Genomic DNA, 57,671 nt, shown 5'->3' with positions numbered 1-57,671 from the left:
CACCACTCAGGGCGGTAGTGGTGGGCAACAATGGTGGTTTCTGAATGGAGAACAGGTAATGACCACAGAAAATAATCGGGGATTTGTTCAGACATTGACTCAGCCGGGTAAATATCAGCTTAGTGTTTTAGATTTTGGCGGACAAGTTGATTCTGTCAATTTTACCTTGAAGTAAACGATTCAGGTAAAAGTGTGATTTGTACGAAAAAATGGTAATTTTCGCTAAGGAAAATTTAATGGAATGTTATGTTTTCTGTAGGCAACTGCTATTCGTACCCCTATAATCAACGCCGTTTTTATCTCCGCTAAGGTTGCGGAATGAGTATTAACCGATTAACTTATCGGGAAAAATTAAAATTATCAGTTGCTGCAAGAAGAACCAAGAGGTTATCTATGACGGTTGAACGTACTTTTTCTATTGTTAAGCCTAACGCTGTGAAGAAAAATGCCATCGGGGCTATTTATGCTCGTTTTGAAAGTGCTGGGTTTAGAATTATTGCCGCCAAAATGCTTCACCTGACCCGTGAACAGGCTGAGGGCTTCTATGCGGAGCACAAAGGCCGCCCTTTCTTTGATGGTTTGGTGGAATTTATGACTTCTGGGCCGATTATGGTTCAGGTGTTGGAAGGCGAGAATGCAGTACAGCGTCACCGTGATCTGATGGGGGCAACTAATCCTGATAATGCATTGGCAGGTACTCTGCGCGCTGATTATGCAGATAGCTTCACTGAAAACGCGGTTCACGGCTCTGATGCGGTTGAATCTGCAAACCGTGAAATTGCGTATTTCTTCACAGAAGATGAAATTTGCCCACGTTAATTGATTTGCCGTTACCCGTAGCATCATGGCATTAAAGTTTGTACAATGCGGCGCCCCGTTGTTAATTCAACGGGGCGCTTATTATTTGCTACTATACTAAACTGATAGTGACCTGAATTGAAACTTCGCGTTGAGTTCATTAACGCAGAGCCGAAAGTGTTACAACGAGGCGATATAAAAAGATGTCCCAACCAAATACTGCGGCACAATTTGCTGCTTCTGTCGTGTCTGAAACTCCAGAAAAGAAAGGCGGTAAAATTAACCTGCTTGATCTGAATCGCAAGCAAATGCGCCAGTTTTTCATTGAGATGGGAGAAAAACCCTTCCGTGCTGATCAAGTGATGAAATGGATATATCACTACTGTTATGACGATTTTGAGCAGATGACAGATATTAACAAAATTCTGCGAGCAAAATTGCAACAAGTTGCAGAGATCCGTGCACCTGAAGTCGCAGAAGAGCAACGTTCGGCCGATGGTACGATTAAATGGGCGATCACTGTTGGCGATCAGCAGGTTGAAACGGTTTATATCCCGGAAGATGATCGCGCAACTTTGTGTGTCTCTTCTCAGGTAGGCTGTGCACTGGAGTGTAAATTCTGTTCCACTGCTCAGCAAGGGTTTAACCGTAATTTGCGGGTTTCTGAAATTATTGGTCAAGTTTGGCGTGCCGCAAAAATTATTGGTTCACTGAAATCCAGTGGTCGTCGCCCGATTACCAATGTGGTGATGATGGGGATGGGAGAACCGCTGCTTAACCTAAATAACGTGGTGCCTGCCATGGAAATCATGATGGATGATTTTGGTTTCGGTTTGTCAAAGCGCCGTGTGACGTTATCCACATCCGGTGTAGTGCCGGCACTGGATAAACTTGGCGATATGATTGATGTTGCTTTGGCAATTTCCCTGCATGCACCGACAGATGATGTACGGGATGACATTGTTCCTATCAACCGTAAATATAATATCGAGCAGTTCCTTGCTGGTGTGCGCCGCTATTTGACTAAATCTAATGCTAATCAGGGCCGTGTAACCGTGGAATATGTCATGCTGGATCATATTAATGACAGCGTGGAACAGGCACATCAATTAGCTGAATGCTTGAAAGACACACCGAGTAAGATCAATCTGATCCCATGGAACCCGTTTCCGGGGGCGCCATATGGCCGTAGTTCCAACAGCCGGATTGATCGCTTTGCTAAGGTGTTGATGGGATATGGTTTCACTACTATTGTCCGCAAGACTCGCGGTGATGATATCGATGCCGCATGTGGTCAACTTGCCGGTGATGTAATTGATCGTACCAAACGTACATTGAAAAAACGTCAGGCCGGTGAACCTATTCAGATAAGAACAGTCTGAATGGGAATGTTGGTATGTCCTGTCATGCAGTAACGGAAATGCATAAGTGAAATGATCGTTACAATGACATATCTTTGGTCGGTGGGGATGGAAATGATAAGGAAATCGTTATCGGGAATGATGGTTGTTGCCGTGGTGGTTGCTATGTTGTTGGCAGGATGTTCCAATCAACCAACAAACGGCAATCAACAGCGAAAAGTCGCAGCAGAAACCCGGATTCAATTGGGAATGGCCTATTTGGCTAAAGGTAATTTACCTGCCGCCAGATATCACTTTGATAAGGTTTTACTGGTAAAGCCAGACCATTATCAGGCTCAATTAGGTATGGCGTTGTATGAGCAATATTCTGGTCAGCCGGAAGCCGCTCGTCAACGTTACAAAATGGCGATGCAGTACGCGCCAGGAAATGATACGGTATTGTATCATTACAGCGTTTTTCTCTGTGAGCAGGAGCAGTATGAAGAAGTCAAGACTCTGTTTACTGGGAGCCATGCTGACAGGCGTGTTTGTTATCAGTGATTTGCCGCTAGTAAAATAGCAAATCTATTTCGCCGCGCAGGCCATTGTGTAATTTAAAGATTATAGCAAGGCGCCGGCGCGAAGTTTTTCACAACCTGAACAAGTACCGCGTCTTCTTGCTAATGAATACTGAAACGACTCCAGAACAAGCTTATTTAACCGCAGGTCAGCTCCTGCGTCAGGCTCGTGAACAACACGGGCTAACCCAGCAGACTGTAGCTGATCGCTTGTGTTTAAAACTTTCTACTATCCGTGATATTGAAGAGGACAATATTCCAGCCACTATGGTACCGACTTTCCTGCGTGGTTATGTTCGCTCTTATGCTAAGTTGGTACAAATTCCAGAAGCAGAAATTCTGGCAATTCTGGATAAGCATACCCCGGCAAAAACCGCGAAAGTTTCACCGATGCAGAGTTTTTCGTTGGGTAAAAAACGTAAAAAACGCGAAAGTTGGTTGATGTGGATTACGTGGTTGATTATTTTAGTCGTAATTAGTTTGACGGGAGCATGGTGGTGGCAAAACCACATAGCTCAACAGAAGGAATTGATTTCGATGGCTGATCATTCTGCGGCTAAGGTTGCTCAGAAAAAAGCCAGTTCAGAGGATTTACCCACTGAAAATCACGATCAGGTGACACAGTTACCAACCCGCGAACAGGCAACAAGTGAGCCATCATCATCTGCCGCTGTAACCGAAAATGCAGTGGCAGAGAATAATACTGATGGTCCTAGTGGGCATAGTGAGGAAGTGGCCCAATCTGCGCCATCAACGCGAAATCAAGTGGTGAAAACACCTGAAGCTCAATTAGCAGGTAACGGGCCACAAACTCAGACTGCTCCATTGTCAGCCAATCAAGGGACAGCTCAAGTACCGAGTGTGTCTGAAAATAATTCAACGGCAGTCGCTGACAGTAATAATCTGATGATGAATTTTAAAGCATCCTGTTGGTTGCAAGTTATTGATGCAAAAGGAAAGAAATTATTTAGTGGAACTAAACATAAGGGTGACCATCTGAGTCTCTCTGGCTCATTACCTTATGAGTTAACTATCGGTGTTCCGGCTGTTGTGGATGTACGGTTCCGGGGGCAATCTGTTGATTTAAGCCGCTTTATTAAAGAGGGTCGTATCGCACGTCTTAAAGTACCGGCAGCATAATGAAAGGCCTGTTACAGTAGGGCATAGTTGTAATTTTATCAGTAAGCACATGGAAGTCTGGGAGAAACACCAGTATGCATAATGAATCGCCGATAAAAAGACGCAAATCTACGCGTATTTATGTAGGCAATGTGCCTGTCGGGGATAGTGCACCCATTTCGGTGCAGTCAATGACAAACACACGTACTACAGATGTGGAAGCGACTGTTAAACAGATTAAATCGCTTGAGCGTGTTGGCGTTGATATTGTTCGCGTATCAATACCAACGATGGACGCCGCGGAAGCATTTAAGTTGATTAAGCAGCAAGCGAGTGTTCCTTTGGTTGCAGATATCCATTTTGATTACCGTATAGCGCTTAAAGTTGCAGAGTATGGTGTCGATTGCCTGCGGATTAACCCTGGAAATATCGGTAATGAAGCACGTATCCGTGAGGTTGTGGCTTCTGCCCGTGATAAAAATATCCCAATCCGCATTGGTGTAAATGGCGGATCATTGGAAAAGGATCTTCAGGAAAAATATGGTGAGCCCACCCCAGAAGCGTTGGTGGAATCGGCTATGCGCCATGTGGATATTCTTGACAGACTTAATTTTGATCAGTTTAAAATCAGTGTAAAAGCGTCAGATGTCTTTCTGGCGGTTGGTGCCTATCGCCTGTTAGCTCAGAAGATTGATCAGCCATTGCATCTTGGTATTACCGAGGCGGGTGGTGCGCGTGCAGGCTCTGTAAAATCTGCCATTGGCTTGGGTATCCTCCTGTCAGAAGGTATCGGTGATACCCTGCGTATTTCTTTGGCTGCCGATCCTGTCGAAGAAGTTAAAGTGGGTTTTGACATTCTGAAAGCATTACGTATTCGTTCCCGTGGTATAAATTTTATCGCTTGTCCAACCTGTTCCCGTCAGGAGTTTGATGTTATTGGCACAGTTAATGCTTTGGAACAGCGTTTGGAAGATTTACTCACACCGATGGATGTTTCTATTATTGGTTGTGTGGTTAACGGACCCGGAGAGGCGGAGGTTTCTACTTTGGGTGTCACCGGCGCCAGAACGAAAAGTGGTTTTTATGAAGATGGGATACGGCAGAAAGTGCGTCTCGATAATGCTGATATGATCGATCAGCTTGAGGCTAAGATCCGTGCTAAAGCATCAATGCTCGATGAAAATATGCGCATTGGCATAAGTCAACTGGACAAATAATGTATCTGATACTGGCTCATCGTGATGATGAGCCAGCGTTGTTTTGTTTGTTAATTGAAGCTCGTCGGTATTCGCTTCAATCAATATCATTTTTGAATCATTAACTAGAGATAAGACGTGGCAAAAAATATCCAAGCTATTCGAGGCATGAATGACTACTTGCCGGCAGATACGGTTATCTGGCAGCGTATCGAAACTATTTTGAAACGAGTACTGGCGGGTTATGGTTATAGCGAGATCCGCACACCGATTGTAGAGCAGACCCCGTTATTTAGACGGGCTATTGGGGAAGTCACTGATGTGGTTGAAAAGGAGATGTATACCTTTGATGATCGCAATGGTGAAAGTGTGACCCTACGCCCTGAAAATACCGCAGGTTGTGTGCGTGCCGGTATTGAACATGGTCTGCTGTACAATCAGGAACAGCGCGTATGGTATTTAGGGCCAATGTTCCGTTATGAGCGTCCACAAAAAGGCCGTTACCGCCAATTTTATCAATTAGGTGCTGAAGTTTTTGGTCTTCAAGGGCCTGATATTGATGCCGAACTTATTTTATTGACTGCTCGCTGGTGGCGTGAGCTCGGTATTTTTGAGCATGTGACGCTTGAACTGAATTCCATTGGTTCGTTGGCGGCACGTGCCAATTACCGCGAAGCGTTGGTGGCTTTTCTTGAGCAGCACAAAGATAAGCTGGATGAAGATTGCAAACGCCGTATGTACAGTAATCCATTACGTGTTCTGGATTCAAAAAATCCAGAGGTTCAGCAACTGCTTAATGATGCGCCGGAACTGTTTGATTATCTTGATGCCGAATCAAAGGAACATTTTGACAGCCTGTGTGCACTTCTTGATGGGGCGGGTATCAAGTATCGGATTAATCAGCGTTTGGTTCGTGGCTTGGATTATTATAACCGCACAGTATTTGAATGGGTGACAACGGCACTCGGGGCTCAAGGGACGGTCTGTGCCGGTGGTCGGTACGATGGGCTGGTTGAGCAACTGGGGGGCCGACCAACGCCTGCTGTGGGTTTTGCCATGGGGATGGAGCGTTTGATTTTGCTGGTGCAAGAAATTAATCCAGCATTTGTCGCGGAGCGGACAGTTGCAGATGTTTATCTCGCTTCTTTTGGTGAAGGTAGTCAGCAAGCGGCATTAATTTTGGCTGAACAGGTACGTGATACGTTGCCCCAATTGCGTTTAATGATGAACCACGGGGGAGGGAACTTTAAGAAGCAACTGGGGCGTGCGGATAAACAAGGCGCCAAAATTGCACTGATTCTCGGTGAGGATGAAGTTCGTTCTGGTCAAGTAGCCATTAAAGATTTACGTACAGGTGAACAACAAACGTTGCCGCAAAGCGAAATTGCGGTTCGCTTGGTTGAACTGTTAGGTTAAGGAGAGACTCTGTGGAAGTCTATACCAATGAAAACGAACAAGTAGACGTAATTCGTCGCTTTTTTGCCAATAATGGTAAAGCCTTGGTTTTTGGGCTGGTGTTGGGTGCCGGGGTGCTGATTGGCTGGCGTTACTGGCAATCTCATCAGACAAATCAGTTGCAGGAAAGTGCAGAAGCTTTTGAACGAGTAGATCAAGGATTAATTACCAGTACAAAAGAGAGTCATGTTGCTGCCGAAAAATTTGCCAGTGAAACTAATAATAGTTATGGCGTGATGACGCATATGCATTTGGCTCAACTTGCTGTTGAAAAGAATGAATTAACTAAAGCAGATAAGTTTTTATCTGCGGCGGCCGGTCAGGTAAAAAGTGAAGATTTGCTGTCTCTGGTGAATATTCGCCTAGCCAGGGTTCAATTGGCGGAAGATAAAGCGGATGCCGCGCTGAAAACATTGGAACAGGTTAAAGGTTCCGGTTGGGTTGCCGTTGCAGAGGATATCCGCGGTGATGCCCTGTTGAAAAAAGGTGATATTGCCGGCGCCCGCGCAGCGTATACCAAAGGTTTGAGCTCAAATTCACCACAGGCGATCAAATCGATGTTAAATCTTAAATTGAATAACTTATCCAGCTAAGGGGAATTCTTTCAATGCAACTGCGTAAAACACTCTTGGTTGGTTTGGTGGCTTCCGTTCTGCTAGCCGGTTGTTCAAGTGAGCAAGACACAGTAACGATGTCACCATTGCCACAGGTCGAAAATCAATTTAATCCAAGCGAAGTTTGGGATAAATCTGTAGGTGATGGTGTAGGTCGTTATTATTCTCACTTGACGCCAACTTGGCAGGGCTCCGCTGTTTATGTTGCTGATCGTCATGGCATCGTTAAGGCGTTGGGCATTGATAGTGGTAAAGAGATATGGTCGGTGAATCTGGCGGAAAAAGCGGGTTTCCTCTCTTCTCGTATACCTGCATTGCTCTCTGGTGGTCTGACCGTTGCTGGGGATCATCTATATGTAGGTACTGAACGTGCCAAAGTTATTGCATTGAATACCAAAGACGGCCAAGTTGCCTGGCAATCCGACGTTGCCGGTGAAGCGTTGTCGCGTCCTGTGGTGAGTGATGGTCTGGTGCTGATTCATACCAGTAATGGGATGTTGCAGGCATTAAGTGAGTCAGATGGTAAAGTGCAATGGTCCGTTAATTTGGATTCACCGTCATTATCATTGCGTGGTGAATCGGCGCCTGCCGTGGCTTACGGTGCTGCCGTCGTAGGTGGGGATAATGGCCGTGTCAACGCCGTCTTGATTTCTCAGGGGCAGTTGATTTGGCAACAACGTATTTCTCAGGTAACCAGTTCTACAGAAATCGGTCGTCTTAATGATGTTGATACGACACCGGTTATTTCTGAGGGCGTGATATATGCAATAGCTTATAACGGTAATCTGGTGGCGCTTGATATGCGTTCAGGTCAGATCCTCTGGAAGCGTGATTTGGGTTCAGTGAACGAGATGGTTGTTTATGGTGATAATATCTATATTGTTGACCAAAATGATCGTGTTATGGGTCTGCGTCAAAGTGATGGTGTCACTTTGTGGACTCAGACAAAATTGCAACACCGTAATTTAACCGCGCCTGAAATGTATAATGGCTATCTGGTTGTCGGTGACAGTGAAGGTTATCTGCACTGGCTGAATATGGATGACGGTAAGTTTGTTGCTCAACATAAAGTTGATAGTTCCGGTTTAATGAGTCGTCCGGTTGTTGCCAGTGATAAATTGATGGTACAGGCGAAAAACGGTACGGTTTATCTGTTTACCCGTTGAGTATTGCTTACTGCCTGTTTACCGGAAATAAAGTAAAGCGTTAGTTATCCTACGGCTCCTGGATAGAAAAAGAACAGGAGCCGTTTCGTCTTTTTAGTGTTCTGTTGTGGTGAACAGCGGAGTACTAATTTCAAATTAAGTCATGAGGCATCAACAAATGATACCTGTCGTCGCTCTGGTAGGGCGCCCAAATGTGGGTAAGTCCACATTATTTAACCGTTTAACCCGTACAAGAGATGCGCTGGTAGCGGATTTTCCAGGTCTGACTCGCGACCGTAAATATGGTCGAGCTGAGGTTGAAGGGCAGGAGTTTATCATCATTGATACCGGTGGTATCGATGGCACCGAAGAGGGTGTGGAAACCCATATGGCAGCTCAATCTTTGATGGCGATTGAAGAGGCCGATATAGTTCTGTTTATGGTAGATGCTCGTGCCGGACTTATGCCAGCAGACCACGCGATAGCAAAACATCTACGTGGCCGAGAAAAAGCTACTTTTTTGGTCGCGAATAAAACCGACGGTGTTGATATTGATACCGCTACTGCTGAATTTTATTCCCTCGGATTGGGGGATATCTATTCTATCGCGGCTTCTCATGGTCGTGGTGTCACCCAACTTATCGAACGAGTACTGTTACCTTTCTCCGGTAAAGGTGAAGAAGATGTGGTTGAGTTGACTGAGGAAGAGGCCAACGCCGCTTATTGGGCAGAGCAGGAACAGAATGAAATTGAGTTGGTAGAAGAGGAGGAGGATTTTGATCCATCAACTCTGCCATTGAAATTAGCCATTGTCGGTAAGCCAAATGTGGGCAAGTCTACGTTGACTAACCGTATCTTGGGTGAAGAAAGGGTTGTGGTTTACGATATGCCAGGCACTACCCGTGACAGCATTTATATTCCAATGGAGCGCGATGGCCGTGAATATATCCTTATTGATACCGCGGGGGTACGTAAGCGGGGTAGGATCACTGAAACGGTTGAAAAATTTTCAGTCATAAAAACCCTTCAAGCGATTGAAGATGCTAACGTTGTATTACTGGTGATCGATGCGCGAGAAGGTATTTCCGATCAAGATTTGTCATTATTGGGTTTTATTCTCAATAGCGGGCGCTCATTGGTCATTGCGGTCAATAAATGGGATGGCATGTCACAGGAAGATAAAGAGCGTGTGAAAGAGATGCTGGATTATCGTCTTGGTTTTGTTGACTTTGCCAGAGTACATTTTATCTCTGCTTTGCACGGTAGTGGGGTGGGGAATCTGTTTGACTCGATCCTTGAGGCTTATGATTGCGCCACTCGTCGTGTCAATACTTCACTGCTAACCCGTATCATGCATATGGCCGAAGAAGATCATCAACCGCCGATGATCCGTGGTCGCAGGGTGAAAATGAAATATGCTCATGCTGGTGGTTATAATCCACCAATTGTTGTGATCCACGGTAATCAGGTAACAGATTTGCCTGATTCTTATAAGCGTTATCTGATGAACTATTTCCGCCGATCCCTAAAGGTGATGGGAACGCCCATTCGGATTCAGTTTAAAGAAGGGGCGAATCCCTATGCTGACAAACGTAATACGTTGACACCAAATCAAATGCGTAAACGTAAACGTCTAATGGCGCATCTGAAAAAGCGTTAATGCTAATAGGAAAAGGGGTGGTGATTAACCACCCTTTTTGTCGGTGTTCCAGATCTGGGTAATGATTTCCGGTGCATCTGACTCAGGAAGGGTGAAGTGGTGTTCTTCATTTCCATTGACGATACTGAGCAGATAATAATCTTGATCAGGATATGCTGCTGATGGCATAGAATCGGAAAAGTCTTGTTTTATGGCTTGAAGAAATAACTGTTGTTGGTGTGAAGACAATGATTCTAAATCCACTGTTTTATCTTGGTTGAGGCCAGGTGTAGAGGCAAATCCTCCTTGTAGGGAAATTGTGATTTTACTATCAGTTGTGAGTTTGAGCGTTTTATTATTCATGATATACCAATTTTTTACGGTTATTTTTCAGGTCTCTTTAGTATAGCGTGAAATTCGTCGTTAACAATTTTAGCATCTTCTATTAGATATATTTTTTACTAGTCAGGTATTACAAATAATAAAATATCGCTGGCGTTAAACCAGCGATATGTTTATAGATTACTCTTCAGTTTTATCTTTAGTTTTATCTTTAGTTTTGTCCTTATCGCCGCCCTTATCGTCTTTATCTTCCTTCACTTTAACGCCCACTTCTGTCCAGCTATCAATAGTTGCTTTTTCAACATCCTCATCAAATAGCTCACGAGCATGTTTAATTGTTAATTTAGCGAAGGATAAGAAGTTAGTATCACGTGCAAGATCTTTATCCAACAATGTGTTGTACCATATTTTTCCTGCTCTTTCCCAGGCATATCCACCTAATTTTATCGCCAGATTATAGAAGGCTTTATTAGGAATACCTGAATTTATATGAACACCACCATTGTCTCTATAAATCGGCAAGTCTTTATAATCATCCATATGACCCGGCTGTGGATCTTTACCGAGATCCTTATCATCATATGCACTGCCAGGGTTTTTCATTGAACGAATCCCTACACCTTTAACGTCTTTGCCCAGTAACTCACTACCTATAATCCAATCAGCGTCTTCAGCTTTTTGTTTCAGATAATGTTGTTTTACTAATGTGCCAAAAACATCTGCTATTGATTCATTCAATGCTCCAGACTGGAAGAAATAGACCAAATCTGCTGTTTTTTCGATAACACCATGAGATAATTCATGGCCGATAACATCAATAGATGTTGTGAAATCATTGAAAAGTTTGCCATCTCCGTCGCCAAATACCATTTGCCCGTCGCCCCAGAATGCATTCATATATTCTTCGCCATAATGCACAGTGGCAATCAATTTCATTCCTTTATCATCTAATGAATTGCGACTAAAAACTTCTTTATAGAAATTATAAGTTGCTTCTAAATATTTATATGCGTTATCAACTGATTTATCTCCGTTATCTGGTTCTCCTTCATCTCGTACTAATTTGCCTGGCAACTTGCGTTTATTTTCTGCATCGTGAATAGAACGATGTATAGTTGTCTTAGTAACTTTATCATCATCGGAATCATCAGAAGATTCTTTAATAACATTGTCCAACATTAAACTCTTAGTATGATTTAATGTCATTAATACTTTCTTCTTTTCGTTATCATTATTATAAATATTTTGAAGAATGTACGGTGGTATTAAGCCTCTGTAGTTATTGTTTTGTATTTGCATAAAATATCTCCTGGAATAAATTTTTAGTTTTAATTAGAGGTACTCTTTAAGTACGGATTCATATTAAACACGTTTCCAGCAGATAGTCATCAGGGCTAACCTGCTTCTTTTATGTTAAGGGGTTGTTAACAAAATGTTAAGTTTTTTTATGTGAGGGATTTTTGCATTGGCTGTAATAAAAATATAAATAGTTAGGAATAGTTTTTTATAATATTCCTAACATGATGGAAAATCATATCCAGTTTTTTGCTGGTAGAAAGTCGGTATATAAAGCGGCTTCTGTAGATTCTGGTTCAGGGTGATAATCATGTTCCCAGCGAGCTAATGGTGGCATGGACATTAAGATAGATTCTGTTCGTCCCCCACTTTGTAATCCAAATAAGGTTCCTCTGTCCCAAACGAGGTTAAATTCTACATAGCGACCACGGCGATATAATTGAAATTGTCGTTCACGTTCACCCCATAATATCTCCTTCCTTTTTTCTACAATAGGTAGATAGGCAGAAAGGAAACCTTTACCTATATCTTGAGTAAAATTAAAACAATGTTCAAAGTCAGGTGTATTCAAGTCGTCATAGAATAAGCCACCAATTCCACGGGCTTCGTTACGATGTTTAATATAGAAATAATTATCACACCATTCTTTATATTTTGGGTAAACATCTTCTCCATAGGGGCGACATATATTTCTGGCAGTGGTGTGCCAATGAATAGCATCTTCCTTAAAACCATAATAAGGTGTTAAATCAAAACCCCCACCGAACCACCACACTGGCGCTTCACCTTCTTTTTCTGCAATAAAGAACCGAACATTCGTATGGCTGGTTGGTATATAGGGATTCAAAGGATGAATAACTAGAGAGACGCCCATGGCCTGATAATGACGTCCGACCAGTTCAGGACGGTGAGCTGTTGCTGATAAAGGAAGCATATCTCCTGATACATGAGAAAAATTAGCGCCTGCTTGTTCGAATATCGTGCCTTCTTTCATAATTCGACTACGGCCTCCGCCACCTTCTTCTCGTTGCCAGCACTGCTCAGTAAATTTCTCTTTGCCATCTATTTGTTCCAATTGTTGGCAAATTTCATCCTGTAATGAAAGGAAAAAAGATTTAATCTGATTAATGTTTGGTGTATTCATGGTTCTTTTCCCATTATGGTGTGGTGAGCGCTATATTATAGCTATTAGTGGAAGAGAACGCATTTTCGTATTGATTCCGGTGTTAAAGCGGAGATAATGAGAAAATAGTTATTTCAATAAAAACAGGTTGGTTAGGGATGGAAATTCGGGTATTTCGACAAGATGATTTTGAAGAAGTGATCACCTTATGGGAGCGCTGCGATTTACTTAATCCTGGTGTTGATCCTGAAGTGGATATCGAGCGTAAATTGACGCATGATCCTGACCTGTTTTTAGTTGCGGAAGTGGTTGGTGAAGTGGTTGGGACGATTATGGGTGGTTATGATGGTCATCGTGGTTCAGCTTATTATTTGGGAGTTCATCCTGAATTTCGCGGTAGGGGAATTGCGAATGCATTAATTGCCCGGTTGGAGAAGAAATTGATTGCCCGTGGTTGCCCAAAAATAGTTCTTATTGTTCCTGAAGATAACGATGCTACTATCTATATGTGTGAAAAACTGGAATATGAAGATCGTCATCAAGAGAGTGTTATTTTCAGTAAGCGTTTGATTGTTGATCAGGAATATTGAGTTCAGATATGGCTGAGTGAAAGAATCCCACTCAGCCACAAGCCATTAGTTCAATTTGGTGACTTTTTTCACATCAACAGTCATACCATTCCACTCTTTATCGACTTCACCTTCAAGACGGACTCTATCTTGAGGTGTTATCGTTTGACCATTCCAGTATTTATGATCAACTTCGACTTCAACAATTCCTGCATTATCGCGGAATATGAAGTGATCACTGTGGATACGGGATTCAATATGCCCTTCCAGCACGACCCAACTGTCATCTCTCATATTTTTAACTTGTTGGGTGGTGGAAACTCTTGCATTTTGATCGACAAAACCACCTTGTGGTGCTGCTTGGACCGGAGGCTGTGTTGAATCAGGACCAGAAAAACCACCAAATTGCGTCTGTGAGGTTTGAGCCATTGACGGCATACTGAATAAAGTAATCAAGGCGGTGGTTATAAATATTTTTTTCATCATATTGACCTTACTAATGGTAATGATTTTAGGGGGTAATGGTACCGCTAAGTTGCATTTTGTCAATAAAATATTAATCTAAAGTAATTAATTTAAATATTCTCTGAAACTAACAATCAGATGTGATGTCTCAGTGCCTATCTCTGTATTGAGTCATAAGGGAACCAGTTATGCAGAAGTATACTTTAACTAGCATGTTGTCAGGATTGCGCTTTGTCACAATAAGTGGTGCATTGTTGCTGGCCGGTTGTACGGGTTCATCGGGTTTTTCATGGTCGGATTTGTCTCCTATTAGCTGGTTTGGTAGCCCCTTAAAAATCTCGGATCAGGGTGTGGGAGAAATAAATGGTCTGACAGCAATGAATAAAGAGGCAATAGAGAAGGGGTTGGATGGAAAGTATCACTTACGCAGTGGCATGGAAGCAAAAAATGGCCAATTGGTGACAGTATTTCAAGCAATGGATGGTGATCAATTGAAGATAGCGTTATTTGGTCAGGCCGATGGAAAAATCAGTCGCATCGAAGTGCTGGATGAAGATATTGAAACCGTCTGGGGAACAAAGGTCGGCATGCCATTTTCAGCACTTTATAGCAAGGCATTTGATGTTTGCCGAAATACGGTGAGTGAGTCAGAGAAGAGCGCTATTGTCTGCGTATCCCCACAGAGCAAACATGTCAGTTATCTGTTTACAGGTCATTGGAATGGCCCTGAAGGTTTAATTCCTTCTGATGATGTACTGAAAAAATGGAAAGTGGAACGTATCGTCTGGAAACGATGAGAGTTTCTGATTAAAAACATAAACTGAGCCAGCTTAGTGAATTGAATGTTTTTCTTGCGGAGCCGTAACAGGCCCGCATTTTTCATTTAAAAACCTTATTACTCCTGTCATCTTATTGCATTTCATACTTTCTAAGTGCAATTTGGTATATTAAACGGCGATAGTTATCTACCTTGTTATAAATAAACTGGGTACATTAGTCACTGGAGCGTTATTTGATGGAATAACGGATAAGGTGAAAAATGAAAAAGTATTCGATAAAAAATACGATACTAAACGGACTAGTAGTAGTAACTTTATTAGGCAGCAGTCATGCCTCTGCTGTAGAGCTATTAAACAGCTCTTATGATGTTGCGCGTGAGCTATTTTCTGCACTGAATCTTGAATTTGAAAAACAGTGGAATGAGCAGTATCCACAAGATAAGTTGATAATCAAACAATCCCACGCTGGTTCCTCCAAACAAGCACTGGCAGTTCTTCAAGGATTGCGGGCTGATGTGGTGACTTACAATCAGGTAACGGATGTGCAAATTTTGCATGATCGTGGCAATCTGCTTTCGGCTGATTGGCAGAACCGCTTGCCAAATAGCAGTTCACCTTACTATTCCACGATGGCGTTTCTCGTGCGTAAAGGTAACCCCAAAAATATTCGTAATTGGGATGATTTAGTGCGTCAGGATGTCAAATTAGTCTTCCCAAACCCTAAAACCTCCGGTAATGGTCGTTATGCTTATTTGGCCGCCTGGGGAGCTATTCAACAGGAAAATGGTGGAGATCAGGGTAAAACTCGCGAATGGATGAAACGTTTCCTGAAAAATGTCGCTGTGTTTGATACTGGCGGTCGCGGGGCAACAACTTCATTTATTGAGCGTGGTTTGGGCGATGTACTGATCAGTTTCGAATCTGAAGTGAACAACATTCGCAAGCAGTATGGTGATGATAAATATGAAGTGATCGTTCCACCGGTAGGTATTCTGGCAGAATTCCCTGTGGCTTGGATTGATAAGCATATTGCGAAAAACGGTACAGAGAAAGCGGCTAAAGCTTATCTGAATTATCTTTATAGCCCACAGGCACAGCAGATCATTACTCGCTTTAATTATCGTGTCAGTAATAAAAACGTGATGGCTCAACAGAGGGCCCGTTTTCCGGAAACTAATCTGTTTCGATTGGAAGATCAATTTGGTGGTTGGTCACAAGTGATGAAAACTCACTTCAATACTGGCGGTATGCTGGATCAATTGCTGGCCGAGGGGCATAAGTAATGTTTTCGAGATCCAGTAAGCGAGTATTGCCTGGTTTTGGGTTGAGCTTAGGCAGTAGTTTGTTCTATACCTGCTTGATTTTATTGTTACCCCTGAGTGCATTAGTTGTGCAGCTTTCCAGTATGACCTGGGAACAGTATTGGCAGGTGATTGCTAATCCCCAAGTTGTAGCAGCTTATAAAGTGACATTGCTAGCAGCAGCGGTTGCCAGCTTGTTTAATGCGGTGTTTGGTATGTTGATGGCATGGGTTTTAACCCGCTATCGTTTCCCAGGCCGTAGCTTATTGGATGGTTTGATGGATCTCCCTTTTGCGTTACCTACTGCGGTAGCGGGATTGACATTGGCAACGCTATTCTCTGTGAGTGGTTGGTATGGCTCTTTGCTTGGGCACTTTGATGTGAAAGTAGTGAATACTTGGTTGGGTATTGCGGTAGCGATGGCGTTTACAAGTCTGCCATTTGTAGTGCGAACGATTCAGCCGGTACTTGAAGAGTTAGGGCCAGAATATGAAGAAGCAGCTCAAACATTAGGTGCTAATCGTTGGCAAACTTTCTTGCGGGTTGTATTGCCAGAATTATCTCCGGCTTTAATTGCGGGCACCGCACTCTCTTTTACCCGCAGCTTGGGGGAGTTTGGTGCAGTGATCTTTATTGCCGGTAATATTGCATGGCAAACAGAAGTGGTATCGCTGATGATTTTCATCCGTTTACAGGAGTTTGATTACCCCGCAGCCAGTGCCATCGCATCAGTTATATTGGCAATATCCCTGATATTACTCTTTAGCATTAATACTCTGCAAAGCCGCTTTGGTCGGCGGATTGGAGGGCATTAATGGTTGAATTATCTGAATTTTGTGTAGCACAACGACCACCTGTAAATTGGGCGAAATGGACGTTGATCATAACAGGCGTATTGTTTTCAATCTTACTGTTAGTGATCCCCATTGTCTGGATATTTATGACTGCCTTTTCTAAAGGCGTTGAGATAGTCACTGAGAATCTTTTAGATCCTGATATGTTGCATGCCATCTGGTTAACGATACTGATCGCGTTAATTACCGTTCCGGTAAACCTAATTTTTGGCGTCATGATCGCTTGGCTGGTAACGCGCTTTCAGTTTCCCGGGCGGCAATGTTTATTGACATTGATCGACATTCCGTTTGCTGTTTCGCCGGTCGTAGCTGGTTTGATCTACCTATTGTTTTATGGTTCGAATGGGTGGGTCGGAAGTTTGTTGGAACCCTATGATATCCAATTGATGTTTTCCTGGCCGGGAATGGCCTTAGTAACGATATTTGTGACTTGTCCTTTCGTTGTTCGAGAGCTGGTGCCAATGATGCTTAGTCAGGGGAGCCAGGAGGATGAAGCTGCAATTTTATTGGGGGCGTCTGGTTGGAAAATGTTTTGGCGGGTGACGTTACCTAATATCCGTTGGGCGTTGTTATATGGTGTGGTTTTGACCAATGCCCGGGCAATTGGTGAATTTGGTGCTGTCTCAGTGGTATCCGGTGCTATTCGTGGTGAAACTTACACATTGCCGTTGCAGGTTGAATTACTGCATCAAGATTACAACACCGTAGGGGCATTTACTGCGGCGGCATTGTTGGCATTGATGGCAATTATCACTTTGATTGTTAAAAGTGCTTTGCAGTGGCGGTTAAGTCGTCAACATGGTTAAGGTAGGAGCAGAATATGAGTATTGAAATTAATAATATCAGTAAATATTTTGGTCGGACTCAGGTTCTGAGCGATATCACTCTGAATGTTTTTTCTGGAGAAATGGTTGCTCTGCTTGGTCCGTCAGGCTCCGGTAAAACAACCTTGTTGAGAATTATTGCTGGTCTGGAACAACAAACTGCGGGGAAGCTGAGTTTCCACGGGCAAGATGTTAGCCGTATGCATGCTAAAGATCGGCAAGTTGGATTCGTATTTCAGCATTATGCACTGTTTCGGCATATGACTGTGTTTGATAATGTTGCTTTTGGATTGACAGTACTGCCACGACGTAGGCGTCCGAATATGGCGGCTATCCGCCGTAAGGTTATGGAGTTGCTGGAGATGGTGCAATTGACGCATTTTGCTGAACGCTATCCATCACAACTTTCTGGTGGGCAGAAACAGCGGGTGGCGTTGGCAAGAGCATTGGCTGTTGAACCACAAATTCTATTACTCGATGAGCCATTTGGTGCACTGGATGCTCAGGTAAGAATGGAATTACGCCGTTGGTTACGCCGGCTCCATGAAGAGCTTAAATTTACCAGTGTCTTTGTCACTCACGATCAGGAAGAAGCGATGGAAGTGGCTGACCGGGTTGTTGTCATGAGGCAAGGGAATATTGAACAGGTAGGTACGCCACAAGATGTATGGCGTTATCCGGCAAGCCGTTTTGTGATGGAGTTCTTGGGTGAGGTCAATCATTTTAGTGGGGAAATTAAAGGCTCTCAGCTGTTGATTGGCGGGCAGCACTTGCCTCTCAATGTGACGCCAATCCATCAGGGGAATGTTGATGTATTCTTGCGTCCGTGGGATATCATGATGAACTCGCAACCGACACTTTCTAGTCCATTGCCAGTACAGGTGACTGAGGTCAGTCCTAGAGGGCATTTCTGGCAGCTTTCGGTTCAGCCCCTAGGCTGGCATCATGAATCGGTTGCTGTTATTTGGTTTGATGAAACTTCAGTACCCACAAGAGGAAACTGTTATTTTATTGGTGGCACTGAGGCGCGTTTATATGCGGGTGATAAGCAATTGCAAACACTGAGTTTAGCCCAAACTGCCTGATAATTATTTGAATTTGGTTGGTACCATTTTGCTCATCGCCTTACCGCCAGGGATGGGCATTTTTTATTTAGGGTCTTGCGATATATGTCTGAATATGGTTATTTCGCATTTCTATTAAATAAAATTTGGGTAATAACTGTGGCAAGTTTGGAACATTTTATAGGGAATACCCCACTAGTAAAATTACAACGAATGACCGATAGGCTAGGTGTAGAAATATGGGTGAAACTTGAAGGTAATAATCCGGCAGGCTCGATAAAAGACAGAACAGCGCTATCAATGATTCAGCAAGCTGAATTGCGGGGTGAGATTTCTCCCGGTGACGTATTAATTGAAGCTACTAGCGGAAATACGGGTATTGCGTTAGCAATGATTGCCGCAGTAAAAGGTTATCATCTTAAATTACTGATGCCTGATAATATGAGCCTTGAGCGTCAAGCTTCTATGCGAGCTTATGGTGCAGAACTGATTTTGGTGAGTAGCGCAATGGGCATGGAAGGTGCACGTGATTTAGCTCAGCAAATGGAGCGTAATGGTGAAGGTAAAGTACTTGATCAATTCAATAACCCGGATAATCCTTTAGCGCATTTTACGACGACAGGGCCGGAAATTTGGCAGCAGACGCAAGGGCGTATTACACATTTTGTTTCCAGTATGGGAACGACGGGAACTATTACCGGTGTTAGCCGCTATTTAAAAAGCCAGTCTAATAGTGTACAGATTATTGGCTTACAACCAGCGGCGGATAGCCATATTCCAGGTATTCGCCGTTGGTCGTCGGCTTATTTGCCTGGCATTTTTCGCAAGGAGTTAGTTGATCAAGTGTTGGATATCACTCAGAAAGAAGCTGAAGATACCATGCGTTTGTTAGCTCAGAAAGAAGGGATTTTCTGTGGGGTTAGTTCCGGCGGTGCTGTTGCCGGAGCATTAAGTGTTGCGGCACAAAATCCAGGTTCTGTCATTGTTACCATTATCTGCGACCGTGGTGACAGATACCTTTCTACCGGGGTATTTAATTAATCTGGTTATATACCCGTCATCTTTCAAGTTGCCTCCTTGTTGGCTGCGTTCACTCACCCCGGTCACATCGTTATCTATGCTCCCGGGGATTCGCTCCCTTGCCGTCGCGATGCATCTTGAAATCCATTGGGTATACATTCAGCGTGAGTAGAGTAAAAGAGGTGGGTAAGCTCTGCTCACACTAGCCAATTTCTAAATAGAAAACGATGTAAATTGAAAATAAGGGATAAAAAAACAGCCGCGATTGTCGGCCGTTTTTTAATATGAAAATGATACTGTAACAGTTAAAGTGTTGCTACTTTTTAATACGCATAATGGGGGTTTCACCAACAGTGACAGAACCACTCAACTTGGATAACTCTTTAATCTCATCCATGTTGGAAATAACAACAGGTGTCAGGGTTGATTTTGCTCTCTCTTCAAGGAATTTAAGATCGAATTCCAAAACTAAATCACCTTTTTGTACACGCTGACCTTCTTCAGCAATACGTTTAAAGCCTTCGCCTTTAAGCTCAACCGTATCAATACCAAAATGGACAAATAGCTCAATACCGCTGTCCGATTCGATAGAAAATGCATGGTTGGTTTCAAATATTTTACCGATTGTTCCATCAACTGGTGCAACTATCTTGTTGCCGGCGGGTTTTATAGCGATACCATCGCCGACAATTTTCTCGGCGAAGACAACATCTGGAACATCTTCAATATTGACAATCTCACCAGATAAAGGCGCGATAATTTCAATAGTGCCGCTGTTTTTTTTATCATCTGAAACTAGAGATTTCAGTTTATCAAACAGACCCATGAATCTTCTCCTAATTGTTTATATTGGACCGCGTTTTAACCGATATTGTTAGCAAAGTGTTTTTTCTTTGATGAAGGTATCAACCAATTCTATCAACCCCTTAGCGGTAGACTGAGAAAGGGCTTGCTCAGCTAACGCTTTTGCATCTTCGTAACGAGTATTACGAATGATTTTCTTGATGCGGGGAATAGAAATCGCACTCATACTAAACTCATCCAGCCCCATGCCTAATAGCAACAAGGTAGCACGTTCATCACCTGCAAGCTCGCCACACATCCCCGTCCATTTACCTTCAGCGTGTGAAGCATCGATGGTTTGCTTAATCAGGCTCAATACTGCTGGTAGCATCGGGTTATAAAGATGAGAAATCAACTCGTTACCGCGGTCTACAGCAAGAGTATACTGAGTTAGATCGTTTGTCCCAATACTGAAAAAGTCAACTTCTTTTGCCAGGTGATGAGCAATAACTGCTGAAGCTGGTGTTTCTATCATCACACCCACTTCGATTGCTTCATCGAATTTTTTACCTTCTTCGCGAAGCTGGCCTTTCAGCAATTCAAGTTCTACTTTCAATTCCTGTACTTCTTCTACAGAAATAATCATTGGGAACATAATACGTAATTTACCGAAAGCAGATGCACGTAAGATAGCACGTAACTGAGAATGTAAGATCTCTTTTCGATCAAGGCAAATACGAATTGCACGCCAACCAAGGAATGGGTTCTCTTCTTTCGGTAGATTCATATAGGGCAGATTTTTATCACCACCGATATCCATCGTACGTATAATAACCGCTTGGCTGCCTATTGCCTCGGCAACGGCTTTATAAGCTTGGAACTGTTCTTCTTCTGTTGGCAGTGCATCACGATCCATAAACAGAAATTCTGTACGGTATAAACCGACACCTTCGGCACCATTGCGTTCAGCACCGATCACATCACGGACGGTACCGATATTGGCACAGACTTCAACCTGATGACCATCAAGAGTCATTGCCGGGAGATCTTTCAACTTTGCAAGTTCAGCTTTTTCTGACAAATATTCGTTTTTGGTCTTTTTAAGTTGTTCAATTTCTGCATCAGACGGGTTGATGTAAATATGGTTATTTACTGCATCCAGGATTAGGTAGTCACCATTCTGGATTGTCGCCGTCGCCTGGGTGGTACCCACTATCGCGGGCAGTTCAAGAGAGCGGGCCATGATTGACGTGTGAGAAGTTCGGCCACCTAAATCGGTAATAAAACCGAGTACTTTTTCCAGATTGAGTTGTGCGGTTTCAGATGGAGTCAGGTCGTTGGCAACCAGAATGACTTCTTCTGAAATTGAGCCAAGATCAACAATGGGCATCCCCAGAATGTTTTTCAGCAAGCGTTTACCGATATCACGCACGTCTGTGGCACGTTCTTTCAGGTATTCATCATCTAATTCTTCAAGGGCTTGGGCCTGGGTTTCAATAACAGAATAAACCGCGGCATCTGAGGTTTTGAAATCGTTTTTGATTAACGCAATAATTTCTTGCTCAAGTTCTTCATCTTCCAATAGCATAATATGCCCTTCGAAGATTTCAGCTTTTTCTTCTCCGAGGTTTTTTGCTGCTATATTCTTGATGATTTCTAGCTGAGATGAGGCTTTTTCACGACCTTGCATGAAATGGGAAATTTCTTGTTCGACTTGCTCTTGGCTAATTTTTTTCTGATTGATAATGATTGAGTCTTCTTTCAGTAATAGTGCTTTACCGAAAGCAATGCCTGGTGATACTAATATGCCTGAAATCATGATGTTACCTAACTACTAATAATTATTCTTTAAAGAGCCAGCCCGCAGATGGTTTGCTGTTTTAGGACATGCATTTAAACTGATATCCCCAGATAAAAGTTTATCCGGGGATGAGGAACGGCTAAGTGAATACCTGTTTATACCCGTTATCTTTCAAGTTGCCTCTTTGTTGGTTGCACTCGCTCACCCCGGTCACATAGTTTCCTATGCTCCCGGGGATTCACTCCCTGGCCGTCGCGATGCATCTTGAAATCCATAGGGTATATTCACAATCTCTGAATCTTGACTGGCTTTACGGTTAATGGAAAGTTATTCCAGTTCTGCCATTAATTTAACCAGATGCTCGATTGCTTTTTGCTCATCTTCACCTTCAGCAGAAATGGTCACTACAGTGCCTTGAGTGAGTCCCAAAGTTTGTAGCTTAAATAGGCTTTTGGCACTGGCAGTTTTACCACTGGAAGTCAGAGTAATGTCGGAGGAGAAACTTTTGGCTTCTTTAACAAACTGTGCAGCGGGACGGGTGTGTAGGCCATTTGGCGCAGTAATAGTGACTTCTTGCTGGAACATAACGTTTCCTCAATAACTTAGATTTTTGCTATGTAAGTTAAGAATTTGTAATGGACAAATTTTAACTTGAGTGTTTATTCACTGCCTATCCCATTTAAGACGATTTTATTTACCTAAAGAGCGAACTGAGTCATGTTCTGGCAAAAGCGATAAATAGCTCTTGAACGCTCTTTAGTACGACCCGTAAGTTCCGAGTCATGTGTGCTGTCTGTATTCACTTTTACTGGTAAGAATGAACAGCACTAACGACGTCTACTGAGATAGACTCTCAGGTTGATAATGTAATAAAAATTTTTATTCATTATCAGAAAAATTGTTCTTTCCGATGCTTCTGATTGATAGTTTGAAGTAAAGATAGATCACGGAACTACTTAACTGAAACTACTACTTCTACTAATTAATTTCGAGCATCGAAATAATTATTATTGGTTAAATACTAGACCCATTGTAAGAAATCATCTGGCAAAGTGTAAAAATTTGATCTACCACACAGAAAAAGCACCATTTAGGTGCTTTTTTATCAATAAATCTAAGTAACTTACTTAAAAACTTTTATTCATCAGACAAGTCAGCAAACAGTACACTGCTTAGATAACGTTCGCCTGATGAAGCCAGAATGACGACGATATTTTTGTCTTTATATTCTGGTTCCTGAGAAAGTTTCACTGCTGCTGCAACGGCGGCACCAGAGGAGATACCGACCAAAATGCCCTCTTTCACCATGATTTCACGCGCGGTTTTGATAGCTTCCTCACCGCTGATTTTGAAAACGCGATCAACCAGTGTCAAATCAAGGTTATCTGGAATGAAACCTGCACCAATACCTTGAATCTTATGGGGACCCGGTTTCACTTCTTCACCGGCCAGAGTCTGGCTGATGACGGGTGATTCTTCAGGCTCTACGGCAACCGCGGTGATATTTTTACCTTTGGTGTTTTTCAGGTAACGGGTGACACCTGTTAATGTACCGCCAGTCCCTACACCGGTAACAAATACATCCACTTCACCGTCTGTGTCTTCCCAGATTTCCGGGCCTGTGGTTTTTTCATGGATTTCCGGGTTTGCCGGATTGCTGAACTGTTGCAGGATAATATAACGATCGGGATCGCTAGCTTTAATTTCATTGGCTTTCTCAATGGCACCTTTCATGCCTTTAGCGCCTTCCGTCAGTACCAGTTGTGCTCCCAATGCTTTCAATAGCTTGCGGCGCTCAATACTCATGGTTTCTGGCATAGTCAGCGTTAATTTGTAGCCCCGAGCGGCGGCAACATAAGCAAGGGCTATCCCGGTATTACCGCTGGTAGGTTCTACCAACTCTTTCCCGGGTTGTAGGATACCGTGTTTTTCAGCATCCCAAATCATGTTGGAACCAATGCGACATTTTACACTAAAACTTGGGTTACGGGATTCTACTTTTGCCAGAATACGCCCATTGCCAAAGTGTTTTAGGCGAATTAACGGGGTACGACCAATAGTCAAAGAATTATCTTCGTAAATTTTATTCATACTCGTCTTTCAACTCCCTTTAGTGATATCCGATCAACAATACGCCAACAACCGGTTAATGGAAATATAACTTAAATATATTTTTATTGTCTAAAAGGATACCTTAAATGAATATCACGGCATAATACCAGGAGCGTGTTGATCTCGATAGCGATCGACCCACATTGCCGTCGCTGCGCATACAGCAATAGGCATAATGACCAAATTGACAATGGGTATCATGGTTAAAATATTCACTGTTGCGCCAAATTGCAGATTAATTATTTTGTTTTGGCGAAGGGCACTACGCATTGTTGGAAAACTGACTTTATGGTTATCAAAGGGGTAATCACAATACTGAATCGATAACATCCATGCACTGAAAATAAACCAGAGCACAGGTGCGGCAGTCTGGCCGATGACAGGAATAAAATAGAGTATCAATAAGACCAGAGCGCGTGGAATATAGTAGCGCAGCTTGACTAATTCCCGTTTCAGGATACGTGGAACATCTTTGAAGAGTGCGATAACGCCGGTATCCGGCGCGGGGGTTCCTGTTAAATCCGCTTCCAATTTCTCTGCCAGCAGACCATTGAATGGTGCTGCGATAAAATTCGCTATTGTGCTAAAGAAGTAAGTAAAAATCAGCAAAACAGAGATCACGGCCAGCGGCCATAAAATATAACTGAGCCATTGCATCCAATCTGGTACTTTGCTCACTATCCAAGGGAGCCAATTCTCCAGTTTTTGGTAGAGCCACCAAAATGAACCACCGAGAAACAAAACATTTGCCAACAAAGGCAATAAGACAAATCTTTTAATGCCTGGGCGAGTCATTAATTTGCAACCTTGCACCAAATACTGAAAGCCGCTCAAATTTTTTGGCGATTTTGTCAAATTCAGCATACTTCCTATTCTCTCCTGTGTGATTGAAACGCTATCATATAGGCAGGATTTTCGACTGACTAGTATTGTTCTGTATAAAAAAAATGCAAAAGAGGCTTATTAGGCATTTTTCTGATAAGAAAAGTGTGTATAAGCTTGCACTTGTGTTATTTGACAAATACAGTTAATACAGAAAATATTCCGCCGTGGTGGCATACTTAATTAAACAACAGAGATAGCAATGATGCAGGATTTGCGTCTGATATTAATCATTGTTGGTGCGATAGCAATAATAGCTTTGCTGTTACATGGGTTGTGGACCAGCCGTAAAGAGCGTTCTTCGCTTTTTCGTAATCGCCCAGTTAAACGTCATAAACATGATCGTCAGAATAGTTTCGTCGATGACAGTGATGATGAAGCGTTCGACAATCAGCAAAAGCCTTATGCCCATAAGCAGGTGAAATCTCATCAGGAGTATAACGCTGAGTCAGCTATCAAACGCCGTCAGCAAAAGTTGACTGAAATTGATGCTGCAACGCCTGAAGAAAGCGATGATCCATTGCTGGCGGGCCGTCAGCCTGAAACGACAGCGAGAAAAGCCGTCTTAGAAGAGCAGGAGCCCCAACTTGGTCTGTTTGAATTTGAAGGGCAGAATGAGTCTGAAAGAAACGGATCTGTGATTGAAGGAAAATCTCAGGAAGCGGCTGGCGAAAAAGAAGCTCAGACTAAAGTGAAAGAAATTGTTTTGGTTCTTCACGTAGCAGCACACCACGGTCAGGAATTGAATGGTGAATCCTTGCTGCAAAGTATTCTACAATCTGGCTTCCAGTTTGGGGAAATGCAGATTTTTCATCGTCACGTGAACCCATCAGGTAGTGGCCCGGTCCTGTTTAGTCTGGCAAATATGGTGAAACCGGGTTCATTTAATCCTGAAACAATGGTTGATTTTACGACTCCAGGGGTTTCCATGTTTATGGTGGTCCCTTCTTACGGAGAATCTAGTCAGAATTTTAAACTGATGTTGCAGGCGGCCCAGCGTATTGCTTCTGATGTTGGGGGTGTGGTGCTTGATGATGAGCGAAAAATGCTGACACCGCAAAAAATCGAATTGTATAAGGCACGTATTCGCAGCACACTTGGTGTTCAGGTATAATCAATTTATCGAATGTTCAAGCCTCCGCCAGTCGGGGGCTTTTTATCGCTGGTTATAAATCATGAAATCAACTGCTCAACAAATAGAAAAGCTCAGAACAACCCTGCGTCATCATGAATATCTGTATCACGTCATGGATGCACCAGAGATCCCTGATGCAGAATATGATCGGTTAATGCAGGAATTGAAGGATCTTGAAGAACAATGCCCTGAGTTGATTACATCGGATTCACCAACGCAGCGGATTGGCGCTGCTCCTCTGACGGCTTTTGAACAAGTCCGCCATGAAATTCCTATGTTGTCACTAGATAACGTATTTGATGAAGAGAGTTATCTGGCGTTTGATAAGCGGGTGCGTGACCGCCTGAAAGAGACCCAGGATTTAGTTGTGTGCTGTGAGCTGAAACTGGATGGCTTGGCGGTTAGCCTGTTGTATGAAAATGGTGAATTGGTACGGGCTGCAACTCGTGGTGATGGTACAACAGGGGAAAATATTACATCAAATATACGGACTATCGGCGCAATTCCACTGCGTCTATTCGGCGAAAATATTCCAGCTCGTATTGAAATTCGCGGTGAAGTTTTCATGCCGCAAAAAGGGTTTGAGAAACTGAATGAGGAAGCACGCCGCACGGGTGCAAAAGTATTTGCTAATCCACGTAATGCGGCGGCGGGCTCTCTACGTCAGCTCGATCCTCGTATTACGGCTAAACGCCCATTGGCTTTCTTCTGTTATGGTGTTGGTATATTGGAGGGGGGCGAGTTACCAACCAGTCACTACGAGCGATTGATACAGTTTAAGAAATGGGGATTGCCGGTCAGCGATAAAGTTAAAGTTTGTACCGATAGTCAACAGGTTATTGATTTTTATCATAATATTGTAAACCAGCGTTCCGCATTGGGGTTTGATATCGATGGTGTTGTTGTCAAAGTCAATTCGCTGGAATTGCAGGAAACATTAGGCTTTGTTGCTCGTGCGCCCCGTTGGGCTACGGCATTCAAATTTCCTGCACAGGAGCAAATGACGATTGTTCGTGATGTTGAGTTTCAGGTTGGTCGTACTGGCGCAATCACACCGGTAGCACGTCTGGAGCCAGTGCAGGTCTCTGGTGTAATTGTCAGTAATGCAACATTGCACAATGCGGATGAGATTGAACGTTTAGGTTTGCGGATTGGCGATACGGTTATTATCCGCCGTGCTGGTGATGTGATTCCACAAGTTGTCGGTATTTTGGAAGAGAGAAGGCCACAGGACAGTAATGACGTTGTTTTCCCTGAACATTGCCCGGTATGTGGGGCAGATATTGAAAGGATTGAAGGGGAAGCTGTCGCGCGTTGTACGGGGGGATTGGTATGTGGTGCTCAGCGAAAAGAATCGCTTAGGCATTTTGTTTCCCGTCGGGCGATGGATGTTGACGGCATGGGCGAAAAGATTATCGATCAGCTAGTGGATAAAGAGTATGTCAAAACCCCAGCAGATCTTTTCAGGCTGACGGCGGGCAAGTTGACTGGGCTTGATCGCATGGGGCCGAAATCTGCCCAGAATGTAGTAGATGCGTTAGAAAAAGCCAAAAAAACCACCTTTGCCCGTTTCCTTTATGCATTGGGTATCCGTGAAGTTGGGGAAGCGACCGCTGCTAATTTGGCTGCTCACTTTGGCGAACTGGATAACTTACGTTCCGCTGATGAGGAAGCATTGAAAGAGGTTCAGGATGTTGGCGAAGTGGTGGCGAAACATGTTGTTAACTTTTTCATTGAACCTCATAACCAAACAGTTATTGACGATCTGATTGATAATATCGGTATCAACTGGGAACCGGTCGTCGTAACGAAAGCTGAGAAGATTGATAGTCCATTTTCGGGTAAAACAGTTGTACTGACAGGTTCATTGCATCAGCTATCTAGGGATGAAGCCAAAGCTAAACTTGTTGCACTTGGGGCAAAGGTGACGGGCAGCGTTTCTAAGAAAACAGATTTGGTGATTGCGGGTGAAGCCGCCGGTTCAAAATTAGCTAAAGCTAATGAGTTAAATATTCCGGTTATTGATGAAGAAGAAATGATCCGTTTGTTGGGTGAATAACTTTTTGTTTACATACTGATTATTGAGAGCTTTTCTCAATAATCAGTTATGTGCGATAAGGTTTCTTTAAAGCTTATGTTATACGATTCAGCTAAAAATGTGATCAGATACATTAAGTAAAGGTTTACAGTAAGAATTATTTCAGTCTAATGTGATATCTATCCTTATTTGATCGCCTTTTATTACATAGAATGCGTTGATAAAAACTCGCTTTCTGTCGTGTTTGGAGTTGATATGTCTCAGATCCTGCATTTCTTTTTAGCTTTGATTGTCATTGGCGGCCTTGCTATTTTGGCGAGTAGTGACCGTAAAAGTATTCGCCCTCGCTATGTTATTCAATTGCTTGTTATTGAACTTATCTTGGCTTGGTTTTTCCTGAATTCTGGTATTGGTCAAGAATTTGTCATGGGATTTGCTGGTTTGTTTGAGCATTTATTGAAATATGCGGGTGAAGGGACTGAATTCATTTTTGGCGGCATGATGGATGCAAAACTGGCATTCTTCTTTCTGAATGTATTGTGCCCGATTATCTTTATTTCTGCGCTGATTGGTATTTTGCAGCATATCAAACTATTGCCAATCATCATCCGTGTTATTGGTACTCTGCTGTCTAAAGTCAACGGTATGGGTAAACTGGAATCATTTAACGCAGTGAGTTCTCTGATACTTGGGCAGTCTGAAAACTTTATTGCTTATAAAGACGTACTGGGAAAAATGTCAGAGCGCCGTATGTACACGATGGCGGCGACTGCAATGTCAACGGTTTCTATGTCAATCGTTGGTGCTTACATGACAATTTTAGCGCCTAAATATGTTGTAGCAGCATTGGTGCTTAATATGTTCAGTACCTTTATCATCCTATCATTGATTAATCCGTATGCTGTTGACAGTGAAGAAGATATTCAGATGAGCAATCTTCACGAAGGCCAAAGTTTTTTCGAAATGCTAGGTGAATATATTTTGGCGGGTTTCAAGGTGGCGCTCATTGTTGCTGCTATGTTGATTGGTTTCATTGCCCTGATTGCGGCTGTTAATGCGTTGTTCAGCATGGTGTTTGAGAAGAGCTTCCAGGAAATGCTCGGTTATGTGTTTTATCCATTTGCTTGGGTGATTGGGATTCCTACAGATGAAGCATTGAAGGTTGGTAGCGTCATGGCAACCAAATTAGTTGCTAACGAATTTGTAGCAATGCACAGCTTACAATCAATTGCGACAGAACTTTCTCCTCGTTCACAGGGTATTTTGTCGGTATTCTTGGTTTCTTTTGCTAACTTCTCGTCCATTGGGATTGTGGCAGGTGCGATTAAAGGCTTGAATGAGAAACAGGGTAATGTCGTTTCCCGCTTTGGTTTGAAACTACTGTTTGGTTCAACGCTTGTCAGTTTCTTGTCTGCGGCTATTGCAGGTTTGGTACTGTAAAAGATAACGTTTTATCATGGAATGTTGCATCATGGATGATGCCATTTCCTTTTCACCTATTTCTCCTTATAGACGTGCAAATTATGGAAAAAGAGAACCTGATAGAAATTGCTAATACTGTAATGCCGTTCGGTAAATACAAAGGGCGTATGCTCATTGATTTACCGGAAGAGTATTTATTGTGGTTCGCTCGTAAGGGTGAATTTCCACAAGGTAAATTGGGTGCGCTGATGGAGATGACTTTAGCAATAAAACTAGAGGGACTAGATTCGTTGGTGAAGCCATTGAAAAAAGGCTAGCTAAGGTTGGCGTTTGTTTTTTAATCGATGATGGTGGTTAGATAGGGTAATAACCAAAAGGCCCTGAAGGCATAGCTTTCAGGGCCTGATAATTTTGGTGGAGCTAAGCGGGATCGAACCGCTGACCTCTTGCATGCCATGCAAGCGCTCTCCCAGCTGAGCTATAGCCCCACGAGTGTGGTATTTCCTAATTTAGTACCAAATACCTTATTTCAATATAAAGGATTTGGTGGAGCTAAGCGGGATCGAACCGCTGACCTCTTGCATGCCATGCAAGCGCTCTCCCAGCTGAGCTATAGCCCCAATCAAAATTATGGAACGGGGCGCATAATATGAAACCCTGCAAATACTGTCAACGGCTAACTTATCATTCTCACAACAAGCGTTGAAAAAGCCATCAATTTTATAATCAATTAGCAAAATAGAGACTGAGCAATGGGTTGAAATAAAAAGGCATCACATGTGATAAGTGATGCCTTGGGTGCATTAATTAGGATTGAGTTTCACGTTGAGCAATGAATTCCAGCGCTTGATTGATACGGGAGAGAGTACGGGTTTGCCCGATAGCGTGAATAGTGACATCCACACCTGGGGATTGACCTGCACCGGTAGCTGCAACACGCAATGGCATACCGACTTTACCCATACCGACTTCTAGCTCATCAGCGGTGGATTGAATGGCATGATGCACATTTTCTGGTGTCCAATCAGTAATTGAAGCCAGCTTTGCATGGACAACTTCAAGAGGCTGACGGGCAACTGGGCGCAAATGTTTCTTCGCCGCATCGGCATCAAATTCAGCAAAATCTTCATAAAAGTAGCGGCAGGATTCCGCCATCTCTTTTAGAGTTTTACAACGTTCGCCCAGTAATTTAATTAGATCAACCAACTGTGGACCATGACGGGTATCAATACCTTGTTGCTCAATATGCCATGCTAGATGAACGGCAACTTTCTCTGGCGGCAGGGTATTAATATAGTGATGGTTCAACCATTGCAATTTTTCGGTATTGAATGCACTGGCGGATTTATTGATGGCATCCAGGCTGAACAGCTCAGTCATTTCTTCAATGCTGAAAATTTCTTGATCGCCGTGCGACCAACCCAAACGAACCAGATAATTCAGCAGTGCATCTGGCAGGTAGCCATCATCACGGTATTGCATAACGCTCACTGCACCGTGACGTTTGGATAATTTTTTACCGTCATCACCTAGAATCATCGAAACGTGTGCATATTCTGGCACGGGAGCGCCTAGTGCTTTCAGGATATTGATTTGGCGAGGTGTATTATTGATATGGTCTTCACCGCGGATGACATGGGTGATCTCCATATCCCAGTCATCTATAACAACACAGAAATTATACGTTGGTGAGCCATCGGTACGACGGATAATCAGATCATCAAGTTCCTGATTACTGAACTCGATGGGGCCTCGGATACGATCATTAAAAACAACAGAACCTTCCTGTGGATTGCGGAAACGGACGACATGGGGTTGATCTGGGTTATGTTGACACAGATTGTCACGGCAACGGCCGTCATAACGCGGTTTCTCGCCATTTGCCATTTGAGTTTCCCGCAATTCTTCCAGACGCACTTTAGAACAATAGCAGCGATAGGCACTCCCTTGTTCTAGCATTTGATCAATTGCCTGATGATAACGATCAAAACGTTTCGTCTGATAATAAGGGCCTTCATCCCAATTCAGATTTAACCAGTTCATACCGTCCATAATGGCATTGATAGCTTCCTGAGTTGAGCGTTCAAGGTCAGTATCTTCGATACGCAATACAAATTCGCCTTTGTTATGGCGGCTATACAGCCAGGAATAAAGTGCGGTACGAGCACCACCAACATGGAGATAGCCAGTTGGGCTTGGTGCGAAACGGGTTTTAATTTTACTCATCGGGGATTGCCTTAATTACGTTTCACTTTTCAATGAACGTTATTGGTGATTTAAAGTAATAAAAGTGGGGGTCATTTTATCACTGCACCTTAATTCCTCAATGCTGTTAACGGGAAGTTATTGAGGAAAGTCAGTGTATTTGTCTAAACTGCACCCTATAGTGACGATAATTATCTCACCCTTGTTTAATTTTGAGACGAACGATATTTTTCTCTAGAAAAAGCGTTGACTCACTCTGAACTATCCCTATAATGCGACTCCATCACGACGGGGCGATTAGCTCAGTTGGTAGAGCATCTCCCTTACAAGGAGGGGGTCATCAGTTCGAATCTGGTATCGCCCACCATCTCGTTGTGATAAGAATGATTTTATGATTGGGCGATTAGCTCAGTTGGTAGAGCATCTCCCTTACAAGGAGGGGGTCATCAGTTCGAATCTGGTATCGCCCACCAATCATAGATTCAGTGGTATAGAAGCAGTAATAGTCATCATGAAGTGGGCGATTAGCTCAGTTGGTAGAGCATCTCCCTTACAAGGAGGGGGTCATCAGTTCGAATCTGGTATCGCCCACCACTTCATTAAGATTGTTTCAGGCGGTATCACATATCTTTGGTGCGGGTCGTTAGCTCAGTCGGTAGAGCAGTTGACTTTTAATCAATTGGTCGCAGGTTCGAATCCTGCACGACCCACCACTCCAAAAGATATTCAGAGTAGTTCTCCTATAGATGGGTCGTTAGCTCAGTCGGTAGAGCAGTTGACTTTTAATCAATTGGTCGCAGGTTCGAATCCTGCACGACCCACCATCTTAAAGCTTCATTCAAAACCAATTTCCCTAGAGTAAGTCGTCAGCTCAGTCGGTAGAGTAGTTGGCTTTTAATCAATGGGTCGCCAGAGCCTTATAGAAATTAGGGTTTTCTTGGATGATAGCTAACACTTTTGCCGCTAGTCCTGTCGGATTTCGACGCTTCTGCTCCCAGCTTTTAATTGTATCAAGGCTGGTGCTTAAAGCCTCCGCTATCTCTGCCTGTGAAATGTTAAGTTGAGCACGGATAGCTTTAACGTCGGCAACTTCATATCGGGTCACACGCGCTGCGGCTTTATTACCTTGTTTAATTTCAACTGCTTCTTCTAGGGATGCTTTCAATTCGTCAAAAAAATTCATGTTACACCTCATCTTTTAGTAATTTTATTACCACGGCTAGATTTTCGTGTACTGTATTTGTGCTGTGAAATTGCAGAATAGTATCAATATTCTTAGCATGAGCTTCATCATTATATGTATATACAAATTTCACGCTAAAATAATATATCTTATCTATTAGTGATACAAAGTCCATTGCTATTTTGTGAGTCATTTTGAGTTGCTTAGATCTGTCTGGCGGAGTATTTTGTATATACAGATTAACCATGAGTTAAAAACTCCGAAGCACATGAAGCTCTTGATATCATCAAACATCAAATTGAAATTAGCAGGCAAAAACCGCCTGTTAAAGACAGCTTATACACCTAATGAAGATGAATTGAGAATTTACCGAAAATACGGTTTGGGAACAGAGAAATGAGCAAACAAACTGATAAGCGAGCAAATAACCTGATAGCTTCCACTGATGAAGCATGGGAGAACGGTGAGCTTGGTTGTAGTGAAGCTCACGTTAAAGTATCTGATGATGTAACAGAAGATCTGATTAACGAAGCGCTGGAGTTACAGCCCATTTCAATCAGATTAAATCGGTCTCTGATTGAAGACTTGAAAATGATAGCAGACCTTAATGGCCTAGGTTATCAGCCATTAATCAGGCAAGTTTTAAATCGTTTTGCCAATAGTGAGAAAAAACGGGTACTCGCCGAAGCTCACAGCAAGGCAATGAAAAGTGAAAAAAGAAAATCCAATAAACGTCATAAAGCTGCTTAACCATATAGTCTTAGCTGCATAGTATATAAATGTAAAAAACCAACTGGTGAGGTTGGTTAAACGATCTATACCAATAATGCCAGATAGGATAAGCTTCACCTAATTGTTGTACTAGCTGATTATTAGGATATAAAAATGAATCTCTACGGACTTGTTGCTGATATTGGCGGCACTAATGCCAGATTAGCACTTTGCAATTTGGAAAATGGGGCTATTGAGTGGATCGAAACGTATAGTGCAAAACAACACACCGGATTAGAATCTATTATCAGTCACTATTTGGCTGCGCAAAAAACAGTGGTGACTTATGCATGTATTGCTATTGCTTGCCCGATAAATGGTGATTGGGTAGAAATGACCAATCACCAATGGGCATTTTCTATTCGTGAGCTGAAACAGACACTTGGGCTAGAAAAATTAGATGTGATTAATGACTTCACGGCTGTATCTATGGCGATTCCAATGTTAACAGAAGAATACAAGGTTCAATTAGGAGGAGGAGAAGCGGTTAAAGACAAACCGATAGCGGTTTACGGTGCGGGGACTGGCCTTGGTGTAGCTCATTTGATCAAAGCAGGCAAGCAATGGGTCAGTTTACCTGGTGAAGGTGGTCATGTAGATTTTGCCGCGAATAGTGAAGAACAAGATGCAATATTGGCTGTTTTACGTCGTAAACTTGGACATGTTTCGGTAGAAAGAATCTTGTCCGGTAGTGGGTTGGTAAACCTTTATCAGGCCATTGCCATTTTGGATCATCGTCAGCCGGAAGATTTAGAACCAGAAACCGTGACGCAACGGGCATTGGATGAAAGTTGCCAATATTGCCATCGTGCTCTGACACTATTTTGTGAAATTATGGGACGATTTGGCGGCAATTTAGCGTTAAATATGGGGACTTTTGGTGGTGTGTATATCGCTGGCGGTATAGTGCCGCGGTTTCTTGATTTCTTTAAGCAATCGAACTTTCTTCAGGGATTTGAAGATAAAGGGCGCTTTAAACCGTTAGTACAGCAGATTCCTGTTTATTTGATTACTCATCCACAACCAGGATTATTAGGTTCAGGTACCTATTTACGGCAACAACTTTCACTTATTGATTAAATTATAAGGCAGATATATACCCTATGGATTTCAAGATGCATCGCGACGGCAAGGGAGTGAATCCCCGGGAGCATAGGTAACTATGTGACCGGGGTGAGCGAGTGCAGACAACAAAGAGGCAACTTGAAGGATAACGGGTATATACATCTTGACATTAATGATTGTATATATCTGACTGGAATTTTTTAAAATATCGCCATTGAAAATTTATATTAATATTGAAAGCTATGAAAATCTATTTCATTTTTAAGTGCTAATTGTGGGAAGTATTTAACATGACAATGAGATTTATATTCACAATATTTATGTAACTGATTGATTTATTTTAGATGAAAAGCGGATATTTTATTATGCTGTTTTTCATGTTTAAATACTTTTAACTTATTGAAATTTTAATTGTTTTGTTTTCTCTTTTTATACTTTATAATCTGTCAAAATTTTTTATTTAGAACAGTACTGGATAGAAATGAAAACGATAGAAGTTGATGAAGACCTTTACCGCTATATTGCCAGCCACACACAACATATTGGTGAAAGTGCATCTGATATTTTACGGCGAATGTTGAAATTTAACGCCGAGCAGCCAGTACAAAATGTGCAGCCTATCAGTGCTGTGGAGAAAGCGCCAGTCGCCCGCCAGCGTGATTCTGTCCGTGTGATACGCGAATTATTACTTTCAGATGACTATTCTGACAAGAAAAAATCTGTTGAGCGTTTTATGTTGATCCTGTCTACATTATACAGCTTGAACAGTGAAAGTTTTTCCCAGACGACTGATGCCATGCACGGTCGTACCCGTGTTTATTTTGCCGGTGATGTACAGACATTGCTCGCCAGTGGCAAACAAACCAAACCTCGTCACATTCCGGGCACGCCTTTTTGGGTCATTACTAACACTAACACTGACCGTAAGCGTAGTATGGTTGAGCAAATTATGCAGGATATGAAATTCTCAGCCAATTTTATCGACAAGGTGTGTGGCACAATTTAACTGATTGAGGCTGTGCTGACGGATAAAGTTTAGTGCAGCTCTTGTCCAGGGGAGATTTAAAGTGGTAAATCATCCGCGTGCGGGGCAGATTGCCCGCCAAAGTGATCTGATAAATGTAGCGCAGCTTACATCACAGTATTACACCTTGCATCCTCAGCCGGAAAACTCAGAGCATAAAGTTAAATTTGGTACATCCGGTCATCGTGGCAGTTCTCAGCGTCACAGTTTTAATGAAGCGCATATTCTGGCAATTACTCAGGCTGTTGCGGAAGTTCGCAAGCAACGGGGAATCAATGGCCCTTGTTATGTGGGTAAAGATACCCATGCTTTATCAGAAGCGGCATTTATTTCCGTACTGGAAGTCTTGACGGCTAACAGCGTGAATGTGATTGTGCAGGAAAATAATGGATTTACGCCAACACCTGCGATTTCTCATGCCATCCTCTGTTATAACCGCTTGGGGAAAGCGTTGGCTGATGGGATTGTTATTACCCCTTCCCATAATCCACCAGAAGACGGGGGGATTAAATATAATCCACCTGATGGTGGTCCCGCAGATACGGATTTGACAGCAATTATAGAACGTCGTGCTAATGAGTTGCTTACAGAAGGTCTGAAAGGCGTTAAACGTTTGCCATTTGTTCAGGTATTGAACAGCGAATATTTGCATCAGCAGGATTTAGTTGAACCATATGTTAGCGCGTTGGGTGATGTGGTTGATATGGCCGCTATCCAGCGGGCCGGGCTGAAAATCGGTATTGATCCTTTGGGGGGATCTGGCATTGCGTTCTGGCAGCGTATCGGTGAGCGCTACAATTTGGATCTGACATTGGTGAATGATCAAGTTGATCAGACATTCCGTTTTATGCACTTGGATCATGATGGCGTCATTCGTATGGATTGCTCATCCCCTTGGGCAATGGCGGGTTTGTTAGCCATGCGTGATAAGTTTGATCTGGCTTTTGCAAACGATCCTGATTATGACCGCCACGGTATTGTCACTCCCGTTGGTTTGATGAATCCGAACCACTATCTGGCAACGGCGATAAATTACCTATTCCGCCATCGTCCGCAATGGTCAGAAAGTGTTGCGATAGGTAAAACATTGGTATCCAGTGCCATGATTGATCGGGTCGTCGCCGATCTTGGCCGTAAATTGGTAGAAGTACCGGTGGGTTTTAAGTGGTTTGTTGATGGATTACATAAAGGTGAATTAGGCTTTGGTGGAGAGGAGAGTGCGGGGGCTTCTTTCCTGCGTTTTGATGGTACGCCGTGGTCTACAGATAAAGATGGGATTATCTTGTGTTTGCTGGCGGCAGAGATGACCGCAGTGACAGGGGAAAATCCGCAGCAGCATTACAATAAGTTGGCAGCTCGCTTCGGTACGCCAAGCTATAGCCGCATCCAGGCACCGGCAACTTATCAGCAGAAAGCATTATTAGCCAAGTTATCACCAGAAATGGTGCAAGCGGATAAGCTTGCCGGTGATCCAATCACAGCCCGGTTGACAAAAGCTTCTGGTAACGGAGCGTCAATAGGGGGTCTAAAAGTGATAACAGAAAACGGCTGGTTTGCTGCTCGCCCATCGGGGACAGAAGAAGCCTACAAAATTTATTGTGAAAGCCTCCTTGGCCCTGAACACCGGCAGAAAATTGAGCAGGAAGCACTGGATATCGTTAACCAGGTTTTTGCCGCCGGTTGATCTTTTTGGCTGATTAAAAAGAATCCGCAACAGTGATAACAACTTTTGCGGATTTTTTATTTTTCAGCCGAGAGCAACCATTAATGCACCGGCAGTAATCAGTGCAACACCACCTGCGGTCATCAGTGATATCTTTTCACCAAATAAGATAACGGCCAGAATGACGGCAAATACGACACTGAGTTTATCAATTGGGGTAACCTGAGAAACGTTACCGTTTTTAATTGCCAGAAAGTAAAACAACCATGACAATGCCCCCGCCACACCGCTTAAAACGATAAAAAGTAACGCCTTGCGGTTTGCCAGTATTTCACTAACCAGATGTAATTTTCCTTGTACTACAACGACACCGACAAGAAACAACGCCATAATGACTGCGCGTATTGCTGTTGCTGTATTGGCATCAAGATTTTGCAACCCGATTTTCCCGAAGATAGCGACTAAAGCGGCAGTAAACGCTGATAATAAGGCATAGATAAGCCAGGTGCTCATTGCGAATAAATCCTATATACCCGTCATCTTTCAAGTTGCCTCTTTGTTGGCTGCACTCGTTCACCCCGGTCACATAGTTTGCTATGCTCCCGGGGATTCACTCCCTTGCCGCCGCGATGCATCTTGAAATCTATAGGGTATATTACCTTCATTAAATAAATTAAAGAATAAACTCATTACTAATCCCCATTTTAGTTAGTGAATATTTTGGGCCCGTGAGATAGTTTCCAGTTTTAATCTCGGATACTTCATATAAATCTATAAATAATAATTATCCCCACCGGAGTTTAGCTATTAAACTAAAATACAGTTTTATTTATATGTTTCACTTTGAACATAATATTACAGTTTATTTTGGGATTAAATTAAGCTGAGTTTTTCAGTTAATTGATGACTATTTGAATATACCCGTCATCTTTCAAGTTGCTTCTTTGTTGGCTGCACTCACTCACCCCGGTCACATAGTTATCTATGCTCCCGGGGATTCGCTCCCTTGCCGCCGCGATGCATCTTGAAATCCATAGGGTATAGATAAAGATTGAACTGAAAGGTTTTTATCTGAGATTAAGGACCCTTTTTACCTGTTTTTTTGCCTGTTAAAGTGCTAAGTACTTATGTCATTATGTTGCTTACTAACATCACCAGCATTTGATCTACGTTTAATATGTAATAAAAATGTCATATTTAGTTTGCAATTAATATCTGGTTTGATAATATATTAAAAATAAATTATATATCATTGAATTTACTTTATCGTACAGATTATCCTAGTTCTTGCTTCTACATTTGATTTTTGTAGAGGCAAGGGGATCTTATGTGCTCTCATAAATATTTTAAGTTCTTGGTTTAAAAGATACCAATATAAATAATATAAGAAAATAACAATGAAAAATTTTTCTCTTAATAGTTATACATCCATACCGGCATGTATATGGGGTCTATTTCTTGGGACTTTTGTAACAAGATCAACATCAATGATGGTATGGCCTTTTATATCCATCATACTATATACCAAGTTTCATTTTACTGCATCGATGATTGGATTAGTTCTCTCTTTATCCATTGCGATTTCATCAATATTAAGTTTTTATGCTGGTTACTTCTCTGATAAAGTTGGCCGGGCTAAGATAATCATCATTGGATGTCTTATATCTTCATTGGCATATTTAATATTATGGTTATCTGAACATCAGTCTGGTTTTATTATTGGTACTTTATTAGCGAATATTTCTTGGGCGCTTGTGAATAATCCAATAAAAGCCGTTATCGGCGATGTTATCGAGGAGAAGCAGGTAAGAGAGAATGCCATGTACTTAAGGTATTTATTTCTTAATGCGGGTGCGGTAGTCGGGCCTTATTTAGGCGTAAAATTAAGCATGGATATTCATTCTATCTCTTTTCTGATTGTTTCGATATCCTATGTCATTTTTATGATCCCTGTTTATTTATTTGGTAAGAAAATAAAAATAAACTTAACAAATAATGATGACTTTAAAGGAACGATGAAGGTTTTATTAAATGACCGTGTGTTTTTGATGTTGGTCATCAATAATATTCTCATGATGTTTATTTTTGGTCATTTTGATTCAACTTTGCCACAGTTAATTACTTCATTAGGGTTTAATGGGTATGCTGAGTTTATTGCTTCGCTTATTATGTTACATGCGATAACCATTGTCGTTATGCAGTTACCGTTTTCCATGTTAACGCAAAAAATGGAGTTAGAAACGAAAATAAATATAGGGTCGGTGTTACTCATTTTATCTGAATTAATGTTCTTTATTTCATTCAAGTATTATGATGTTTATTTATTGTGGTATGTAGCTGCTTTTACCATGAGTATCAGTCAAACTATTTTGTTTCCATGTGTGAATGTTTTTATTGATCGTTTGGCACCAAATGATTTACGTGGCGCATATTTTGGTGCAGCGTCACTCTATAGTATCGGTTTTTCTATATCTCCATTGGTTGGTGGTACTGTTATCCAATTATTTAATGGTGGAGTGTTATTTCAATTATTAGCGATATTAAGTGTATTGATGTTGGTAATTTTCTGTCGGATGTTTAAACTAAGGGATAAACATGAAATTAATATTAGAAGAAGTCTCAAATCTTAGACCAACTGAATTACATTGTCCTGTTCGTGTTGAGCAGTTAATAGAGAAAGTTAAACTTGAAGGTTTTTGGACTCAACCAATCTGGATTGATGAAGCAACGTATGTGGTTATTGATGGTCATCATAGACTGGAATTAGCCAAGACACTAAAATTAAGTTGTATTCCTTGTCTGGCATTTGATTATGAGAAGGAGCTGTTGGTTTATTCCCGCAATGAGAATAAAACAATTAATCATCGTGATGTTATTAAGGCGGGTTTAGATAAGCAACCTCTTGGTTATAAACAGACTCGTCATGAGTTTGCCGGGAATGTTATTGAAACACAAATTTCGTTAAAAATGTTAGGGTTTGTCAATGAATAAGCAGTTTTATGATGTGGTAATGTGTGGTGCAGGTCCTGCAAATATTTCATTAATCCCGGATTTATTAAAAGATGAAGCTATAAAAAATTGCCTGATTTTAGAAAAAACAGAGATGGTGGGTTCTGGTTCATTAAAGAAATATAAAATTACCGCGAACTCTTTAGGTAGTGTATTTTTAGAGAAATTTGACGGTTGTGATGATGAGCTTAGTCAATATATAAGATCAACATCGGAATGGGAACATTTTAGTGCCAATAAAGATAAGCCCGTTGAATTGAGATTTGTCGGCCAATATTTGGAGAGAATTGCCCGCTTTATTCAGGAAAACAAATATGGTGATTGGTTTAATATTTTGACTGAAGCGGAAGTGAAAAAAATTAAGCAGAATGAAGAGGGTAACTATGATATAACTTATCATAAAAATAATGAAGATTATATTGTATCCGCGCGAAAAGTACTGTTTAATATAGGTGGAAATCCAAACGAATCCAGATTATTGCATAATAGCAATAATATTACCTCTGGTGATTTTATTAAAGGTTTTTATGATGAGGTTATAAATAAAGGTGATGTAAAAAGTATATCAATATTGGGTTCATCACACAGTTCAGTTTCTTGTTTGATTAGACTTATTGAGCAATTAGAATTTGCAGGAAAAATAAATGTTTTTGTGAATAAAGATTTCAAGTTGTTTTTTGATTCGCCTTCAAGCGCAGAATCTTACGACTACGATTTTACACAGGAAGATATTTGCCCTTTAAGTAACCGAGTTAATAGATATTCAGGTTTAAGATATGATTCTTTTGCTTTTGCACAAGAACTTAAAGAAAGAAAATATAAAAATATTTCTATCTTGAATATTTCAGAAATTTCTGATGATGAAGTTATTAAACTCATTAATTGTGATGATTTATTGATTCACTGTACGGGATATCACTCAAAACTTGTCGAAATTATTGATAAAAATAATATTCCTTTTGAATTTAAAAGTGATAGATATGGTTTGCTAACTAATGAAAAATTAAGTCCTATATCGACGTCAGGTGAAGTACTTAATAATTTTCACACATTTGGTCTGGGATCGGGTGTCAAGACGGGGGGTGAAAATGGTGGAGAGGCGAGTTTTCATGGAAGAATTGACGGGGTTTGGGTATATCAGCATGTTATATATGACATCGTATTTAATTGATATTTAATTCAAAATAAATTTTATATCATTAATGAACTATATTTTAGGTTAATTCCTATTTAACAATAAAAATAACCTTTTAACAGCCATTTATACCCTATGGATTTCAAGATGCGTCGCGACGGCAAGGGAGTGAATCCCCGGGAGCATAGCGAACTATGTGACCGGGGTGAGCGAGCGCAGCCAACAAAGAGGCAACTTGAAAGATAACGGGTATAAAATAATTTATTAAGACTATGCATATGAAAACAGTAATACTTCTCTGTGCCGGAAGAGGCAGTAGATTATCAACTAGAACATCAAATAAACCAAAACCTTTGGTAGAAACAAATCAGATATCATTTATCGATAATGCGCTGAGGAATATCGAATCTGTCGGTATTAAAAAAGTGATTATTGTGGTGGGTTATAAAAGTGATGTTTTAATGTCTCATATTAAACAAAAGACATATAATTTGGATATTGAATTTGTTAATAGTGAAAAGTGGGAATCAACCAATAATATCTATTCTTTATACCTTGCCAGGAATTGGATTAAGCAAGATACGCTGATCCTTGAAGGGGATATCTTCTTTACTAAGAAATGTTTGGAAATTGTCATGTTAAAAGCAGGAGATCTCAATGTCCTTGTTTCTCCTCTTAGTGGCAATATGGAAGGGACTTATGCAAAAATAGATAAAGATAATATTATTGCATTAAATTCTACTAAGGATAGTCATTATCAGGTTGAAGATGGTCAATATAAAACAGTAAATATTTATAATATTTGCACCGCTAATTTTGCTGAATATGTTACTAAAGAGTTAGAAAGTTACATTAATGGTGGATCGACTGGGCTATATTATGAGGATATATTTAAACAGTCTTTACTGAATAATATGGCTGAATTTAAAGCAAGTATTGTTGATCATTCTCAATGGTATGAGGTAGATAATACTTATGATCTTGCTATTTGTGACTTCATTTCAAGTAATAATAAATTAGATCTTGTTCAAAATAGGCATGGTGGATACTGGCGTTACCCTATTATTGACTTTGGCTTAATTTACAATTTCAACTTTCCACCTAAAAAATTGAAAGATGAAATAAAGAATAATTTTGATGAAATATTGTTAAATTATCCTGGCGGGAATCGTTTAGTCGAGCATGCTTTATCTGAATTTATCGGGATAGAAAGAACGCAATTATGTATTTCAAATGGTGCTGCGGAGATAATTAAACGGCTTCCTGATGTTTATACCGGTAAAGTATTAGTTACTGTGCCATCATTTAATGAATATGCTAATTGCTTTGGAAAAGCAAGGACAATATATAGTTATACCAAAGAGCATCGGCAGTTTGAGATAGATATTGATGAAGTATTAACATTAGTAAAGGAAGAACAGCCAGGCGTGGTTGTTATTGAATCACCTAATAATCCGACAGGTAAATTGACACCTATTGATAGTCTGTTATATTTGGCTGGCGAATTGTTGGCATTAAATATCCACTTAATTGTTGATGAATCTTTCTTGGATTTCTCTAAAATGCGTGATGACACAATGTTAACGCATTTAGATAACTATAAGAATTTATCTGTTATTAGAAGCATGAGCAAAACCTTTGGGATTGGTGGTATTCGTATTGGGTATATTGCCACTGCAAATCAGGAATTACTTGGTAAAATAAGAGCTGTGTTACCAATTTGGAATATTAATGGTTTTGCTGAAGAGTTTTTATTGAGATTACCTCAATATAGAGAGAGTTATAAATTAAGCTGTGAAAAAGTGATTAGTGATACGTTAAAATTACAGCAAGAATTAAACTCAATAGAGGGTATTACCGCATTTGAGACAGACTCTAATTTTGTTTACTGTAAATTACATATTTCTGATGCGAAGACGATATCACGGTTACTTTTAGATATTCATGGGCTGTATGTGAAAGAGTGTTCTGGTAAAGGGAATGCAGGCTCTGATCTCTATTTACGTATTTCTTGCAGAACACCAAGCGATAATGAAATTTTAATAAATACATTACGTACAATTATGCAATGGCAAATAAACATTAATGATATTAAAGCGATCAAGAAAGTTAAAGAGGTTTGCGAATGAATAATCCCAAAACAGTGGTAATTTGTGGTAAAGGAGAATTGGCAATTTTCATTTGTCAATATTTCTTAAATCATAAAGAGTATAAAATATCACACGTGGTGGCAGATAAATTCGAACCTGTAAGCACTGATCAGACGTTAATTGATTTCTGTTATCAAAATAATATTGCTGTTATTGAAGATAATAAGGTTGAAAATCTACCCGGCTATGAAAATGGTGATTTCACTTGCGATTTATGTTTTGTCGTATTTCATAAGCGGATATTGCCTTTAAAATTCATTAATTCGTGTAAGAAAATATTAAATATCCATTTGTCTTATTTACCTAAATATCGAGGCGTAAGACCGGTTAATTGGGCTTTGAAAAATGGAGATCAATCGCATGGCGTGACGATCCATGAAATCAACGAAGGTATTGATGCTGGGCCGATTGTGAATCAGATCTCGTTTTCTATTTATCCTGAATTTGAAGAGGTCATTGATACTTATACACGGGCTATTTGCTATGCCAGACAATTATTCCTTGACACGATGCTAATATTGGAAAAAATAACACCAAGACCTCAGATTGATTCAGAGGCAACAATTTATTATGAAAAGGATAATCATAGTCTGGAAGAAAGGATGACATTTACCAAGCAGGCATCGCTCGAATTGCTTAATAAAGCTTAGATAATATACCCTATGGATTTCAAGTTGCATCGCGACGGCAAGGGAGCGAATCCCCGGGAGCATAGATAACGATGTGATCGGGGTGAGTGAGTGCAGCCAACAAAGAGGCAGCTTGAAAGATGACGGGTATAACTAAATACTGGAACGCCCTCTATGCATAACCTCATTGCCACAGATCTTGATGGAACGCTTCTCCTTCAAGGAGATACAATTGGTAAGTTTACCCGTAAAGTGCTTACTGATTTATCAAGTATGGGAAAGCAAATTGTATTTGCCACCGGCAGGCACCATGCTGATGTAAATTCCATTATTGGTGATTTTGATATACCTGTGCATTTGATTACTTCGAATGGTGCCAGATTAACCAGTGCTTGTAAGAACTTGGATATCAGACAACATTTGCCAAGTCACGTCGTAAAAAGAGTGATTGAAGAAACTCAGGCGGATAATGATTTAGTGATCAATATGTATTGTGGTTCTCAATGGTTAACCAATGAAGTGAATCATAATTTTAGCGATTTTAGCCAGAATGATAATTTTAATCCAACATTCAAGTGTGTTGATGAAATGCCTTGTGATGCAGTTGAAAAAGTTTTTTTCATTCATAAGAGTAGAAATCATGATGCATTGGTTAAATTAGAACGCCATTTAATTGATCTCTTTTCTGATAATGTCAGTATTGCTTTTTCATTCCCTTGGTGTCTGGAGGTAATGGGGAGTGGTGTTTCGAAGGGGCAAGCTTTAATTCAGCTCGCTGGTTTTCTTGGTATCCCAATGAATAAAACGATTGCATTTGGTGACGGTATGAATGATGTGGAAATGCTTTCAACCGTAGCTAAAGGGGTCATCATGGGAACGGCGCATAATAGGGTAAAACAAGCGCTTCCTGATGCCGATATTATTGGTTCTTGTTGTGAAGAGTCTGTGGCTCATTATTTATCTGAAAATATGTGCTAGGCAAACTTGGGGCGTTAGGATTCAAATCTTGGCGCCCTTTGCCAATAGCTGAGCTGGCTCTATCTTTTGTTCTCTGTTCGCTGAAACATATATCCCGTGTATTAGTTGTTTTTTAAAATTATTTCTATTGATTTCATTTACAAGTTAATATACCCAATGGATTTCAAGATGGATCGCGACGGCAAGGGAGAGAATCCCCGGGAGCATATACCCAATAGATTTCAAGTTGCATCGCGACGGCAAGGGAGAGAATCCCTGGGAGCATAGATAACTATGTGACCGGGGTGAGCGAGTGCAGCCAACAAAGAAGCAGCTTGAAAGATGACGGGTATAGATAACTATGTGACCGGGGTGAGCGAGTGCAGCCAACAAAGAGGCAGCTTGAAAGATGACGGGTATAGTTATGAATATTCAATAGGGTAATAGTGAACAAAGAAATGCCATGCTAATTTTACTCTATGAATTTAAATAGAAAAGTATGAACTCATCGACAATAATTGATATTTTAGATGAGCTGCATGGCATCTATTTCAGGATACATATGCCATTATTTTCATGATCACTTTGTTGATATTTCTCACTTCTACTCTATTCTTTTTTATAGGTATGAAATTCTGAACCCTCATCAAGAATGTGGCGATAGCTATTGTCAATTTATTCCCTATCAATATGAGGTTCCATTATGTCTAACGATAAAACAGGAAAATCACTAGAACAGGAAAACAGCGAAAGAGATGTCGAAATACGTGACCGAAATTATTTTCGAAAATTGTCCCTATTCGATGATACTGTTATAGCTGGTGCTGAAATGATCGGCACAAGTTATGATGTTTTTGGTAAGTATTGCAATGTGGGAAGTTGTATGAATTCGCTTTTCGATGAGCGGAAAATCAATGCCAGTGAAGATAACTTCAAGAAGGTCACTATTCTCGGCAAAACCCTAAAAGTCCCCTATTATGTCGATTGTTATAGTGTCGGGGATTTAAAATATACCAATGCATCAGGCGAATCTATTGAGTCATATCAAAGCAATATTTCCAGTAAAAGCCGCATTAAAGGTAACTATTTATTCTTTAGTGCCTCACTGAAAGTCGATTTTGATACGGATAGTCTGACGGATTTTGAAAATGCGTTTTCCCGCATTCAGTATACTTATGATCTCTATATACTTAAAAGTTCAGCAGAAGCACTAAAAGAGTTTCTTAAAGAGAGTGTTAAAACAGCCCTTGATAAGGCGGATACTGAGGAGGATATGAATGACCTATTTAATACTTGGGGTTCTCACTTTCTGAGTGGTGTGGTCATGGGCGGCTGTGCGCAATATTCATCATCTACGAACAAATATACGTCGAATCTAACAAACTCTTTTGATGTGGTTGCCGCAGCCTCATTTGCGGGATTTATCGGTCTCTCTGCTCGTACAGGAAATTCATTTATGGAGGATATAAAGAAATTTCGTTCAGCATCCAATATAAAAACCCACGCCATTGGCGGTGACTTATCTCGATTTGATCCTTTTGGTGGCGCTACAAGCGCAGATCAACCTTCCGCAGAAGAAATAGCAGCAGCGAAAAAAGCCTTTGAAGACTGGAAAGCCAGTGTGCCCAATGCCCCTGAATTAGTTAACTTTGCAGATTCCAACCCCTTGACGGGGATTTGGGAACTGTGTTCAGACAGAACACAAAAGGCCAAGCTTAAAAAGCATTTTGAAACTGTCTGGGCTCCGGCGGAGTCTGCTAAACGACGTGTGCATGCGGATTATATTGATGAGATTATTATTGGAATCAATAATACTAACACCCCTCCTGAAGGGTATATTGGATTAAAATCCACTAAAGACGAAAATCTGAATAGTAAGGGTAATATTTGTCTTTTTATGCATAAAGCAAAATATGATCCCAATATCGATAATAAGGATTGTATCACTGAATTAAAGTTCATCACTGTAAGAGATAAAAGTCCGGAGGGAGATTGGGTTAAAATCCCTCAAGATATTTATATCTCACCCAATCAATATTTATATTTGTGTTACTTACCAGCGAAATATTCCGCCGAGAAGGCGATAAAGGACATTCAATTGTTATGCAGCAGTTGTGGTTCCAGCATGATACTTCCTTATGGATATAACGATGTCTTAGATGAAAGAGGTGAGAGAGCTAACGCTACTGAGGATGATAATGTTCATTATCTTATCTATAGCGCTGGGTGGAAATGAAAAATATGAATAGGTGAGTTTTAGCCATTTGGAAATCGCTGAAAACAGCGTTATCTTTGGGGGAATTTATTTCCCCTTTATTAATTTAAAATATTCCCACCTCGCGATCTATATATTTGTTCAAATGTTGTCGTTATTGTGAGTTTGAGCACCAGTAAATAGCAGCTAATATGCACCGAAAAACGCAATACATAAATGCAGGTTTGCGATATTTCAAACTCAAGTTGCTGCAACTAGAATCTTGTGACTTAGCGGCGGGAGCAAGTTAAGGCATAAACCGATAGCCAATGCCGGTTTCAGTCAATAAATGTTTGGGTCTGGTTGGGTCGGTTTCTAATTTTTGTCGTAAATGCCCCATATAAATCCGTAAATAATGGTTGTGTTCAACATAATTAGGGCCCCAAACTTGGTTGAGTAATTGGCGTTGGGTGAGTACTTTGCCGCTATTCGCCAATAATTCACCGAGTAACCGGAATTCAATCGGAGTTAGATGCAGTTCTTCATCGTTTTTGGTGATTCGGCGGTTAACCAGATCGACAACCACATCAGAAAAATGAACGATCGATTCTTCTTTATTGGTTCTGGCAAAACGGCGTAAGGCAACCCGGACTCTTGCCAATAGTTCACTGATGCCAAAGGGTTTACTCAGATAATCATCTGCGCCGACATCCAATGCCGCAACTTTATCCGCTTCTTTATCGCGGGCAGAGAGAACAATAACGGGAATTGCGCTCCATTGGCGCAGATCACGAATCAAGTTAATACCGTCACCATCCGGCAAGCCCAAATCAAGAATAATTAAGTCAGGCTTGCGGGTTCCCGCTTCAATTAGGCCCCATTTCAACGTATCACTGTCAAATACGCGATAGCCTTCACCTTCCAAAGCTAGTCGAACAAAGCGTCGGATCTCTTTTTCATCTTCAATAATCAAAATGGTGTTATTGTTGGTAATAATCACATCTCCTCAGTAATAATTTCAGGGGGCTTCTCTAACGGTAGAACAAAGTGAAAACTTGCTCCACCTTTTTCGTTATTGGTTGCCCAAATCTTTCCTTGGTGGATTTCAATAATTGCTCGGCAAATTGCTAATCCAAGGCCCACTCCTGGAATAGCAGATTCTTTGCGAGCGCGGGAGAATTTATCGAAAATTAATTGTTCTTGTTCCGGCGGAATGCCTTTACCTGCATCCCAAACTTCAATATGAATTTGATTTTTTTCTGTTGTTGCTTTAATACCTAGTGGTATTTGCTCATCGGTATATTTGATTGCGTTTTCCAACAAGTTGATAAATACCCGCTCCAGTAAACTGGCATCACAATGCAATAGTAAATCGGATGGCAGGGAAACCGCGACGGGATGACGGTTGAGTGCATATTCCAGTGAACGTAAGGTACTGCCGACGATCTCTTCTAGCGATTGCCATTCCAGATTGAGCTGAATGCCTCCCGATTGGATACGCGCCATGTCCAGTAAGTTATTAACCAGACGGGAAGTGCTGAGAATTTGTTGACGAATCTGGTTCACCTGCTTGGTATGTGGAGAGCCTTCGGCAGATAAATCCAACATCAGGATTTCCGCTTGTCCAAATAGGACTGTCAGCGGTGTGCGTAAATCGTGAGACAGGGCCGCCAGAAGCGAGTTACGTAACTGTTCCCGCTCTGTATCCAATTTAGCGGATTCTGCCCGGCGTGAGAGTTGCAATCTTTCCAGTGCATTGGCGATCAGGCCGGTAAATGTTTGCAGCAATCGCTGTTGTTCAGGGATCAGTAATTGGCGCAAATAGGATGGCTCAATCGCCAATACAGCCAGTGTCTGAGAAGGTGTAGCGATAGGCTGTAGTTGGTAAGGTACGCTAGGTAAGGTATCTGTTCCCGCCCCAGCCGGTAGATTTTTATCAAAACTCCATTTTGCAATGGCATCATTAATCAGCATATGGCCGCCATTATTGGTCGTCAGTTGATATAAGTTGCCATCCTCGTTGGGTAAAAAGAGGCCGGTTTTAGCCTGAAAACCATTAGTAAGAAAATGGTAGCTGGTGCGGGCAATATCTTCTTCATTCAGCGCCCGGCTCAGTTCACGGGTCATTTCATAGAGATTGCGGGTTCGTTGTTCGCGGTAACGGGCAATTCGCGCCTGATATCTCATTCCCGCGGTGAGGTTTCCGACAACGACACCGACTATTAGCATGACAGTAAAGGTCAGCAGGTACTGCATATCGGTAACAGCAAGAGACCAATGAGGCTGTACAAAGAAGATATCGAAACTGATGACGTTAATGAAAGCGGCAAAGATTGATGGTTGGCGTCCGTAAAATAGCGCAATGATGACGACGCCAAGCAGATAAAGCGTGACAAGATTGGCTTTATCAAGGGTCAGCAAGAATGTTCGGGAGAACAGGGTAATAAGTGTACAGAGCGCAATAGCGATCAGGCAGCCCTGAATCTGTATTCGCCATTTTTCACTGACAGTGCGGTTGTCCTGCTCTTTATCCCATCGGCTGCGCTCTTCTAATGCGACAATCACCAGATCCAAATCTGGTCCTAGTTTCCCTAATCGATCAGCAAAACCTGGGCGCAATTGCCAGCCAAACAGCTTCTGTTTGGAGGTACAGCGACGCCCTATCAGAATTTTGCCGAGGTTATGTTCTCTGGCATAACGTAATACTGCTTTTTCTTTGTTTGGCTCAGACAGCGTCGCGGTTTCAGCCCCCAATTCATGCGCTAATCTGAGTGCTTTTAAAATAGTGCGCCGTTTACCTTCGGGTAGTTGGTACAGTTTTGGGGTTTCAACATAGATGGCATGCCAGATACAGCCTAATCGGGCTGCGAGGCGAGCGGCAGTGCGGATGAGCTTTTCATTACCTGAGCTATTACCAATGCACAGCAGAAGATTATCACGGGTATGCCAGACCGGTTCATGCCCTTGTGTGTCGCGGAAAGCACGCATTTGATCATCCACGCGATCAGCCGTCCGGCGCAAAGCGAGCTCTCGTAATGCAATTAAATTACCTTTGCGGAAAAAATGTTCAATGGCGCGTTCTGCCTGGCTAGGGATATAGACCTTACCTTCATGGAGCCGCTGGCGCAGATCATCTGGGGGCAAATCAACTAAGACAATTTCATTCGCCTGATCAAAGATATGATCAGGGACGGTTTCCCTGACCTGGATACCAGTAATATCACCCACAACATCATTGAGGCTTTCCAGATGCTGAACATTGATGGTAGTCAGTACATCTATGCCAGCCTCAAGCAACTCTTCAACGTCCTGCCAGCGTTTGGGATGACGGTTGGTGTGAGGATTACTGAATGCCAACTCATCCACTAAAATGATGGCCGGATGGCGGGCAATGGCAGCATCAAGATCAAAGACGCTGATTTTGCGCCGTCGGTAGTAGATCTGCTTCAGTGGCAGTTGTGGCAGACCATCAAGTAAAGCGGCAGTTCCTTGCCGCTCATGGGTTTCTACCACGCCGATAACCACATCCAGTCCTTGAGCACGCAATCTTTGCGCTTCCTGCAACATGGCATAGGTTTTTCCGACGCCAGCGCAGGCACCGAAAAATATCTTTAATTTACCGCGCTGTTTCTCATTAACCAGTGTCAGTAATTCATCAGGGTCAGGGCGCTGTGGTTCGTGTTGATCCATATTCAGCCTTACTGTTTTTTCTCTGGTAAATTATCAAGGGCAAGATTAAGTTTTAACACATTAATTACGGGCTCACCGAGGAATTCCGATGGGGGGGGCTCAATATTATCCCTGATTAATTGTTTTATCACTTTAATCGGTAAATGGCGTGCATCAGCGACTCTCTGTGCTTGAAAGTCAGCGGCGGCGGGTGAAATGTGAGGATCAAGACCGCTTGCGGATGCGGTGACCAGATCAACCAGCACAGGTATATCAGGTTGACGATTAAATTGACGCAGTTGTTCAACTCTGCGTTTGATTTCATCATCCAATATCGGGTTGGTAGTCGCTAAATTACTGCCGCCAGAGGACAGGGTGTTATAGGGATAATCTACGGTAGCAGAAGGGCGACCCTGAAAATAGATCGCTTTAGTAAAGGGTTGACCAATCAGCTCAGAGCCAACGGTTTGACCATCTTGTTTAACCATAGAACCTTGGGCTTGATAAGGAAACATCAGTTCTGACAGACCTGTTGCCAGCAATGGATAAGCTACGCCGGTAATCAGTGTCAGAAATATCAACAACACAACAGAAGAACGTAACCAAATCATTTTCATCACCTTTATTTAAGTATCAGCAAAGTCAGCAACAGATCTATCAGTTTGATGCCGATGAAAGGCGCTATCAGACCACCCAGACCATAAATCCACAGGTTGCGGCGTAAAAGCGCTGATGCATTCATTGGGCGGTAGCTCACGCCTTTTAGCGCTAGTGGGATCAAGAAAACAATAATGAGCGCATTAAAGATAACGGTCGATAAAACCGCCGAAGTAGGCGAGTGCAGGTGCATGATATTCAAGATATTTAATTGTGGGTAAGTGACGGCAAATGCCGCGGGGATAATGGCAAAATATTTTGCGATATCATTGGCGATACTGAATGTGGTCAGAGAGCCGCGTGTCATCAACATCTGTTTACCAATATGGACAACTTCAATCAGTTTGGTTGGGTTGGAATCCAGATCCACCATATTGCCGGCTTCTTTGGCTGCTTGAGTGCCTGAATTCATAGCAACGGCAACATCGGCTTGAGCAAGAGCAGGGGCATCATTAGTGCCATCACCTGTCATGGCAACCAGACGGCCTTCGGATTGATATTGGCGGATCAGGGCTAGTTTGGCTTCGGGGGTAGCTTCCGCCAGAAAGTCATCAACTCCAGCTTCTGCGGCAATCGCAGCCGCGGTCAGACGATTATCGCCGGTAATCATAACGGTTTTGATTCCCATACGGCGCATTTCACTGAATCGCTCTTTAATGCCGCCTTTGACGATATCTTTTAGCGCGACAACGCCCAGTACCTGTTGATTTTCTGCGACAACCAGCGGAGTACCGCCTTTCCGCGCCACGGTCTGTACCAAAATTTCCACGGCTTCAGGGAATTTTCCGTGATTGGCTTCAATATGGCGGCGGATTGCATCGACAGCGCCTTTGCGGATCATGCGGTTTTCCACATTAACACCACTCATTCGAGTCATGGCAGAGAAAGGTACAAAAGTTGCATTCAGTGAGTGCAGATCACGTTCACGCAGATTGAATCGCTGTTTTGCCAGAATAACAATGCTGCGGCCTTCCGGTGTTTCATCGGCCAAAGAAGAGAGTTGGGCGGCATCCGCCAACTGCTGTTCCGTTATGCCGGGTACGGGCAGAAACTGAGAGGCTTGGCGATTTCCCAAGGTGATAGTGCCGGTTTTATCCAGTAGCAGCACATCCACATCACCCGCTGCTTCAACGGCTCGTCCGCTGGTGGCGATAACATTGGCACTTAGCATGCGGCTCATGCCTGCGACACCAATCGCGGAAAGTAAACCACCAATCGTGGTAGGAATAAGGCAGACTAATAATGCTATCAATACCGTGACAGTGATAGGTTGGCCAGAATGGTTAATCTCCACGCTGAATATTGAAAATGGCAGCAGAGTGACACACACCAATAGAAAGATAATTGTCAGAGCCGTCAACAGGATAGTCAGTGCGATCTCGTTTGGGGTTTTACGACGTTTAGCCCCTTCCACCATTGAAATCATGCGGTCAAGAAAAGTTTCACCGGGATTAACTGAACATTCGACCACCAGCCAGTCAGATAGTACATGGGTGCCGCCAGTCACAGAGGAAAAATCACCGCCAGATTCGCGGATAACGGGGGCAGATTCTCCGGTGATTGCACTTTCGTCAACGGAAGCGCCACCTTCGATAACTTCACCATCGCAAGGGATGGTTTCACCCGCTTCAATAATGACGATATCCCCTTTGCGTAGGCTGTCAGAAGGAACTTTCTCTCTGGCTGCACTACGATTGGCTGAGTTTAGTTTAGTTGCCCAACTGGTTTTTCTTACCCCTTTAAGGCTAGCCGCCTGAGCTTTGCTTCTGCCTTCTGCCAGTGCTTCGGCAAAATTAGCGAATAGAACAGTAAACCATAGCCATAAGGCGATGTTGCCGGTGAACAGCGTATTTCCCTTGAATTGATCCGCTAACATGGCAATCCATAAAATGGTGGTTAACCCACTGCCTAGATAGACGACAAACATCACTGGGTTACGCCATTGTGCAGCCGGATGACATTTTTTGACTGAATCAATCAGGGCATTACGAATCAAAACGGGTTCGAATAATGTTTGTTGCTTGTTGGTCATGGTATTCCTCTCTTTGGCGCTTACCGGGCCATTAGCCAGATTTGTAAATGTTCAATGACCGGGCCAAGGATTAGAGCCGGAATAAAAGTCAACGCGCCGATTAACATGATGGTCAAAATCAATAGACTGATAAACAGTGGGCTGTAAGTAGGCAGTGTACCGTTGCTGGCAGGCTGGCGTTTTTTTACGACCAAAGAACCGGCAATAGCAAGTATTGGTAGGATCATGCCAAAGCGACCTAAAAACAGGATGATGGTTAGCAACAGGTTGTAGAACATACTGTTGGCATTGAGGCCCGCGAAAGCACTGCCATTATTGTTGGCAGCGGAGGAGAGGGCATAGAGTACTTCACTGAAACCGTGAGCGCCGGGGTTCAGAATACCGGCGCGTCCACTGGCGGTGGATATGGCAAGTGCTGTTCCTAAAAGAGCTAGTGTAGGGGTAACCAGAATCGCCAGTGCTACCATTTTTATCTCGAATACTTCGATTTTTTTACCGAGATATTCAGGCGCACGACCTATCATTAAACCGGCGATAAAAACGGTCAGCAGAACGAACAGTAACATACCATATAAACCAGAACCCACTCCGCCAAACACGACTTCGCCAATTTGTATTAACCACATTGGGATCATGCCGCCAAGTGCAGTGAAAGAATCATGCATAGCATTGACTGCCCCACAGGAAGCTGCGGTGGTTACTACAGCATAAATTGAGGTTGCGAGGATGCCAAAACGATTCTCTTTACCTTCCATATTGATATTACTGTTGACTCCTAACAAACTGAAATGGGGATTCCCTTTCAGTTCGGCATACATGACTCCTACGGTGGCAATGACAAAGATGATGCTCATTGCCCACAATAGAGCGTGCCCTTGACGGTTATCGCTAACCACTTGCCCAAAAGCAAAACAGAGGGCGCAAGGGATCAAGAAGATAGACAGTATCTGAACGAAATTGCTGATAGCAGTTGGATTTTCAAAGGGGTGTGATGAGCTGGCACCAAAGAATCCACCACCATTGGTTCCCAATAACTTGATGGCTTCCTGTGAGGCGACCGGCCCCATCGGGAGCAATTGCGATTGGCCTTCAATGGTATGGGCTAATTGATACGGTTCGAAATTCTGAATCACACCCTGACTGACAAAAACGAGCGTGATAATCATAGACAGCGGTAATAGCAGATAGAGTGTGATACGTGTGATATCAACCCAGGCATTTCCTACGGTGTTGACACCATGACGGGAAAATGCGCGTATCAACGCAAATGCCACCGCAATACCGGTCGCGGCAGAAAGAAAGTTCTGCACGGTTAGACCTGTCATTTGGCTAAAGTAACTTAGTGTGTTTTCTCCACTGTATGCCTGCCAATCAGTATTGGTGATAAAGCTGACGGCTGTATTCAGCGCTAAGTCCCATTTGAGCCCGGGGAAATGTTCAGGATTAAGGGGGAGGGCGTGTTGTGTGACTAAAAGCGTGAATAGCAGTAATAGTCCGGTTAGATTAAAAATAGTGATAGCTAATGCATATTGCCACCAGTTCATTTCTTTGACTGTGCCGCCAGGTTTTTGTAAGCCACAGCAACGCCAAAGGCCAGATTCTGCTTTAGTCAGCCCGCGAGGAATATTACCGTCGATCATGTTGGCGATAACGTTTCCGAGTGGTTTTGCCAGCATCAATAGAATCAGTAAAAAACTGGTGATCAATAAAAAAGCGGATGCGGCCATTTAAAAATCCTCCGCATGGAGTAACGCATAAATCAGATAAACCAGTAATAGGGCTACTAATAACGCGCCGGAAATGAAAAATATGTTCACTGCTTATCTCCTGAAAACTTGGATGAATAAAGATTAGGGAAGGAGATGCAAAGATTCTGATAAAAGAGTGAATGGATGTGTAAAAAAAGTATAAAAATGACTAATAAAAGAAGACTTAAATAGAAACCTATCTTGCTGAGAACTATTTCAATAATTCCCTTTTTCAGCAGAAGATACACTTATGGGAAAGTGAATGGTTAAGGATATTAGGTGATTTTAAATTAATTAATAATCTTGCATATGACCGTTATGATTATTCATGTATTATTGATGATTTTGCTAAAGTGATTGGGATATTAAAACTTGGTGTATAATATTCATGTTTTACTAATTATAACGGGGCGTATTGGAAAAAATCGAACTTAAATTAATTGCGATTTTATTTCCTCACCGCTTTGTATAAGATAAATAAATTTTAGTTCTTTTTATTTTGTTTCGTGGTATCTTTATGCCATGGGCACATCATGTATTAAATTAAGGTATCCAAATTTCGCGCTTGATAAATCAAGCAGGTATGAACTTGGAAACATGTGTTCATTTAACTTGATGAATATGTTATTAAATTGACATTTAAATACAAATCCACTTTATGATTAAAGTAAGAGGATATTTTCATGGCAAGAAGACAAGCTTGGGCACCGCCTCTAACATGGGGACCATGGGCTGATTTGTTAGAACATGCGGGAGGGCCTCATCCATATACAGTCAGTTTCGACACGATTTCTCAAGCTCCTTCATCTTTTGATGTTGAAATTGCATATGCAGCAAACTCAGGCATAAAAAACGTGCGAACGATGGGACCTGGTTCATATACTATTCAAGGTAATGATGGAGCGGGAGTCGATCGTATTCGTTTTAAAAGTCATTCACAAGGGCAAATAATCACTGTTGAGTATTAATATGATTTAACAAAAAATATTTAATTAATCTATGGCTTTTTTCGGGGAAAAAAGCCATAGATTTTCATCAATTTAAAGAGTTGACTATTTCTTCAAATGTTGTATTTGAGTTTATTGCCTGATAGAAGCCATTTTCGACATGCATTGGTGTAACTATATTGGTGTTTTTCAATATTGGTTTATTATTAAAGAAAACAGATAGTTTTTTTCCTACGTTTTGCTTTATAAAGAGATTAAATGGTTTACTGCAATGAGAGTTGTTTTTTACTTTAATGAAAATGGAATAGTAATTATCCCCTTTTTTCGGGGTAATTTCCTCTATACATAATGGAGTTAAATGAAAAGTTTCGCCATTTGCTTTATAGTCAATAGAAAAAGAATGTTTTTTGGAGACGCAACCTGAAACATTTGTTATTAATATCAATAATATAACAGTTAATACCTTCATCTTTCCTCCTATCATCTGTTATAGTTAATTTACTCGCATTCTGGAAAAACAGTATGGTGTAAAAGCTTACATCATTTTTCCGTGCTCATATAATAATTATCAATGAAAATTATCGTATTGGCAATCCTTGATTCTATTGCCAGAATCAAAAGGATATTTTCACCCGCCTGTGTCGTTAATTTCTTTATTTTTTTCAATAAGAATTATCTATTGAATCTAGTACTACAGCCGTACTTACTTTTTTCAACAGAAAAGACACCCATAGAAAATCTTAATTCATGCGGTTTCTCAGAGTTGTGAGCATCAAGGAAAATGCAACTTTCTGATATCTACGGCTGTAGTACTAGGTTGTGTCCCTCAATTAAATAATGACCTTAAGAAATAAGCGGATACAACCTAATTTCACCATAGCGATATAATTTCTTGCTGTCTTTTCATAACGGGTGGCGATGCGACGATGCTCTTTGAGT

The 57,671-nt window shown here is 41.8% G+C and carries 54 protein-coding genes, 7 tRNA genes and 1 pseudogene (1 of these 62 running past the window's edge); 38 read left to right on the top strand and 24 right to left on the bottom strand.

The features are described 5' to 3' along the window. The 10 genes from pbpC to der form a co-directional block, all read left to right on the top strand. Window positions 1–175 carry the final stretch of a peptidoglycan glycosyltransferase PbpC gene (gene pbpC, locus AAC155_RS18405; protein WP_113043664.1) on the top strand. The gene continues 2,147 nt to the left of window position 1, outside the view, so 175 of the gene's 2,322 nt are visible here — the last part of the coding sequence; its start codon lies off the left edge, out of view; the stop codon is at window positions 173–175. 218 nt (window positions 176–393) lie between these two features. Further along, the gene (ndk, locus tag AAC155_RS18400; RefSeq protein WP_112876258.1) at window positions 394–819 is read left to right on the top strand and encodes a nucleoside-diphosphate kinase; all 426 of its coding nucleotides are present in this window, start codon (window positions 394–396) and stop codon (window positions 817–819) included. Between the two features lie 182 nt (window positions 820–1,001). Beyond that, window positions 1,002–2,180, top strand: coding sequence for a bifunctional tRNA (adenosine(37)-C2)-methyltransferase TrmG/ribosomal RNA large subunit methyltransferase RlmN (locus AAC155_RS18395; RefSeq protein ID WP_113043663.1), 1,179 nt, complete (start codon window positions 1,002–1,004; stop codon window positions 2,178–2,180). Window positions 2,181–2,273: 93 nt separating this feature from the next. Then, window positions 2,274–2,699: a tetratricopeptide repeat protein gene (locus AAC155_RS18390; protein ID WP_229015580.1), complete on the top strand. Its 426-nt coding sequence runs from the start codon at window positions 2,274–2,276 to the stop codon at window positions 2,697–2,699. A 122-nt stretch (window positions 2,700–2,821) separates the two neighbouring features. After that, on the top strand, window positions 2,822–3,856 hold the full coding sequence (gene rodZ / locus AAC155_RS18385) for a cytoskeleton protein RodZ (protein WP_113043661.1): 1,035 nt from the start codon (window positions 2,822–2,824) through the stop codon (window positions 3,854–3,856). 74 nt (window positions 3,857–3,930) lie between these two features. Continuing rightward, on the top strand, window positions 3,931–5,052 hold the full coding sequence (ispG, locus tag AAC155_RS18380; RefSeq protein ID WP_113043660.1) for a flavodoxin-dependent (E)-4-hydroxy-3-methylbut-2-enyl-diphosphate synthase: 1,122 nt from the start codon (window positions 3,931–3,933) through the stop codon (window positions 5,050–5,052). A gap of 117 nt (window positions 5,053–5,169) precedes the next feature. After that, window positions 5,170–6,447, top strand: a complete 1,278-nt coding sequence (gene hisS / locus AAC155_RS18375; RefSeq protein ID WP_112895224.1) for a histidine--tRNA ligase — start codon at window positions 5,170–5,172, stop codon at window positions 6,445–6,447. A gap of 11 nt (window positions 6,448–6,458) precedes the next feature. After that, a complete protein-coding gene (locus AAC155_RS18370) occupies window positions 6,459–7,079 on the top strand; it encodes a YfgM family protein (protein WP_113043659.1) in 621 nt (206 codons plus the stop codon). Between the two features lie 14 nt (window positions 7,080–7,093). Beyond that, a complete protein-coding gene (gene bamB, locus AAC155_RS18365; protein ID WP_113043658.1) occupies window positions 7,094–8,266 on the top strand; it encodes an outer membrane protein assembly factor BamB in 1,173 nt (390 codons plus the stop codon). A gap of 157 nt (window positions 8,267–8,423) precedes the next feature. Then, window positions 8,424–9,905, top strand: coding sequence for a ribosome biogenesis GTPase Der (der, locus tag AAC155_RS18360; RefSeq protein ID WP_113043657.1), 1,482 nt, complete (start codon window positions 8,424–8,426; stop codon window positions 9,903–9,905). 24 nt (window positions 9,906–9,929) lie between these two features. On the opposite strand, the gene AAC155_RS18355 is transcribed toward der, so the two are convergent. The 3 genes from AAC155_RS18355 to hemF form a co-directional block, all read right to left on the bottom strand. Continuing rightward, window positions 9,930–10,247: a protealysin inhibitor emfourin gene (locus AAC155_RS18355; RefSeq protein ID WP_113043656.1), complete on the bottom strand. Its 318-nt coding sequence runs from the start codon at window positions 10,245–10,247 to the stop codon at window positions 9,930–9,932. A 159-nt stretch (window positions 10,248–10,406) separates the two neighbouring features. After that, complete coding sequence (gene prtS, locus AAC155_RS18350) at window positions 10,407–11,525, bottom strand: metalloprotease PrtS (RefSeq protein ID WP_113043655.1); 1,119 nt, start codon at window positions 11,523–11,525, stop codon at window positions 10,407–10,409. 232 nt (window positions 11,526–11,757) lie between these two features. Next, window positions 11,758–12,666 carry an oxygen-dependent coproporphyrinogen oxidase gene (gene hemF, locus AAC155_RS18345; RefSeq protein WP_113043654.1) on the bottom strand — a complete coding sequence of 303 codons (909 nt, stop codon included), beginning with the start codon at window positions 12,664–12,666 and terminating at the stop codon, window positions 11,758–11,760. A 137-nt stretch (window positions 12,667–12,803) separates the two neighbouring features. Between hemF and AAC155_RS18340 the strand changes: the two genes are divergently transcribed. Continuing rightward, the gene (locus AAC155_RS18340; RefSeq protein ID WP_011145692.1) at window positions 12,804–13,235 is read left to right on the top strand and encodes a GNAT family acetyltransferase; all 432 of its coding nucleotides are present in this window, start codon (window positions 12,804–12,806) and stop codon (window positions 13,233–13,235) included. A gap of 45 nt (window positions 13,236–13,280) precedes the next feature. On the opposite strand, the gene AAC155_RS18335 is transcribed toward AAC155_RS18340, so the two are convergent. Beyond that, complete coding sequence (locus tag AAC155_RS18335; protein ID WP_390904679.1) at window positions 13,281–13,697, bottom strand: YgiW/YdeI family stress tolerance OB fold protein; 417 nt, start codon at window positions 13,695–13,697, stop codon at window positions 13,281–13,283. A 170-nt stretch (window positions 13,698–13,867) separates the two neighbouring features. Between AAC155_RS18335 and AAC155_RS18330 the strand changes: the two genes are divergently transcribed. The 6 genes from AAC155_RS18330 (at window position 13,868) to cysM (ending at window position 19,542) form a co-directional block, all read left to right on the top strand. Next, window positions 13,868–14,476 (top strand): RpoE-regulated lipoprotein, encoded by a 609-nt coding sequence (locus tag AAC155_RS18330; protein WP_113043652.1) that lies wholly within the window; start codon window positions 13,868–13,870, stop codon window positions 14,474–14,476. A 242-nt stretch (window positions 14,477–14,718) separates the two neighbouring features. Then, window positions 14,719–15,741: a sulfate ABC transporter substrate-binding protein gene (locus AAC155_RS18325; protein WP_113043651.1), complete on the top strand. Its 1,023-nt coding sequence runs from the start codon at window positions 14,719–14,721 to the stop codon at window positions 15,739–15,741. Further along, entirely contained in the window at window positions 15,741–16,574 is an 834-nt protein-coding gene (gene cysT, locus AAC155_RS18320) for a sulfate/thiosulfate ABC transporter permease CysT (RefSeq protein ID WP_113043650.1), read from the top strand. The genes AAC155_RS18325 and cysT overlap by 1 nt, the downstream gene beginning before the upstream one ends. Then, window positions 16,574–17,419: a sulfate/thiosulfate ABC transporter permease CysW gene (gene cysW, locus AAC155_RS18315; protein ID WP_113043649.1), complete on the top strand. Its 846-nt coding sequence runs from the start codon at window positions 16,574–16,576 to the stop codon at window positions 17,417–17,419. Before cysT ends, cysW begins: the two co-directional genes overlap by 1 nt. A 14-nt stretch (window positions 17,420–17,433) precedes the next feature. Continuing rightward, the gene (cysA, locus tag AAC155_RS18310) at window positions 17,434–18,522 is read left to right on the top strand and encodes a sulfate/thiosulfate ABC transporter ATP-binding protein CysA (protein WP_113043648.1); all 1,089 of its coding nucleotides are present in this window, start codon (window positions 17,434–17,436) and stop codon (window positions 18,520–18,522) included. Window positions 18,523–18,660: 138 nt separating this feature from the next. Beyond that, a complete protein-coding gene (cysM, locus tag AAC155_RS18305; RefSeq protein WP_113043668.1) occupies window positions 18,661–19,542 on the top strand; it encodes a cysteine synthase CysM in 882 nt (293 codons plus the stop codon). Here cysM and AAC155_RS18300 read toward each other — a convergent pair. From AAC155_RS18300 to cysZ, 6 genes are all read right to left on the bottom strand, one after another. Beyond that, the gene (locus tag AAC155_RS18300) at window positions 19,450–19,680 is read right to left on the bottom strand and encodes a hypothetical protein (protein ID WP_146748119.1); all 231 of its coding nucleotides are present in this window, start codon (window positions 19,678–19,680) and stop codon (window positions 19,450–19,452) included. The two genes, cysM and AAC155_RS18300, sit on opposite strands and share 93 nt — an antisense overlap. 157 nt (window positions 19,681–19,837) lie before the next feature. Beyond that, a complete protein-coding gene (gene crr / locus AAC155_RS18295) occupies window positions 19,838–20,347 on the bottom strand; it encodes a PTS glucose transporter subunit IIA (protein WP_011145700.1) in 510 nt (169 codons plus the stop codon). A gap of 48 nt (window positions 20,348–20,395) precedes the next feature. After that, window positions 20,396–22,123 (bottom strand): phosphoenolpyruvate-protein phosphotransferase PtsI, encoded by a 1,728-nt coding sequence (gene ptsI / locus AAC155_RS18290; protein ID WP_112895211.1) that lies wholly within the window; start codon window positions 22,121–22,123, stop codon window positions 20,396–20,398. Between the two features lie 309 nt (window positions 22,124–22,432). Further along, window positions 22,433–22,690, bottom strand: coding sequence for a phosphocarrier protein Hpr (gene ptsH / locus AAC155_RS18285; RefSeq protein WP_112895210.1), 258 nt, complete (start codon window positions 22,688–22,690; stop codon window positions 22,433–22,435). Between the two features lie 552 nt (window positions 22,691–23,242). Then, window positions 23,243–24,196 (bottom strand): cysteine synthase A, encoded by a 954-nt coding sequence (gene cysK / locus AAC155_RS18280; RefSeq protein WP_113043647.1) that lies wholly within the window; start codon window positions 24,194–24,196, stop codon window positions 23,243–23,245. Window positions 24,197–24,310: 114 nt separating this feature from the next. Continuing rightward, entirely contained in the window at window positions 24,311–25,081 is a 771-nt protein-coding gene (gene cysZ / locus AAC155_RS18275) for a sulfate transporter CysZ (RefSeq protein WP_113043646.1), read from the bottom strand. A gap of 220 nt (window positions 25,082–25,301) precedes the next feature. On the opposite strand from cysZ, the gene zipA reads away from it, so the two are divergent. The 4 genes from zipA to AAC155_RS18255 all read left to right on the top strand — a co-directional run bounded on the left by zipA (window position 25,302) and on the right by AAC155_RS18255 (window position 30,011). Beyond that, window positions 25,302–26,213: a cell division protein ZipA gene (gene zipA, locus AAC155_RS18270; protein WP_113043645.1), complete on the top strand. Its 912-nt coding sequence runs from the start codon at window positions 25,302–25,304 to the stop codon at window positions 26,211–26,213. A gap of 61 nt (window positions 26,214–26,274) precedes the next feature. Then, window positions 26,275–28,293: an NAD-dependent DNA ligase LigA gene (gene ligA, locus AAC155_RS18265; RefSeq protein WP_113043644.1), complete on the top strand. Its 2,019-nt coding sequence runs from the start codon at window positions 26,275–26,277 to the stop codon at window positions 28,291–28,293. Window positions 28,294–28,527: 234 nt separating this feature from the next. Then, a complete protein-coding gene (locus AAC155_RS18260; RefSeq protein WP_113043643.1) occupies window positions 28,528–29,712 on the top strand; it encodes a NupC/NupG family nucleoside CNT transporter in 1,185 nt (394 codons plus the stop codon). 83 nt (window positions 29,713–29,795) lie between these two features. Continuing rightward, window positions 29,796–30,011: a DUF3820 family protein gene (locus tag AAC155_RS18255; protein WP_113043667.1), complete on the top strand. Its 216-nt coding sequence runs from the start codon at window positions 29,796–29,798 to the stop codon at window positions 30,009–30,011. Window positions 30,012–30,106: 95 nt separating this feature from the next. Here the strand turns inward: AAC155_RS18255 and AAC155_RS18250 are convergent. From AAC155_RS18250 to gltX, 3 genes are all read right to left on the bottom strand, one after another. Beyond that, window positions 30,107–30,182 (bottom strand) — tRNA-Ala (locus tag AAC155_RS18250). Window positions 30,183–30,238: 56 nt separating this feature from the next. Then, a tRNA-Ala gene (locus tag AAC155_RS18245) sits at window positions 30,239–30,314 on the bottom strand. 187 nt (window positions 30,315–30,501) lie between these two features. Next, window positions 30,502–31,920 (bottom strand): glutamate--tRNA ligase, encoded by a 1,419-nt coding sequence (gene gltX, locus AAC155_RS18240; protein ID WP_113043642.1) that lies wholly within the window; start codon window positions 31,918–31,920, stop codon window positions 30,502–30,504. A 270-nt stretch (window positions 31,921–32,190) separates the two neighbouring features. Between gltX and AAC155_RS18235 the strand changes: the two genes are divergently transcribed. The 5 genes from AAC155_RS18235 (at window position 32,191) to AAC155_RS18215 (ending at window position 32,723) form a co-directional block, all read left to right on the top strand. Beyond that, window positions 32,191–32,266, top strand: a tRNA-Val gene (locus AAC155_RS18235). 30 nt (window positions 32,267–32,296) lie between these two features. Further along, window positions 32,297–32,372 (top strand) — tRNA-Val (locus tag AAC155_RS18230). Window positions 32,373–32,417: 45 nt separating this feature from the next. Continuing rightward, window positions 32,418–32,493, top strand: a tRNA-Val gene (locus tag AAC155_RS18225). A 43-nt stretch (window positions 32,494–32,536) separates the two neighbouring features. Next, window positions 32,537–32,612 (top strand) — tRNA-Lys (locus tag AAC155_RS18220). Window positions 32,613–32,647: 35 nt separating this feature from the next. Further along, window positions 32,648–32,723: transfer RNA gene (locus AAC155_RS18215), tRNA-Lys, on the top strand. Window positions 32,724–32,797: 74 nt separating this feature from the next. On the opposite strand, the gene nadS is transcribed toward AAC155_RS18215, so the two are convergent. Further along, window positions 32,798–33,082 (bottom strand): NadS family protein, encoded by a 285-nt coding sequence (gene nadS / locus AAC155_RS18210; protein ID WP_113043641.1) that lies wholly within the window; start codon window positions 33,080–33,082, stop codon window positions 32,798–32,800. Window positions 33,083–33,478: 396 nt separating this feature from the next. On the opposite strand from nadS, the gene AAC155_RS18205 reads away from it, so the two are divergent. The 4 genes from AAC155_RS18205 (at window position 33,479) to pgm (ending at window position 37,626) form a co-directional block, all read left to right on the top strand. After that, entirely contained in the window at window positions 33,479–33,832 is a 354-nt protein-coding gene (locus tag AAC155_RS18205; protein WP_113043639.1) for a hypothetical protein, read from the top strand. 135 nt (window positions 33,833–33,967) lie between these two features. After that, complete coding sequence (gene glk, locus AAC155_RS18200) at window positions 33,968–34,933, top strand: glucokinase (protein ID WP_113043638.1); 966 nt, start codon at window positions 33,968–33,970, stop codon at window positions 34,931–34,933. A 466-nt stretch (window positions 34,934–35,399) separates the two neighbouring features. Continuing rightward, window positions 35,400–35,924 carry a replication initiation negative regulator SeqA gene (seqA, locus tag AAC155_RS18195; protein ID WP_113043637.1) on the top strand — a complete coding sequence of 175 codons (525 nt, stop codon included), beginning with the start codon at window positions 35,400–35,402 and terminating at the stop codon, window positions 35,922–35,924. A gap of 61 nt (window positions 35,925–35,985) precedes the next feature. Then, window positions 35,986–37,626 carry a phosphoglucomutase (alpha-D-glucose-1,6-bisphosphate-dependent) gene (pgm, locus tag AAC155_RS18190; protein WP_113043636.1) on the top strand — a complete coding sequence of 547 codons (1,641 nt, stop codon included), beginning with the start codon at window positions 35,986–35,988 and terminating at the stop codon, window positions 37,624–37,626. Between the two features lie 63 nt (window positions 37,627–37,689). Here the strand turns inward: pgm and AAC155_RS18185 are convergent, their stop codons facing one another. Beyond that, window positions 37,690–38,061 (bottom strand): EamA family transporter, encoded by a 372-nt coding sequence (locus AAC155_RS18185; protein ID WP_229015581.1) that lies wholly within the window; start codon window positions 38,059–38,061, stop codon window positions 37,690–37,692. Beyond that, a complete protein-coding gene (locus AAC155_RS18180; RefSeq protein WP_229015579.1) occupies window positions 38,030–38,191 on the bottom strand; it encodes a hypothetical protein in 162 nt (53 codons plus the stop codon). Before AAC155_RS18180 ends, AAC155_RS18185 begins: the two co-directional genes overlap by 32 nt. Before the next feature lie 811 nt (window positions 38,192–39,002). Here AAC155_RS18180 and AAC155_RS18175 point away from each other — a divergent pair. The 7 genes from AAC155_RS18175 to AAC155_RS18145 all read left to right on the top strand — a co-directional run bounded on the left by AAC155_RS18175 (window position 39,003) and on the right by AAC155_RS18145 (window position 47,721). Next, on the top strand, window positions 39,003–40,235 hold the full coding sequence (locus AAC155_RS18175) for an MFS transporter (RefSeq protein ID WP_113043634.1): 1,233 nt from the start codon (window positions 39,003–39,005) through the stop codon (window positions 40,233–40,235). Then, window positions 40,201–40,596 (top strand): ParB N-terminal domain-containing protein, encoded by a 396-nt coding sequence (locus AAC155_RS18170; RefSeq protein ID WP_113043633.1) that lies wholly within the window; start codon window positions 40,201–40,203, stop codon window positions 40,594–40,596. The genes AAC155_RS18175 and AAC155_RS18170 overlap by 35 nt, the downstream gene beginning before the upstream one ends. Then, window positions 40,589–41,785, top strand: coding sequence for a SidA/IucD/PvdA family monooxygenase (locus AAC155_RS18165; RefSeq protein WP_113043632.1), 1,197 nt, complete (start codon window positions 40,589–40,591; stop codon window positions 41,783–41,785). The genes AAC155_RS18170 and AAC155_RS18165 overlap by 8 nt, the downstream gene beginning before the upstream one ends. Window positions 41,786–42,027: 242 nt before the next feature. After that, window positions 42,028–43,878, top strand: a complete 1,851-nt coding sequence (locus tag AAC155_RS18160; protein ID WP_191214879.1) for an aminotransferase class I/II-fold pyridoxal phosphate-dependent enzyme — start codon at window positions 42,028–42,030, stop codon at window positions 43,876–43,878. Continuing rightward, window positions 43,875–44,549, top strand: a complete 675-nt coding sequence (locus AAC155_RS18155) for a formyltransferase family protein (protein ID WP_113043630.1) — start codon at window positions 43,875–43,877, stop codon at window positions 44,547–44,549. Before AAC155_RS18160 ends, AAC155_RS18155 begins: the two co-directional genes overlap by 4 nt. Window positions 44,550–44,702: 153 nt before the next feature. Further along, a complete protein-coding gene (locus tag AAC155_RS18150) occupies window positions 44,703–45,506 on the top strand; it encodes a Cof-type HAD-IIB family hydrolase (protein WP_113043629.1) in 804 nt (267 codons plus the stop codon). 682 nt (window positions 45,507–46,188) lie between these two features. Continuing rightward, the gene (locus AAC155_RS18145) at window positions 46,189–47,721 is read left to right on the top strand and encodes an MAC/perforin domain-containing protein (RefSeq protein ID WP_113043628.1); all 1,533 of its coding nucleotides are present in this window, start codon (window positions 46,189–46,191) and stop codon (window positions 47,719–47,721) included. Between the two features lie 265 nt (window positions 47,722–47,986). On the opposite strand, the gene kdpE is transcribed toward AAC155_RS18145, so the two are convergent. From kdpE to kdpF, 6 genes are read right to left on the bottom strand one after another with little or no spacing between them, the layout of a single operon-like run. After that, a complete protein-coding gene (gene kdpE, locus AAC155_RS18140; RefSeq protein WP_191214880.1) occupies window positions 47,987–48,679 on the bottom strand; it encodes a two-component system response regulator KdpE in 693 nt (230 codons plus the stop codon). Further along, complete coding sequence (gene kdpD, locus AAC155_RS18135) at window positions 48,676–51,369, bottom strand: two-component system sensor histidine kinase KdpD (protein WP_113043627.1); 2,694 nt, start codon at window positions 51,367–51,369, stop codon at window positions 48,676–48,678. The genes kdpE and kdpD overlap by 4 nt, the downstream gene beginning before the upstream one ends. 8 nt (window positions 51,370–51,377) lie before the next feature. After that, on the bottom strand, window positions 51,378–51,959 hold the full coding sequence (kdpC, locus tag AAC155_RS18130; RefSeq protein WP_113043626.1) for a potassium-transporting ATPase subunit KdpC: 582 nt from the start codon (window positions 51,957–51,959) through the stop codon (window positions 51,378–51,380). Between the two features lie 11 nt (window positions 51,960–51,970). Beyond that, the gene (gene kdpB, locus AAC155_RS18125; protein WP_113043625.1) at window positions 51,971–54,037 is read right to left on the bottom strand and encodes a potassium-transporting ATPase subunit KdpB; all 2,067 of its coding nucleotides are present in this window, start codon (window positions 54,035–54,037) and stop codon (window positions 51,971–51,973) included. 20 nt (window positions 54,038–54,057) lie between these two features. Then, a complete protein-coding gene (kdpA, locus tag AAC155_RS18120) occupies window positions 54,058–55,764 on the bottom strand; it encodes a potassium-transporting ATPase subunit KdpA (protein WP_113043624.1) in 1,707 nt (568 codons plus the stop codon). Continuing rightward, window positions 55,765–55,854 (bottom strand): K(+)-transporting ATPase subunit F, encoded by a 90-nt coding sequence (gene kdpF / locus AAC155_RS18115; RefSeq protein WP_113043623.1) that lies wholly within the window; start codon window positions 55,852–55,854, stop codon window positions 55,765–55,767. A gap of 614 nt (window positions 55,855–56,468) precedes the next feature. On the opposite strand from kdpF, the gene AAC155_RS18110 reads away from it, so the two are divergent. Continuing rightward, on the top strand, window positions 56,469–56,753 hold the full coding sequence (locus AAC155_RS18110; protein ID WP_113043622.1) for a colicin Z C-terminal domain-related protein: 285 nt from the start codon (window positions 56,469–56,471) through the stop codon (window positions 56,751–56,753). A gap of 67 nt (window positions 56,754–56,820) precedes the next feature. Here the strand turns inward: AAC155_RS18110 and AAC155_RS18105 are convergent, their stop codons facing one another. Beyond that, window positions 56,821–57,201, bottom strand: a complete 381-nt coding sequence (locus AAC155_RS18105; RefSeq protein WP_113043621.1) for a hypothetical protein — start codon at window positions 57,199–57,201, stop codon at window positions 56,821–56,823. A gap of 361 nt (window positions 57,202–57,562) precedes the next feature. Then, a pseudogene (locus AAC155_RS18100) lies at window positions 57,563–57,671 on the bottom strand (IS5/IS1182 family transposase); the annotation flags it as partial.

The sequence above is a fragment of the Photorhabdus sp. HUG-39 genome (assembly GCF_963878365.1).
GTDB classification, from domain to species: Bacteria; Pseudomonadota; Gammaproteobacteria; order Enterobacterales; family Enterobacteriaceae; genus Photorhabdus; species Photorhabdus kayaii.
This window is presented reverse-complemented; position numbering and strand designations above follow the sequence as displayed.

What these genes read in the sequence shown, in the direction of transcription:
- ndk (WP_112876258.1), top strand. Translation starts at nt 394, where the DNA reads ATGACGGTTGAACGTACTTTTTCTATTGTTAAGCCTAACGCTGTGAAG.
- AAC155_RS18395 (WP_113043663.1), top strand. Translation starts at nt 1,002, where the DNA reads ATGTCCCAACCAAATACTGCGGCACAATTTGCTGCTTCTGTCGTGTCT.
- AAC155_RS18390 (WP_229015580.1), top strand. Translation starts at nt 2,274, where the DNA reads ATGATAAGGAAATCGTTATCGGGAATGATGGTTGTTGCCGTGGTGGTT.
- rodZ (WP_113043661.1), top strand. Translation starts at nt 2,822, where the DNA reads ATGAATACTGAAACGACTCCAGAACAAGCTTATTTAACCGCAGGTCAG.
- ispG (WP_113043660.1), top strand. Translation starts at nt 3,931, where the DNA reads ATGCATAATGAATCGCCGATAAAAAGACGCAAATCTACGCGTATTTAT.
- bamB (WP_113043658.1), top strand. Translation starts at nt 7,094, where the DNA reads ATGCAACTGCGTAAAACACTCTTGGTTGGTTTGGTGGCTTCCGTTCTG.
- der (WP_113043657.1), top strand. Translation starts at nt 8,424, where the DNA reads ATGATACCTGTCGTCGCTCTGGTAGGGCGCCCAAATGTGGGTAAGTCC.
- AAC155_RS18355 (WP_113043656.1), bottom strand. Translation starts at nt 10,247, where the DNA reads ATGAATAATAAAACGCTCAAACTCACAACTGATAGTAAAATCACAATT.
- prtS (WP_113043655.1), bottom strand. Translation starts at nt 11,525, where the DNA reads ATGCAAATACAAAACAATAACTACAGAGGCTTAATACCACCGTACATT.
- hemF (WP_113043654.1), bottom strand. Translation starts at nt 12,666, where the DNA reads ATGAATACACCAAACATTAATCAGATTAAATCTTTTTTCCTTTCATTA.
- AAC155_RS18340 (WP_011145692.1), top strand. Translation starts at nt 12,804, where the DNA reads ATGGAAATTCGGGTATTTCGACAAGATGATTTTGAAGAAGTGATCACC.
- AAC155_RS18335 (WP_390904679.1), bottom strand. Translation starts at nt 13,697, where the DNA reads ATGAAAAAAATATTTATAACCACCGCCTTGATTACTTTATTCAGTATG.
- AAC155_RS18330 (WP_113043652.1), top strand. Translation starts at nt 13,868, where the DNA reads ATGCAGAAGTATACTTTAACTAGCATGTTGTCAGGATTGCGCTTTGTC.
- AAC155_RS18325 (WP_113043651.1), top strand. Translation starts at nt 14,719, where the DNA reads ATGAAAAAGTATTCGATAAAAAATACGATACTAAACGGACTAGTAGTA.
- cysT (WP_113043650.1), top strand. Translation starts at nt 15,741, where the DNA reads ATGTTTTCGAGATCCAGTAAGCGAGTATTGCCTGGTTTTGGGTTGAGC.
- cysW (WP_113043649.1), top strand. Translation starts at nt 16,574, where the DNA reads ATGGTTGAATTATCTGAATTTTGTGTAGCACAACGACCACCTGTAAAT.
- cysA (WP_113043648.1), top strand. Translation starts at nt 17,434, where the DNA reads ATGAGTATTGAAATTAATAATATCAGTAAATATTTTGGTCGGACTCAG.
- AAC155_RS18300 (WP_146748119.1), bottom strand. Translation starts at nt 19,680, where the DNA reads ATGTATACCCAATGGATTTCAAGATGCATCGCGACGGCAAGGGAGCGA.
- crr (WP_011145700.1), bottom strand. Translation starts at nt 20,347, where the DNA reads ATGGGTCTGTTTGATAAACTGAAATCTCTAGTTTCAGATGATAAAAAA.
- ptsI (WP_112895211.1), bottom strand. Translation starts at nt 22,123, where the DNA reads ATGATTTCAGGCATATTAGTATCACCAGGCATTGCTTTCGGTAAAGCA.
- ptsH (WP_112895210.1), bottom strand. Translation starts at nt 22,690, where the DNA reads ATGTTCCAGCAAGAAGTCACTATTACTGCGCCAAATGGCCTACACACC.
- cysK (WP_113043647.1), bottom strand. Translation starts at nt 24,196, where the DNA reads ATGAATAAAATTTACGAAGATAATTCTTTGACTATTGGTCGTACCCCG.
- cysZ (WP_113043646.1), bottom strand. Translation starts at nt 25,081, where the DNA reads ATGCTGAATTTGACAAAATCGCCAAAAAATTTGAGCGGCTTTCAGTAT.
- zipA (WP_113043645.1), top strand. Translation starts at nt 25,302, where the DNA reads ATGATGCAGGATTTGCGTCTGATATTAATCATTGTTGGTGCGATAGCA.
- ligA (WP_113043644.1), top strand. Translation starts at nt 26,275, where the DNA reads ATGAAATCAACTGCTCAACAAATAGAAAAGCTCAGAACAACCCTGCGT.
- AAC155_RS18260 (WP_113043643.1), top strand. Translation starts at nt 28,528, where the DNA reads ATGTCTCAGATCCTGCATTTCTTTTTAGCTTTGATTGTCATTGGCGGC.
- AAC155_RS18255 (WP_113043667.1), top strand. Translation starts at nt 29,796, where the DNA reads ATGGAAAAAGAGAACCTGATAGAAATTGCTAATACTGTAATGCCGTTC.
- gltX (WP_113043642.1), bottom strand. Translation starts at nt 31,920, where the DNA reads ATGAGTAAAATTAAAACCCGTTTCGCACCAAGCCCAACTGGCTATCTC.
- nadS (WP_113043641.1), bottom strand. Translation starts at nt 33,082, where the DNA reads ATGAATTTTTTTGACGAATTGAAAGCATCCCTAGAAGAAGCAGTTGAA.
- AAC155_RS18205 (WP_113043639.1), top strand. Translation starts at nt 33,479, where the DNA reads ATGAGCAAACAAACTGATAAGCGAGCAAATAACCTGATAGCTTCCACT.
- glk (WP_113043638.1), top strand. Translation starts at nt 33,968, where the DNA reads ATGAATCTCTACGGACTTGTTGCTGATATTGGCGGCACTAATGCCAGA.
- seqA (WP_113043637.1), top strand. Translation starts at nt 35,400, where the DNA reads ATGAAAACGATAGAAGTTGATGAAGACCTTTACCGCTATATTGCCAGC.
- AAC155_RS18175 (WP_113043634.1), top strand. Translation starts at nt 39,003, where the DNA reads ATGAAAAATTTTTCTCTTAATAGTTATACATCCATACCGGCATGTATA.
- AAC155_RS18170 (WP_113043633.1), top strand. Translation starts at nt 40,201, where the DNA reads ATGAAATTAATATTAGAAGAAGTCTCAAATCTTAGACCAACTGAATTA.
- AAC155_RS18165 (WP_113043632.1), top strand. Translation starts at nt 40,589, where the DNA reads ATGAATAAGCAGTTTTATGATGTGGTAATGTGTGGTGCAGGTCCTGCA.
- AAC155_RS18160 (WP_191214879.1), top strand. Translation starts at nt 42,028, where the DNA reads ATGAAAACAGTAATACTTCTCTGTGCCGGAAGAGGCAGTAGATTATCA.
- AAC155_RS18155 (WP_113043630.1), top strand. Translation starts at nt 43,875, where the DNA reads ATGAATAATCCCAAAACAGTGGTAATTTGTGGTAAAGGAGAATTGGCA.
- AAC155_RS18150 (WP_113043629.1), top strand. Translation starts at nt 44,703, where the DNA reads ATGCATAACCTCATTGCCACAGATCTTGATGGAACGCTTCTCCTTCAA.
- AAC155_RS18145 (WP_113043628.1), top strand. Translation starts at nt 46,189, where the DNA reads ATGTCTAACGATAAAACAGGAAAATCACTAGAACAGGAAAACAGCGAA.
- kdpD (WP_113043627.1), bottom strand. Translation starts at nt 51,369, where the DNA reads ATGGATCAACACGAACCACAGCGCCCTGACCCTGATGAATTACTGACA.
- kdpC (WP_113043626.1), bottom strand. Translation starts at nt 51,959, where the DNA reads ATGATTTGGTTACGTTCTTCTGTTGTGTTGTTGATATTTCTGACACTG.
- kdpB (WP_113043625.1), bottom strand. Translation starts at nt 54,037, where the DNA reads ATGACCAACAAGCAACAAACATTATTCGAACCCGTTTTGATTCGTAAT.
- kdpA (WP_113043624.1), bottom strand. Translation starts at nt 55,764, where the DNA reads ATGGCCGCATCCGCTTTTTTATTGATCACCAGTTTTTTACTGATTCTA.
- AAC155_RS18110 (WP_113043622.1), top strand. Translation starts at nt 56,469, where the DNA reads ATGGCAAGAAGACAAGCTTGGGCACCGCCTCTAACATGGGGACCATGG.
- AAC155_RS18105 (WP_113043621.1), bottom strand. Translation starts at nt 57,201, where the DNA reads ATGAAGGTATTAACTGTTATATTATTGATATTAATAACAAATGTTTCA.